The sequence below is a fragment of the Vibrio sp. Vb2960 genome (genome assembly GCF_033337665.1).
In the GTDB taxonomy this organism is placed as follows: Bacteria; Pseudomonadota; Gammaproteobacteria; order Enterobacterales; family Vibrionaceae; genus Vibrio; species Vibrio alginolyticus.
Genome location: NZ_JAWORD010000032.1, coordinates 1 through 44,815 on the forward strand (window position 1 = coordinate 1; position 44,815 = coordinate 44,815).

The window sequence follows — 44,815 nt, forward strand, 5'->3', positions numbered from 1 at the left end:
CGTTTCAACCACGCAATCAGCAACTTGGACAACATTAACGAGAACGTGAATGCGTCGAAGAGCCGTATCAAAGATACTGACTTCGCGAAAGAAACGACGGCAATGACCAAGTCACAAATTCTATCGCAAGCGTCAAGCTCAATCCTTGCGCAAGCGAAACAAGCGCCAAACTCAGCGCTAAGTCTGCTAGGTTAATTTCAAACCTAAGACGAGAACCTCATTGGCTCGTGGTGAGAGATGAGCGAGTAAACCCAGCTTCGGCTGGGTTTTTTTCTGTCTTTTGGGGCCCCAGGATTTCTGCGAATCACGACATTAGAGCTTCATCACATTTCAGTAAGCCAAAGAAAATAATCGCAAAAAATTGAAAATTTCTTCTAAAGGATATTCATCGGTCGCCGTTAAAGGGACTGAGAGAAATGAGATGTACCTAAGTGAGGTGAGAGACACGACGGTACATTCACTAAAGCCTTAAGGAGATCAATTATGGCGATTAACGTTAATACTAACGTTTCTGCGATGACTGCACAGCGTTACCTAAACCAGGCAGCTGACGGTCAACAAAAATCAATGGAGCGTTTGTCTTCGGGTTATAAAATCAATAGCGCGAAAGACGATGCTGCAGGTCTACAGATTTCAAACCGTTTGAATGCACAAAGCCGTGGCCTAGACATGGCAGTGAAAAACGCAAACGACGGTATTTCTATTGCACAGGTTGCTGAAGGTGCAATGAATGAATCTACCAACATCCTACAACGTATGCGTGATCTTTCGCTTCAATCGGCGAACGGCTCTAACTCAAAAGCAGAACGTGTAGCGATCCAAGAAGAAGTAACAGCGCTAAACGACGAGCTAAACCGTATTGCTGAAACTACCTCTTTCGGTGGTAACAAGCTTCTAAACGGTACTTACGGTACTCAATCTTTCCAAATCGGTGCGGACTCAGGTGAAGCAGTGATGCTTTCTATGGGTAACCTACGCTCAGACACTTCAGCAATGGGTGGTAAGAGCTACGCAGCAGAAGAGGGTAAAGACGCATCTTGGACTGTTGGTGAGAAAACAGAGTTCAAAATGAGCTACACCAACAAGCAGGGTGAAGAGAAAGAGCTATCAATCAGCGCTAAGCAAGGCGATGATATTGAGCAGCTAGCGACATACATCAACGGTCAAAACGATGATGTAAAAGCCTCTGTTGGCGAAGATGGCAAACTACAAGTATTTGCTTCTTCTCAAAAAGTTGAAGGTGATGTTGAGTTTTCTGGCAACCTAGCAGACGAGATCGGCTTTGGTGGCCCGAAAGACGTAACAGTGAAAGACATCGATGTAACCACAGTAGCTGGCTCTCAAGAAGCAGTAGCGGTTATCGACGGTGCTCTTAAGTCCGTAGACAGCCAACGAGCTTCACTCGGTGCTTTCCAAAACCGCTTCAACCACGCAATCAGCAACCTAGACAACATTAACGAGAACGTTAACGCGTCTAAAAGCCGTATTAAAGATACTGATTACGCGAAGGAAACCACTGCGATGACTAAGTCGCAAATTCTTCAGCAAGCAAGTACTTCAATCCTGGCTCAAGCGAAGCAGTCTCCATCTGCAGCGCTAAGCTTGTTGGGCTAAGTGGTAAACCCAGCCTGAGGTCAACACCTTAGTGCTGGGGCACCAAAGCGATAGATTCTATCGTTAGCCCATAAGGTGGAAGGGAGATTGTAATGGATATATCCTCCTACGCATCGAACATCCAGCCTTACGGCACGCCAAATGGCACAAAGTTTGCAAGTAAAAATGGCAATGATATAGGCACGTCTAGCCCAGCAAATTCAAATGGTGAGATTTCGCCGCAAAAAGCGAAAAACACCGAATACGACTTCTCTGTTCAAGCTGCGATCGAGATGGCTGAAAGCCGTCAAGAACTGAACAAAGAAGAACGTGAAAAATTGGTCGCACAAATGAATGAATTTGTAACGTCCATAAACAAAGGAGTCGCATTTCGAGTGGATGAAGAATCCGGACGAGATGTGGTGACGATTTATGAAGCCAATACCGGTGACGTGATTCGTCAAATTCCTGATGAAGAAATGCTAGTGGTATTGCGTCGCCTAGCTGAGCACACAGCCAACAGCGGGTTGTTGACTGAAAAAGTGTAAGTCGTTTTTAGAGGTGATTTGATGAGTTTAGGCCCTTTGGGGATGTCTGGCGGCATGGATATTAATTCCATGGTCAGCAAAATTGTGGATGCCGAACGCGTACCAAAGCAGCAACGCATCGACAACGAACGCACGACAATTAATGCCAGTATCAGTGCTTACGGACGACTCAGAGAATCATTGGATACGATGAAAAATCTCATGGCGAACTTTCGTCAGGAGAAAGCATTTGCCGTTCGCACTGTCGAAACGACCGATGACAATATCGTATCTGCCACGGCAACCACAGATGCTATCGCTGGCAAATATGCTATCGATGTGTTGCAGCTTGCTCAGAGCCATAAAGTCGCTTCTGACGTATTGCCAGAAGACGCAAAATTTGGCCCTGGTAAGCTGCAGATTTCGCTTGGTGATGAGCGTTTTAATATCGATGTTCGTTCCCGATCTAAGCTCATCGATGTCGTACGTGGCATCAATGGCGCTAAAGATAACCCTGGCGTTCGTGCATCTCTTATTAACGACGTCGAAGGTCCACGCCTTATCCTTGCTTCTAACCTCTCTGGTAAGGATCATCAAATCAGAGTCAGTGTGGAGGCAGAAAAAGGCAACCCTCTTAAATATTTCGAATACCAAACACTTGAAGACCGCGTCAACGCGCTTGAAGAAGCTCGTTCAGCGGCGGAAGATGTCTTAGGTCCTCTTAAATTTCCGGAACAACCAGCAGAAGAGCTGGATGCAAACGGCAATCCTCTACCTCCAGAAGAGCAAAAAGCGGCAGACGATGTACAAGATGATGCATCGCAAGCGCCAATCTCTGCGGCGGGTGCAGAAGCAGCCAAAGCTGGTCAAGAAGCCATTGATGAAGCCAACCGACGCGCGAGTTTACGCCCTGAAGACAGAATTCCAGGGTGGACAGAAACTGCGTCAGGTACTTTGTTGGACTCTTATGAAGAACCAGAGCTCGAACTCGACGAAAAGGCAATAGAGAAGGCACCAGATGTACCAGGCTGGAATAATGCCGCATCGGGCACCCTAACCGATTCTTACGTTACGACGAAAGAGGCTAAGCAGCTTCTCGAGCAAGAAAAAGCGGAAATCGAGCAAAAAATTGCGAGTGAAAAGCAAGCGTTAGACGAAAAAGTGGCACGTGGTGAACTGTCCGAAGCGCAAGCTAAGCAAATTCATCGCGCTAAACTTGATCCTCAAGAACGTGAGCGTCTGGAAAAAATTGATGAAGCAGAAGCGAAAATCGCAAAGGCACAATCTGCTTTTGAAGAATACCTTGGGATGACAGAAGTACAAGCAGGGCAAGATTCAGAAGTTCTGCTTGATGGCGTGGCAAAGCTATCTAGCCACAACAATGTGATTGAAGATGCGATCGAAGGTGTTGATTTAACACTAAAAGGCAAATCAGAACCGAATAAACCGCCTGCTGAAATTGGTGTCGAGTACGACCGTCAAAGTGTACGCAACGATATCGAAAACTTTGTGGCAGCGTATAACTCGTTTTATCAAACCTCCCAAGCGTTGGCGAGTGTGGATCCGGTAACTGGTCAAAAAGGGCCGTTGTCAGGTGACAGCACCGTACGCAGTGCAGATTCACGATTAAAATCGGTTTTTTCTACTCGAATCGATAAAGCACCTGAAAACCTAAAGTCCTTAACAGAATTTGGCATTACGACCACACGTCAAGGCACACTAGAAATCAACTATGACATGCTAGACCGCCAGTTGAACAATAACTTCAACGAGTTAGAAAAGTTCTTCGGTGGCAACACAGGTTTTGCTAAACGAGTAGAAGATGCGATTCACGGTATCACAGGTATTACAGGCAGTATTCGTACTCGAGAAAAAAGTCTCACAGAACAAAATTACCGTTTGAGTGACGATCAAGCGGCATTAGATCGCCGCATGGAAAGCCTAGAGAAGCGTACTCATGCGAAGTTTACCGCGATGCAAGATGCGACCGGTAAAATGCAGGGCCAGTTGGGCGCTTTGATGAGTGCGTTGGGTTAATAAATGCAAAAAGAACTCATGGAAATTAGTGATATAGATCAACTAATTACGCAAGAATTAGAAAAAATTGATTTTAATGCTGAAGAAATTCTTCGCTTGGTCGATATCAGGGAACGGTTATTGCAAAACCTGTTACCAATTATTCATCAAAATCCTTTGGTTAAGCAGGATGCAGAGTGGCAAGCATTGCTAACTCGTACCAAAAGAATTGTCGAGCTGATGCTATCGGAAACGTCAAAGGTCGGAAAAGAGCTCCATAAGTTTCGTTATGGCCAGCGTTCACTTCAGCAGTACAAAAAATTTATTTAAAAGAGGATTACTATGCGCGGTTCTTTGCAAGCATACAAAAAGGTATCAGTCGACAGCCAGCTTAGCGCGGCTTCTCCGCACAAAGTCATTCAAATGCTTATGGCTGGTGCGATTGAGCGCCTTATTCAAGGTAAAGCAGCCATGCAAGCAGGCAATATTCCAGCAAAAGGTGAGCGCTTAGGTAAAGCGTTAGACATCATTATCGCGCTACGCAGCTGTCTATCTATGGATGACGGTGGTGATATTGCTTCAAACTTAGATTCACTGTATGAGTTTATGATCACGCAAATTTCTGCTGCTAACCATCAAAATGAGCCTCAGCTGATCGACGACGTTATCGATATTATCCGTGAGATCAAGTCCGCTTGGGACCAAATCCCAACAGAGTTTCATAATCTTACCGCTGCTGAAGTTGGTATTTAATAGTCAAAACAATGCGTTAAGATACTAGACGAATATATTTGTCAATTGCGCAACGAGTTGTGTAGCAAAGTTTCTATCAAGCTCACACCTCTCCATTGCTTGGTTGCCTTATTTTTATATTCAAATAAAATAGAAGCCATTAGTAGCCCTAATGGCTTTTTTGTTGCTGATTTTCCTATTTTGTCTATCGTAAATTGAGTGTGGTGGTTCTGCCTTCTTTAGCACCCAATTGCGCAAATCAAGGTTTGGCCGCAACGCACCTAAAATAAAGGCAATCATTCTTACTTATGCATGGTTTGGCAAAGCTGCTTGTAATTGATGATGACGCATCAAGTCGTTTAAATTTAAGCAATATATTGGAATTTGTTGGAGAAAATTGCGAAGCGGTCAGTTCTGATCAGCTCAGCGATGTTGATTGGTCTAGCGTATGGTCGTGCTGTATTGTTGGTAATATTCCAGCAGGTCAAGCGGCGAGTACGGTTATCTCTCATTTAAACAGCGCTTACCACATCCCTCTTCTAGTCATGGGCCGTTTTCCTTTGCCTGTTGATGATCTTCCAAATTTTGTTGGTGAACTAGAGCTGCCGCTTAATTACCCACAGCTTAGTGAAGCGTTACGCCACTGCAAAGATTTTCTGGGGCGAAAAGGAGTGAATGTTGTTGCTAGTGCACGCAAAAACACGCTTTTTCGCAGCTTAGTTGGTCAAAGTAGAGGTATTCAAGAAGTTCGACACCTGATTGAGCAAGTATCAAACACGGAAGCAAACGTGTTGATCTTAGGTGAGTCCGGTACGGGTAAAGAAGTTGTTGCGCGTAACATCCACTATCACTCTTCATACCGCGATGGCGCATTTGTACCTATTAACTGTGGTGCAATACCGCCTGAGCTCCTAGAAAGCGAATTATTTGGTCACGAAAAAGGCGCGTTTACTGGTGCGTTAACTGCCCGTAAAGGTCGATTTGAGCTCGCAGATGGTGGCACTATCTTTCTTGATGAGATTGGCGATATGCCAATGTCGATGCAAGTAAAGTTGCTTCGTGTATTGCAAGAACGCTGCTTTGAACGTGTAGGTGGCAATAGTACCATCAAGGTAAATGTTCGAGTTGTGGCGGCGACACACCGTAATCTAGAAAATATGATTGAAGAAGGCACGTTCCGAGAAGACTTGTTCTATCGTCTGAACGTGTTTCCAATTGAGATGCCAGCGCTGAAAGAGCGCAAACAAGATATACCATTGCTGCTGCAAGAACTGATGACACGTTTAGAGGCGGAAGGCGGACAACCTATCTGCTTTACACCTCGTGCAATCAACTCACTGATGGAGCATAACTGGCCGGGCAACGTACGCGAGTTGGCTAATCTTGTTGAGCGAATGATTATTCTGTATCCAAATAGCTTGGTGGATGTAAACCATCTACCAACCAAATATCGCTACAGTGACATCCCAGAGTTCCAACCAGAGAGCAATCCATTTGTTTCGGTGGAAGAGCAAGAGCGTGATGTATTCCAAGATATCTTCTCTGAAGATTTTAGCTTTGAAGATCAAGACGACCTTGATCACAGCATGAACGCCCCGCAAGCGCTGCCACCGGAAGGGGTTAATTTGAAAGAGCTGCTGGCTGATTTAGAAGTTAATATGATCAGCCAAGCATTAGAAGCGCAGGGTGGCGTTGTTGCAAGAGCGGCCGACATGCTGGGTATGCGACGTACTACGCTGGTGGAAAAAATGCGTAAGTACAACTTACAGCGCTAGGTAAAGTGAAGTTTTAAGACGATATCTGAATAATCACTTGGGCTGGTTAACATCGCTTTTCTGGCATCCAAAACCGTTATCTCTGAGTGTCAACTTATTGTCGATGGCTTAACGTCCTGATAAATATAAAAAAATAGCTTGGTACGCTAATTGCTTACCAAGCTATTTTAGTTTTAGCGGCGATATTTCGACAGGCAGTAATGGATAACAACACCAATCAATCCCATTTAGATTCCGTAGAGAATCAGGTTGAGCGCTACAAACAGGTGCTCGATGTGATGCCTGCTGGAGTGATTTTGCTCGATACGTACGGAGTAGTGCGTGAAGCAAATCCAGAAGCGCACCGAATTCTTGAGATTCCACTGGTTAACGAAAAATGGTTCAACGTTATCCAGGCGGTGTTTGACCCACGTGAAGATGATGGCCATGAAGTTTCCCTGCGGAATGGCCGTAAAGTTCGACTCGCCATCTCGGCGTCCACAACAGGTCAATTGATCCTGATTACCGATTTAACCGAAACCCGTTTACTTCAAGCTCGTGTCAGTGATTTACAGCGCTTATCGTCGTTAGGACGTATGGTTGCGTCGCTTGCTCACCAAGTAAGAACGCCGCTGTCGAGCGCTATGTTATATGCATCCAATTTGGGAGCGCCAAATCTTCCTCCAGCGACAAAAGATCGCTTCCAAACCAAATTAATGGATCGACTGCACGATTTGGAAAAGCAGGTTAATGATATGCTGCTTTTTGCTAAAGGTGGTGATAATAAAGTCATTAAGCCATTCACGATTGCCCAGTTGGTAGCGGAATATCAGCCGATGGTCGAAACCGCGCTAAAAAACAACAGTATTGATTACTGCCTAGAAGTGGAAGAAGAACAAACTGAGCTACTAGGCAATGCGAACGCCATTGCATCCGCATTAAGTAATCTGGTCATGAATGCGATTCAAATGTCTGGTAAAGAATCGCAAGTCGATATTTTTTTCCGCCCGGTAAATGGTGAGTTACGCATTTCTGTGCAAGACAGCGGACCGGGAGTGCCCGAAGAACTGCAAGCCAAAATCATGGAGCCATTTTTTACCACACGTTCTCAAGGAACTGGATTAGGGTTGGCAGTTGTTCAAATGGTTTGCCGTGCCCATGACGGTCGATTGGAACTTATTTCAGAGCAGGGTGATGGAGCCTGCTTCACCATGTGCATTCCGCTAGAGCGAGTGCAAACAGAAGCGCAATAAGCGGCTTTTGGTAATAACAATTTCTGGAGAATCATAATGGCGCAAAGCAAAGTGCTGATCGTAGAAGACGATGAAGGTCTTCGTGAAGCCCTAGTCGATACTCTGGCTCTGGCAGGGTATGAGTGGTTGGAAGCGGACTGTGCTGAAGATGCACTGTTAAAGCTGAAATCGAATACGGTTGATATCGTCGTTTCTGATGTGCAAATGGCGGGTATGGGTGGCTTAGCTCTGCTCAAAAGCATCAAGCAGAATTGGCCTAACTTACCAGTATTGCTAATGACGGCGTACGCCAATATTGAAGATGCCGTGTCGGCAATGAAAGACGGCGCGATTGACTACATGGCGAAACCATTTGCACCAGAAGTGTTGCTAAATATGGTCAGTCGTTATGCACCGATAAAAAGTGATGACAACGGTGACGCTATCGTTGCTGATGAGAAAAGTCTGAGCTTACTCGCGTTGGCCGATAAAGTGGCGCGTACAGATGCGAATGTTATGGTGCTAGGTCCGAGTGGCTCAGGTAAAGAAGTGATGTCGCGTTATATTCACAACGCGTCAAATCGTAAAAATGGTCCTTTTGTCGCAATTAACTGTGCCGCGATTCCTGACAATATGCTCGAAGCAACACTGTTTGGCTATGAAAAGGGCGCATTTACTGGTGCTGTTCAGGCATGCCCAGGAAAGTTTGAACAAGCGCAAGGTGGCACAATCTTGCTTGATGAAATCAGCGAAATGGATTTGAACCTGCAAGCGAAGTTGTTGCGTGTTTTGCAAGAGCGAGAAGTAGAGCGCCTTGGCAGTCGCAAAAGCATCAAGTTAGATGTTCGTGTGTTAGCGACGAGTAACCGTGATCTTAAGCAATACGTGTCAGAAGGAAACTTCAGAGAGGACTTATATTACCGCCTGAATGTATTCCCAATTGCGTGGCCTGCACTTAAAGAACGTAAAGGCGATATTGCACCGCTTGCCAAGCATCTTGCTGAGCGTCATTGCAGCAAAATGGGCATGCCAGTGCCTCAATTCTCGACCGTTGCGTTAGAAAAACTATTGCAATACCCTTGGCCGGGTAATGTTCGTGAATTGGATAACGTGGTTCAACGAGCGCTGATATTAAGTGAAAATGGCGACATCGATGCAGAGCACATTTTGCTTGAGGGCGTAGATTGGCAAGATGCCAATAGCTTGCAACACGTGGTGCAAAATGCAGATATGGTCGTGCCCAATGTTAAGCCAGTTGCTCAAGCTGAGAGTGTCAGCCGCCCAGTAACTGGTGGAGAAGGCTTAGGCAGCGAGCTGCGCGATCAAGAATACGCCATTATTTTGGAGACTTTGGTTGAGTGTAATGGTCGACGCAAAGAAATGGCGGAGAAACTGGGTATAAGCCCTCGAACCTTGCGCTATAAGCTTGCCAAAATGCGTGATGCTGGTATAGATATCCCGAATTAACACAGACAACGGCCATAAGACAAAAAGTGTAAGTAAATTGATTACTAATGTCTTATGGCACGTTAATTGCTGTGTCAATAATCAGTTTTGTTAATAGTCAATCTTTTGGCTTAGAGGTGCTAATGAAAATTGATGGTATTCAGGCAGAAATGCGCGCCATGATGGTAGAAGCAACCAATACGGCTCCTACTGCAAGTGGGGCGAAAGTTGGAGCAGATTTTAACGATCTCCTAACTAAAGCCATCAATAACGTGAACACACTTCAAAAAGCATCTGGTGATTTACAAACCCGTTTTGATCGTGGTGATGCCGATGTATCCCTTTCTGACGTTATGATCGCTCGTAACAAGTCTAGTGTCGCTTTTGATGCGACGGTTCAAATTCGCAATAAACTCGTTGAGGCATATAAAGACCTCATGAACATGCCAGTGTAATTTAGGTAATAAGTGTGGCAGACAAGTCTACAGATTTAACCGTCACTGAAGGCGGCTCAGATGGTGCACTGGTAGCAAGTTCCGATGTGGATGTGGAGAGTCAAAATCCAGATCTAGAGGAGCGCAGTGCGTCAAAATTCGATATGGCAGTGGGCGACCTCGATTTACTTCGTCAGGTTGTGCTTGTGCTGTCGATATCCATCTGTGTTGCATTGATCGTGATGCTGTTCTTTTGGGTCAAAGAACCGGAGATGCGCCCACTTGGTGCGTACGAGACCGAAGAATTGATCCCCGTTCTGGATTATCTGGACCAGCAGAAAATCAATTATAAGCTTGATGGCAATACTGTTTCTGTTGAATCGAGTGAGTACAACTCGATCAAACTTGGCATGGTTCGTTCCGGCGTTAACCAAGCTACAGAAGCAGGCGATGATATTTTGCTGCAAGACATGGGTTTTGGTGTTTCACAACGTCTCGAGCAAGAGCGTCTCAAACTCAGTCGAGAGCGCCAATTGGCTCAAGCGATTGAAGAAATGAAGCAAGTTCGCAAAGCACGAGTGTTATTGGCACTGCCAAAGCACAGCGTGTTTGTGCGTCATAACCAAGAAGCGTCTGCGTCGGTATTTTTGACATTGTCGACAGGCACGAACCTTAAGCAACAAGAAGTCGATTCTATTGTCGACATGGTAGCGAGTGCCGTGCCGGGAATGAAAACTTCTCGAATTACCGTCACAGATCAGCATGGCCGCTTACTCAGCTCAGGCTCCCAAGATCCTGCTTCTGCGGCGCGACGCAAAGAACAAGAATTAGAACGCAGCCAAGAGCAAGCGCTGCGCGAAAAAATTGATTCCGTACTATTACCCATTTTAGGTTATGGCAACTATACGGCGCAGGTTGATATCCAAATGGACTTCAGTGCGGTTGAACAAACCCGCAAACGCTTTGATCCAAATACCCCTGCGACCCGCAGTGAGTACGCACTCGAAGATTACAATAACGGTAACATGGTAGCGGGTATTCCGGGTGCGTTGAGTAATCAGCCTCCAGCGGATGCCTCTATTCCGCAAGATGTGGCTCAAATGAAAGATGGTTCTGTCATGGGGCAGGGGTCAGTTCGTAAAGAGTCCACGCGTAACTTTGAGCTAGATACCACCATCAGCCACGAGCGAAAGCAGACCGGGACGGTGGCTCGTCAGACCGTTTCTGTTGCGATTAAAGACCGTCGTCAAGTTAATCCTGATACGGGTGAAGTGACTTATACCCCAATGTCTGAATCTGAAATCAATGCCATTCGCCAAGTATTAATTGGTACCGTTGGCTTTGATCAAGGCCGTGGCGATTTGCTGAATGTATTGAGTGTAAAGTTTGCTGAGCCAGAGGCTGAGCAGCTAGAAGAACCACCAATTTGGGAGCACCCTAACTTCAGTGATTGGGTTCGTTGGTTCGCAAGTGCATTAGTGATTATTGTGGTTGTGTTGGTTCTGGTTCGCCCAGCAATGAAGAAATTGCTTAACCCTACCAGCGATGATGAAGACGAAATGTACGGACCAGACGGCTTGCCGATTGGTGCGGATGGTGAAACTAGCTTGATTGGCAGTGACATCGAAAGCAGCGAACTGTTCGAGTTTGGCTCAAGTATTGATTTGCCAAACCTTCATAAAGATGAAGATGTATTGAAAGCGGTTCGCGCTCTGGTTGCGAATGAACCTGAACTGGCTGCTCAAGTAGTGAAAAACTGGATGAATGACAATGGCTAACGATATCGTACCTCAAGATGATAACGCTGCGGGAATGCCAGTAGAGCTGGATGTTTCAACCATTACTGGCGAAGAAAAAGCGGCAATTTTGCTACTGAGCCTTAATGAACAAGATGCAGCTGGCATTATCCGTCACCTAGAACCAAAACAGGTTCAGCGTGTTGGTAGTGCGATGGCTCGCGCGAAGGATCTCAGCCAAGACAAGGTATCTGCTGTTCATCGTGCGTTTTTGGAGGATATCCAGAAATACACCAACATTGGTATGGGCAGCGAAGACTTTATGCGTAATGCACTGGTTGCCGCTCTTGGTGAAGACAAAGCCAACAACTTAGTTGACCAGATCCTACTTGGTACGGGCTCAAAAGGCTTGGATTCTTTGAAATGGATGGACCCACGCCAAGTGGCGAGCATTATTGTCAATGAACACCCACAGATTCAAACTATCGTATTGTCTTATTTAGAAGCAGACCAATCTGCAGAGATTTTGTCTCAGTTCCCTGAGCGCGTGCGTTTGGATCTGATGATGCGTATTGCCAACCTTGAAGAAGTTCAGCCATCAGCATTGGCAGAGCTGAACGAAATCATGGAGAAACAGTTCGCGGGTCAAGCGGGTGCACAAGCAGCCAAAATTGGCGGCCTGAAAGCAGCAGCGGAGATCATGAACTACCTAGACAACAACGTCGAAGGTTTGTTGATGGAACAAATTCGCGATCAGGACGAAGACATGGCGACGCAAATCCAAGACCTAATGTTTGTCTTCGAAAACTTAGTCGAGGTGGACGACCAAGGTATTCAGAAGTTGCTGCGTGACGTACCACAAGACGTGTTGCAAAAAGCACTCAAAGGTGCAGATGACTCGTTACGTGAGAAAGTCTTTAAGAACATGTCTAAACGTGCTGCTGATATGATGCGTGATGACATAGAAGCGATGCCGCCAGTACGAGTGGCAGATGTAGAAGCCGCTCAGAAAGAAATCTTAGCAATTGCTCGTCGAATGGCGGATGCTGGTGAGCTCATGTTGTCTGGCGGTGCTGACGAATTCTTATAATTTCTATTGCTTCGCAATTATCCTATTGCGGAGCACCCTCACTTCTTAATCGAACACACAATAGGTAACCCATGGCTGGCGATAGAAAACGTGGATTTATCCGTCCTGATGAAGATGATTCGATGATCGAACCTCAACGTTGGGGGCTGCCTGATTATGGCGAGCCTAAAGCCAAACAAGCAAAACAAACCGCGTTCAACTATGACCCGGGATGGGTGCCGAATTTTGATGAGCCTGAAGAAGAGCAGCCACTTGCGCTAACCGAAGAACAAATTGAACTGATTAAGCAAGGTGCTTATCAAGAAGGCTTACATCAAGGTCAGGAAGCTGGCTTTAAGCAAGGTTACGACAAAGGTAAAGAAGAAGGGTTGCAAGCCGGCCATGCTGAAGGTCTCGAGCTCGGAAAAGCTGAAGGGGTAACTGCAGGGCAAGAATACATTCAGCAGCAAGTTGAAACTTTTATGAACTTGGCCAATCAGTTTGCTCAACCTTTGGAGTTGATGAATGCTCAGGTTGAAAAGCAGCTGGTGGATATGGTGCTCTGTTTAGTTAAAGAAGTGGTGCACGTTGAAGTACAAACCAACCCTCAAATTATTTTAGATACAGTGAAACAGTCGGTTGAAGCGCTACCAATATCAGGCCACCCTATTACCTTGCACCTGAATCCAGAAGATGTCGCGATTATTCGTTCAGCTTATGGTGAAGAAGACCTTAATTGTCGCAACTGGACGTTAGTTGCTGAGCCATCGCTAAATCGAGGTGACGTCCAGATTGAAGCCGGTGAATCAAGCATTAATTATCGCATGGAAGAACGCGTCAAAAGCGTATTGCACAGCTTTTGTGGCGCAAACCGTCATCAAGAGGGTGAGTAATCCATGCAAGCACTCGCTGACCGCTTAAAAAGCTACAAAGTTGAAGGCCTTACGACGCGCCCTGTCGCCTCTGGCAAACTGGTGCGTGTGGTTGGGTTAACGTTGGAAGCAACCGGCTGTCGCGCACCAATTGGCAGTTTATGCTTAGTGGAAACCATGTCAGGTCAGATGGAAGCCGAGGTTGTCGGCTTTTCAGGTGACAACCTATTTTTAATGCCAAGCGAACAAATTACGGGCATTTTACCTGGCGCGAGAGTCACCCCTTTAACCAGTGACGCTGGTTTGCCTGTCGGCATGGAGTTACTTGGGCGCGTTATAGACGGGGTTGGGAATCCACTTGATGGACTTGGCCCTTTGTATACCGATCACCGTGCCTCTTTTAATGCCGAACCAATCAACCCATTGGCTCGAAAGCCAATTTCTGAACCGCTCGATGTTGGCCTAAAAGCTATCAATGGTTTGTTGACGGTCGGTAAAGGTCAGCGTATCGGTCTGTTTGCAGGTTCTGGTGTGGGTAAATCGGTCACGCTTGGCATGATGACGCGAGGTACCACCGCACAGGTTGTGGTCGTCGGCCTGATAGGTGAGCGTGGACGTGAAGTTAAAGAATTCATCGAAGAGATCTTGGGTGAGGACGGTCGTCGCCGCTCAGTGGTGGTCGCGGCGCCTGCCGATGCTTCACCTCTAATGCGCTTAAAGGGGTGCCAAACGGCATTAACGATTGCTGAATACTTCCGGGACCAAGGGTTAGATGTTCTGCTATTGATGGACTCGTTGACTCGTTTTGCACAAGCACAGCGTGAAATCGCACTTTCTGTTGGTGAGCCGCCAGCGACGAAAGGCTACCCGCCTTCTGTATTTGCCAAGCTGCCAGCGCTGGTTGAGCGAGCGGGTAATGGAAGTGCCGAACAAGGCTCGATTACGGCGTTCTTTACCGTGTTGACCGAAGGGGATGATTTGCAAGATCCGATAGCGGACGCATCGCGAGCCATTCTTGATGGCCATATTGTACTTTCTCGTGAAATGGCGGATGCAGGCCATTATCCGGCGATTGATGTCGAGAAGTCGGTGAGCCGTGTTATGCCGCAAATCACGACCGAAGAGCACGTTCTGATGTCAAAAGCGGTGCGACAGGTCTTGTCTATTTGTCGCAAGAATCAAGATTTGGTCTCGATTGGAGCGTACAAACCGGGTACCGATCCTGCTATTGATGGCGCATTTACTTTGAAACCGAAGTTAGACGAATACTTGCAGCAGAGCATGAAAGAATCGGTGCCATACGATATGTGCGTCAATATGCTTAGAAACATTTTGGGTGGGTGATAGCGCATGAATAATGCGATGGAGTTTCTACTTGAGCAAACTAAGGATCGTGAAGACCAAGCTGTGCTTGCACTGAACAAAGCGCGTTCTGAACTCGAAGATTATTACCGTCAGGTTGAACAAATTGAAAAGTATCGGCTTGATTATTGCCAGCAGCTCGTCGACCGTGGTCAGGCGGGCCTAACGGCAAGTCAATATGGACACTTAAATCGATTCCTTACCCAGCTAGATGAAACTTTATCTAAGCAAAAGCAAGCAGAAAGTCATTTCAAAGAGCAGGTTGAAAACTGTAAAGAATATTGGTTAACCGTGCGTAAAGAACGCAAATCCTATGAGTGGATGATAGACAAACGCGAAAAAGAGAAACAACTTGCTGAAGCTAAGCGCGAACAAAAGCAAATGGACGAGTTTTCCACCTTACTTTACAGTCGAAAACCACATCGTTTCTAAAGGTTATCGGTTCGATATTGCATTACGGTGTTGCAGCTGACTACATCTCTACCGATTCAAGTAAGGTAACTTTGATTGAGTCTTGTTCAATTAACTCAAACACCTTCGGTCGAATCTCGCGAACCCACCACTCGTTGTATGTTTTTTCGTAGAGAGCCTGGCGTGCTTGTTCATTGTCGAACTCTCTAAGCCAAACAAAATAGTCATGTCCATCATCACCAGTGTGGACGTAAGTATTCAGTACACGCATGCCTTGTGAGCGTTGATAGGGCAACAGTTCTTCCTTCATCCAACTTAGCCACTGTTCTGTTTTGCCTGCTCTGATTCTATATTGGCGTAATTCTGTGATCTTCAAAGTGATTCCTTAATTGTTAAGCCAAGTGTCTGTTTACGCTTATCGTTTTTCAAAGTCAATCAAGTAGCTGTACATCATGTTAGGAACCAGGTTATCGGATAGTACTGTTGATGTTTGTTCCATAAACATGCCATCTATTAGCTTGCCGAGAATTGGCTCAATATTGTGGTGTGATTTTTGCATTTTAGCTGTCAGTATCGGGTCTTTTTGACCTTTGTTTGCCGCCAGTATTGCTGCCTGTCAGCGATACGCTCAGAGCCACGAGAACGAGAGTTTCTAAATGAGTGTGAATTTGTCCCATGTATCTGCGACTACCAAGACGCCAGTTTCTGATGTGTCCGCTAAAGCGTCCGCAGAGAGCACTGAAAGCAAGGGATTTTTAGAAACGTTAACCGATGCGTTTGCTGGTAAACAAAAGCCCGAAAAAGTAGCAACAGAATCGACAGTGGTTGAAGAAAAAGAAAGAGCGGATGTAGGCAGTACTTCTTCTGCTAACGTCTCGGACGAATGGTTGGCGCAAGAAAGCCAAGAATCCGTCAGTGACAGGACCCATGATTTTGATGAAATATCAGCAAACAAACCGAATGCAACCTTAAGTGAAGAAGTAAGTTTACAAAAGGCGAGTAACAGCACACCTTTGGAGCATGATGTTGAAGCTACTGAAAAAGTGAAATCAACATCAATTGATACGAGTAACCCATCAAATACAATGGACGTAAAAAGCACGATGGGCGAAGGACAGCAGCTTCTTGGTCGAATTGAACAAGCGAATCAAACCCTGAATGCGAGTAATGCATCCATCGATAGTGGCAAAGTTTTGCCTCAGAGAGCGAATTTAGTGCACTCGTTCCACGAGCAAGCAACCGTTTCGACACACCGTGATGAGCTGGCTTTGAATGAAACGCCATCAGTTCATTCGCTTGAACAAGCACAGATGATCCCAGGACAAGACTTAGAGCCAATTTTAGATAAGAATGGTCAACCTATCGATGTCGACAAACTCTCGTCTGAGTTTGCTGCTTGGCAAGAGCTAGCGAAACAAGCCAGCCATCCGACGACTAAGAGCGCAGTCAGTGGTGAAGTAGCTAATGAGCTGTCGCCGTTGTTAACAGACGTTGATGGTTCCAACATCGACGCGCTTCCACGAGTCTCCTTGGATGAACTTGAAGTTATAGATACCAAGTTGGCGCAAGGAAAACCACTGACTCAGCAAGAAGCTCAGATCATTGAAGGGTTGAAACAAGGAAGGATCACGGCGGATATTCCTGAGCAAGACCTTGCCCAATTTGTTGCGCTCCCTAATGACATTAAACAGATTCTCGCAGAGCAACAAGTACAACATAATTTAACTCGCCAGGCTGGAGCTATGGCAGTGTCTCAGCAAATCCAGCATGCAGCGGCTCAAGCCCTCCAGTCTCAAGCTGCTCATAGTGGAGATAAAGTCGCATTATCTCCAACGCCCGATATGTTGATAGCCGCCCAAGTGCCGACGTCGCTTCAAGGTGTGAAAGACGGAGAGATTAGCCAGAAAGTGATGAACGCAGCATTGGCGACTGGTGCGCTAAAGGCGACTGCGGATAGACAAGATAAGCCGGACCTCCAACACGGCTTCGCTGGACAGCTTCAGGCTATGGCAGGTCAGCAAGGAATTAATGTGCAGCAACAAGCGCGTATTGATGCTGCACAACAAGCTCAGCTTCCGTTGCAACTAACTAAAGAGCTAGCCAACGAGCAAGTTGCGGAAAAAGTGCAAATGATGATGTCGAAGAATCTGAAAAATCTCGATATTCGTCTTGATCCACCAGAGTTAGGTCGTATGCAAATTCGTATGACCATGAATAATGACGTTGCCAATGTACATTTTACAGTGAACAACCCGCAAGCTCGTGACATTATTGAACAGACGCTCCCTCGTTTGAGAGAAATGCTAGCACAACAAGGTATGCAGCTGGCTGATTCTTCCGTCCAGCAACAAAACAGCGGGCAACAGCAAGGTAGGTATACTGCTGAACAACATGGTCAAAGCGCGCAAAGTGGCGGTTTTTCTGGACAGTCCGAAGAGGGTTTTGAATCTGATGTCAATCTGGATTTGAATGTCGCTTCAAAGCGTGATGGAATTAGTTTTTACGCATAAAAGGCCGTTTAACGGCAATGGAATATGGTTACCAAGCAACTCACTAAAACGTCTTGGTAACTCAAAAGAACAATAAGAGACAAGAATGGCAGAAGAACAGTTACAAGGGGCCGATGCGCCGAAAGGAAAAAGCAAGTTACTTATCATCATCATCGCTGTTGTAGTATTACTACTTGGTGGCGGGGCAGCGGCATTTTTTCTAATGGGCTCTGATGAACCTGCTCAGGCTGAATCGTCTCAACAGGCTCAAGTGAAGGCATCGGATGCTGCGCCCATCGCGTATGTGAATCTTCCTCAGGCATTTGTATTTAACGTTACTGGGGATAGCCGCGATAGGTTGGTTCAAATTAAAGCGCAGTTAATGGTTCGCGGTGCAGAAAATGAAGAGTTGGCGCGGTATCATTCGCCACTGATTGAAAGCTCTATGCTATCAACGTTTGCTTCCGCGACGGTTGATCAATTGCGCTCTCCTACAGGACGAGTGGAATTGCGCGATCGTGCTTCCGAAGATATCAAAGCAGCGCTGAATGCTGCGGTCGGTAAGCCAGTGATTGAAAAAGTACTGTTTACAGATTTTGTTATTCAATAGGTAAAACGTGACCGATCTATTAAGCCAAGACGAAATTGATGCGCTATTGCATGGGGTTGACGATGTTGATGACGTCGATGAACCGATAGAAAACGACACTGAGGGTGCCGTCAATTTTGATTTCTCGTCGCAAGACAGAATCGTACGTGGTCGAATGCCGACGCTCGAACTTATCAACGAGCGCTTTGCACGGCACATGCGTATTAGTCTGTTTAATATGCTGCGTAAAACGGCAGAGGTGTCGATCAATGGCGTGCAGATGATGAAGTTTGGTGAATACCAGAACACATTGTACGTGCCAACCAGTTTGAACATGGTGCGTTTTCGTCCGTTAAAAGGCACTGCGTTGATCACCATGGAGGCTCGTTTAGTCTTTATTCTGGTAGAAAACTTCTTTGGCGGTGATGGTCGATTCCACGCCAAAATCGAAGGCCGCGAATTTACCCCAACGGAACGCCGCATCATTCAGTTGTTACTGAAAATTGTATTTGAAGATTATAAAGAAGCGTGGTCGCCAGTGATGGGGGTAGAGTTCGAATATCTCGACTCTGAAGTAAACCCAAGCATGGCAAACATTGTCAGCCCGACAGAAGTGATTGTCGTGAGTTCATTCCATATAGAAGTTGACGGCGGTGGCGGCGATTTTCATGTCGTTATGCCTTACTCCATGGTTGAGCCTATCCGTGAACTATTGGATGCAGGTGTTCAGTCCGACAAGATGGAAACGGACGTTCGCTGGAGCTCAGCACTACGTGAAGAGATCATGGATTGTCCGGTTAACTTCCGTGTGAACTTGCTCGAAAAAGACATTTCTTTGCGTGATCTCATGGAGCTGCAACCGGGCGATATCATCCCGATTGAAATGCCAGAACATGCGACGATGTTTGTAGAAGACCTACCGACCTATCGCGTAAAAATGGGTCGTTCGGAAGATAAATTAGCGGTGCAAATTTCTGAGGAAATTGAGCGCCCACATGTCGTCAAAACAGATTTAGCTTTCTTAGGTAAAGACATCATGTCCGAGCTTGAGAGTGAAGACGATATAGACCATTAAGATACCTTATTAAACAGACATGCTATGGCATGAGTAAGGCGTAACACAGGATAGAAAAATGGAACCAAGTGACGATCAAAAGCTAGCAGACGAATGGGCAGCCGCTCTTGGCGAAGACCCGTCTGCCCCTTCTGTAGACGTAGATGAAGTATTGGCTGCGCCACTGGAAGAGCTAAAAGACACTTCAAGCCCAATTAGCGAAGATGAGCGTCGTAAACTCGACACTATTATGGATATCCCGGTGACGATTTCGATGGAAGTCGGTCGTTCTCAAATTAGCATTCGGAACCTGTTGCAGCTTAACCAAGGTTCGGTTGTTGAATTGGATCGTCTAGCCGGTGAGTCGCTCGACGTATTGGTTAACGGTACTTTGATTGCTCACGGCGAAGTCGTGGTCGTCAACGATAAGTTTGGTATCCGTTTGACGGATGTGATCAGCCAAACTGAACGAATTAAGAAGCTGCGTTAAGATGAGTCGTTCAATCAAAATGCGATTGAAGCAAATCACTGGAGCACTGAGCTTAATGCTAAGTGCTCCTTATGCATTTGCTGCCGCACCAAATAATCTGGATCTTGCGACGACACTTGGCTCGCTTGTGCTTGTAATCGGCGTGATTCTTTTGCTGGCTTGGTTGCTGAAACGTATGCAAGTTCCAGCGATGGGACAACAAAAGGGCTTGCGTATAGTGAGTCAGTTGCCAGTGGGTACAAAAGAAAGAATCGCAGTAGTTCAAGTGGGTGAAGAACAGTTTTTGGTTGGGATTACTAGCCAATCGATCCAAACTTTAGCCAAGTTAGATAAGCCACTGAAAGAGGAAGAGTTGGCGACCAATGCTTTTGCGACTCAATTTAGCCAGCTGATCAAAAAACATGACAAAGGGTAATCCAATTCGTTTGCTCCTGAGTACGTTGTTACTTTTTGTCGGCGTGCTGTTTTCTTCATTTACCTTTGCTGAAGCAGAGGGGTCAGCGCTGCCAGATAACTTAGCCGATGGAAGTGGTGTTACAGTTCAGGCTATGCAAAGTGATACTGGTGCTAGCCGTGCTATGTCCGTTTCTAGTGGCGGTGGTATTCCAGCATTCACCATGACCACGAACCCTGATGGCAGTGAAGACTACTCGGTTACACTACAAATTTTAGCGTTAATGACCATGCTTGGCTTCTTGCCTGCCATGGTGATTCTGATGACCTCGTTCACTCGAATTGTGGTGGTGATGTCGATATTGCGTCAGGCAATGGGTTTGCAACAAACGCCTTCTAATCAGGTTATTATTGGTATTGCGCTGTTTTTGACCTTTTTTGTTATGTCTCCTGTCCTGAACGAAATCAACGACAAAGCTGTTCAGCCTTATTTGAACGAGCAAGTTACGGCGCGAGAAGCGTTTGATGCAGCACAAGCGCCAATGAAAGCATTTATGCTTAAGCAGACCCGAATCAAAGATTTGGAGACGTTCGTAACCATGTCAGGAGAGCAAGTCGAGAATCCAGAAGATGTGTCGATGGCGGTGTTGATTCCGGCTTTTATCACCTCAGAGCTAAAAACTGCATTCCAAATTGGCTTTATGCTCTTCTTACCGTTTTTGATTATTGACCTTGTAGTCGCTTCGGTACTGATGGCAATGGGTATGATGATGTTGTCACCAATGATTGTTTCGTTGCCGTTCAAGTTGATGTTGTTCGTATTGGTCGATGGTTGGAACTTGATACTCTCGACACTTGCGGGCAGCTTTGCCCTTTAGATAAGCGCAGATAGAGGATAAGACATGACACCAGAAATGTTTGTCGAGCTTTTCCGTGAAGCACTTTGGATGGTGCTTATCATGGTCTGCGCTATTATCATCCCAAGCTTGCTTATCGGCCTTGTAGTCGCGATCTTTCAAGCTGCGACATCCATCAACGAACAAACATTGAGCTTCTTACCGCGTTTGATTGTCACGCTTTTGGCCCTGATGCTGTTTGGGCATTGGATGACGCAAATGTTGATGGAATATTTCTATGGCTTGATTGAACGCTTACCTCAGGTGCTTTATTAGAGGCGCCTATGGAGTACCCCACTAGCGTTGTCTTAGATTGGATCGCAAACTACTTCTGGCCCTATGTTCGTATCTCATCCATGTTGATGGTGATGACAGTAACCGGGGCCCGATTTGTTTCGCCAAGAATCCGCCTTTACCTCGGTTTAGCCATCACTTTCGCTGTCATGCCAGCCATCCCCGCCGTACCTCAGGACATTGAGCTACTCTCGTTTCGTGGCTTCATGACCATTGCCGAGCAAATGATCATCGGCATAGCGATGGGTATGGTTACTCAATTTATGATTCAAACCTTTGTCCTGCTGGGTCAAATATTGGGTATGCAATCAAGTTTGGGCTTTGCTTCTATGGTTGATCCTGCAAATGGTCAGAACACGCCATTGCTTGGTCAGTTATTCATGTTCTTAACGACAATGTTTTTTCTTGCCACCGATGGACACTTAAAAATGCTGCAATTGGTGGTGTTCAGTTTTAAAACTTTGCCGATTGGCTCCGGCTCGCTCAACGCGGTTGATTTCCGTGAAATGGCAGGCTGGCTTGGTATTATGTTCCAAACGGCATTGAGTATGTCTCTATCCGGCATTATTGCACTACTGACCATTAACTTGTCGTTTGGTGTAATGACCCGTGCCGCACCACAGCTGAATATCTTCTCGCTTGGTTTTGCTTTTGCTTTGATGGTGGGTCTATTACTTTGTTGGTACATACTGGCTGGTCTATACAGTCATTATGAAATGTTCTGGACAGTGGGTGAGGCGCAGATTTGTCGGCTTATTCGCTTGGAGTGCTAAGATTTGGCAGAATCAGACGGTCAGGAACGCACCGAAGAAGCCACGCCCCGACGGTTACAACAAGCCAGAGAAAAGGGGCAGGTCGCTCGATCTAAAGAGCTCGCATCAGCATCTGTGCTGATCGTTGGCGCCATTTCATTGATGTGGTTTGGCGAGGCGTTAGCACGTTCATTGTTTTCCATCATGAGCCGTTTATTTGATCTTCAACGAGAAGAGATTTTCGATACTGCAAAACTGTTTGATATCGCTTTGGGCGCGATGAGTGATTTGTTGTTCCCACTATTTTTGGTGTTAGCGACATTGTTTACCGCCGCCATGATTGGAGCAGCAGGTGTGGGAGGAATCAGTTTTTCTGCCCAAGCGGCCATGCCCAAGCTGTCGAAAATGAATCCGCTTAGCGGTTTAAAGCGAATGGTTGGCATGCAAAGCTGGGTAGAGTTGATCAAATCAATCCTTAAAGTGGTTCTGGTCACTGGTGTCGCCATCTATTTGATCCAAGCATCGCAGGCCGATCTGATTCAATTGAGTATGGATGTGTATCCGCAAAACATCTTCCATGCTTTAGATATTTTGCTGAACTTTATTTTGCTGATCAGTTGCTCGCTATTGATTGTGGTTGCCATCGATATTCCATTTCAAATTTGGCAGCACGCCGATCAGTTAAAAATGACCAAGCAAGAAGTCAAAGACGAATACAAAGAGACTGAAGGTAAGCCGGAAGTGAAAGGCCGTATTCGTATGTTGCAAAGGGAAGCGGCTCAACGTCGAATGATGGCGGATGTTCCTCAAGCTGATGTTATTGTTACTAACCCAGAGCACTTCTCGGTAGCGCTTCGTTATAAACAGAAGACAGACCGTGCGCCAGTCGTGATCGCTAAAGGTACTGACCACATGGCGATGAAGATTCGAGAAGTCGCCCGCGAACACGACATTACGATTGTGCCCGCACCACCTTTGGCTCGTGCGTTGTACCACACGACAGAGCTCGAGCAAGAGATCCCCGATGGGTTATTTACTGCCGTCGCTCAGGTTTTGGCATTTGTATTCCAATTGAAGCAATACCGAAAACGAGGTGGACAGCGTCCCAAAATTCAAGATTATGATTTGCCAATCCCACCCGAACACCGCCATTGATACGAAAAGCGGTAAAGCCTTAAAAAAGCTCGTTTGATCAAAAGCTAAGCTCTATTTGAGTGTTTAGTCATTATTTTGGCGCTAATTATGGTACATAGATTGCTTAAAACGCTTTAATTATCAACCCTACCTAAACTTTTAGGCTAAAGCGGTCGCGTATTAATAGTAAGAGCTTACGTGACGCTTCAATCGATTGAGATCTCTCGCAGTATGAAGTTAAGCCTGCCGTTTGCAGATAAATTGCCACGAATCCCTCAACGTGAAATGCCAGCTATTGGTGCTCCGGTGATGGTTTTGGCCACCCTAGCGATGGTGGTACTGCCGATTCCAGCATTTTTGCTGGATATGTTCTTCACCTTTAACATCGCGCTGTCGATGGTGGTGTTGTTAGTGACCGTTTACACACGTCGCCCTTTGGACTTCGCTGCTTTTCCAACGGTATTGCTGATCGCCACGTTGCTCCGCTTGGCTTTGAACGTTGCCTCGACTCGTGTCGTCTTACTGCATGGTCATGAAGGCGGTAATGCGGCAGGTAACGTAATTGAGGCGTTCGGTAACGTCGTTATTGGTGGTAACTACGCGGTCGGCCTAGTGGTTTTCCTCATCTTAATGATCATCAACTTTATGGTGGTGACCAAAGGTGCGGGTCGTATCTCTGAGGTAAGTGCTCGCTTTACGCTTGATGCGTTGCCGGGTAAGCAAATGGCGATTGATGCGGACTTGAATGCCGGATTGATAGACCAAGAGCAGGCAAGAGTTCGTCGTTTTGAAGTGACCAAAGAAGCGGATTTCTATGGCTCGATGGATGGTGCCTCGAAGTTCGTAAAAGGGGACGCGATTGCCGGTATTTTGATTCTGTTTATCAACATCGTCGGCGGTCTGTCGATCGGTATGGCGCAGTATGGATTGGGTTTCGGTGAAGCGATTGAAATCTATACCTTACTGACAATCGGTGATGGTTTGGTCGCACAAATCCCATCGCTATTGCTGTCGATTGCAGCGGCAATGATGGTGACGCGCCAAAACACCGATGAAGACATGGGTGAACAGCTGGTCTTCCAGATGTTCGACAACCCAAAAGCGCTGATGATTACTGCGGCTATTCTTGGTGTGATGGGCATCGTACCGGGCATGCCACACTTTGCGTTTTTGAGCCTTGCAGTCGCGGCCGGTGCAGCGGCATATTTCATCGACAAACGGCAGAAGCAGAAAGCGAAAGAGCCCGCTTTACCAGCAACAGCAGACGAAGGTGCAGAACCTTCCTCACAGCGCGAACTGTCTTGGGATGACGTCCAGCCAGTCGATATTATTGGCTTGGAAGTCGGTTATCGCTTAATCCCTTTGGTGGACAGAGACCAAGGTGGGGAACTGTTAGAGCGCGTAAAAGGCGTGCGTAAAAAGTTATCGCAAGATTTTGGGTTCCTAATTCCAGCGGTTCATATTCGTGACAATCTTGAGCTGACCCCAAACAGTTACCGAATTACATTGATGGGAGTTGCGGTGGGCGAAGCAGAGATTCGTCCGGATCAAGAGCTAGCGATTAACCCAGGTCAGGTGTATGGCATGATTGATGGTGAGCCAACCATTGACCCTGCTTTTGGACTGGAAGCCGTATGGATCCGAGAAGATCAGCGAGAGCACGCGCAGGCTCTGGGTTATACGGTTGTTGATTCATCAACGGTATTAGCGACGCACCTAAGCCAGCTATTGACCAACAACGCATCACAGCTAATTGGCCATGAAGAAGTAGAGAATTTATTAGAAATGTTGGGACGCAGCGCGCCTAAGTTGGTCGAGAACTTTGTTCCTGACCAATTACCATTAGGTGTGGTGGTGAAAGTCCTACAAAACTTGTTAAACGAGGCCATTCCAATCCGCGATATTCGCACGATTGTTCAAACTTTGGCTGAGTACTCAAGTAAGAGTCAAGAAGCTGACATATTGACGGCAGCAGTTCGAATTAGTCTTAAACGCCTAATTGTTCAAGAAATCAATGGTATAGAGCCTGAGCTACCAGTGATTACTTTGATACCCGAACTGGAACAAATATTGCATCAAACTATGCAAGCATCAGGAGGCGAATCCGCGGGGATTGAACCGGGACTCGCTGAGCGATTGCAGTCTTCACTAAGCCAAGCGACACAGGAACAAGAACTGAAAGGCGAACCTGCCGTTCTGCTTACTTCCGGTGTATTACGCTCGACATTGGCAAAATTTGTGAAGAACACAATACCTAATCTCCGGGTACTGTCTTACCAAGAAATACCGGATGAAAAACAGATCAGAATTGTGCAAGCCGTGGGTAACTGATCTCACGCATCATTAATGGATTCATAGTTTGAAAATAAAGCGATTTTTTGCCAAAGACATGAGAACGGCGCTGCTCCAAGTGAAAGAGGAGTTAGGCGCGGAAGCGGTGATCATGTCAAACAAGAAAGTGGCTGGTGGAGTAGCGATTGTTGCGGCGATAGATAGTGAATCTAATCCGTCTCAAGCAAGCGCAGCGTCACAGCAAAATCGCGGTGCTTCTCAATCGAATCGCTATAACGAACATCGTCAAATGTCATCGTCTTCTGCTGATCGTTACCAAGATCGTCATTTAGATGAAGATAAAATTAGCCTGAACAGTAATAACAGTAACAATGAAAAAACAGGCTCAATGACGCAGCGATTCGCTAATATGCTTAAGCAATATAGCGGTGGTGCAGCAGATGCTGACGATCACGTAGCGGAAAATGAAGATTCGCTCTCTGCTTTGCTGCAACGCCAAAATAAGCATCGCGACGGCTACAACCAAGAAAAGCCAGCGCCATATCAACCAGATTCACCTTTGGCGAAGCTAATCGCACAGGACAATCGATTTGAACGTCCGACGCCCAAGCTGGACCCGACGCGCTATGACCGACGTCGCCCAAGTGATGAGCGTGACGAATCGGCCGATGAGCTAGAAAGCATGCGCGAAGAGATGACGTCAATTCGTCGTCTGTTGGAGCACCAAGTTTCTGGCCTGATGTGGCAAGAAGTAGAACGCCGTGAGCCGCTAAGAGCAATGCTGATTAAGCGCTTAGAGCGAATGGGCGTTTCTCCGGAGTTAGCAGACCAGATGGCCTGTTATATTCCGGAAGATACAAAGCCAGCGCGAGCGTGGAAAGCGTTATTGTCGCTGGTGGCGGATCAAATCAATATTCCTAAACAGGACATTTTAAAACGTGGTGGCGTAGTCGCATTGTTGGGTCCGACGGGGGTTGGGAAAACAACAACCGTAGCGAAACTCGCAGCACGCGCAGCCATGGAATACGGTGCCGACAATGTGGCCCTTGTGACAACAGATACATATCGCATAGGTGCACATGAGCAGCTCTCAATTTATGGAAGAATCATGGGTTGTCCCGTAAGAGTTGCTAAAGATTCTAACGAGTTAGCCGATGTTATATATCAGCTAAGAAACAGAAGACTGATTTTGGTCGATACGGCAGGGATGGGGCAACGAGATGTGAGGCTTTCCGAGCAGCTCGACACTCTAATGCAAGAGAGCGGAGAAGTGATTCACAGCTACCTTGTTTTGCCGGCTACCGCACAACGTCGTGTTCTACAAGAAACGCTGGATCACTTCCGACGTATACCACTTTCGGGTTGTATTATGACGAAGCTTGATGAGTCATTAAGCCTAGGCGAATTCATCAGTGTAGTGATTCAAAACGCAATGCCAGTAGCTTACATCGCTAATGGTCAGCGCGTACCAGAAGACATTGTGATAGCGCAACCAAAATATATGCTTGCGAAAGCAAATGAACTGTTAGAGAAGTCGACAGAGAACGAACCTCACTTTTGGAACAGTGACAGTGAAGGACTCTAAGGCGGCGGACTACTATGACTGAGAATATGATACACGATCAAGCAAGCGGCCTCCGTCGCTTAACACAACCATCGTTGACCAAAGTGATTGCTGTTACTGGCGGCAAAGGTGGTGTGGGGAAATCAAACGTAACACTGGGTCTGGCGATTTGTATGGCTCGCCAAGGCAAGAAGGTGATGGTTCTCGACGCTGATTTAGGTCTGGCCAATGTGGACGTGATGCTCGGAATTCGTGCAAAACGTAATCTAGGACATGTCTTAGCGGGTGAATGTGAGCTAAAAGATGCGATTGTCGAAGGGCCTTATGGTATAAAGATAATTCCTGCAACTTCTGGCACACAGAGCATGACAGAGCTTTCTCACGCTCAGCATGCCGGACTCATCCGAGCATTTGGTAGTCTTGAAGACGAAATGGATGTCCTGCTGATTGATACCGCTGCTGGTATCTCTGACATGGTAATCAGTTTTTCGCGAGCAGCTCAAGATGTGGTTGTAGTTGTGTGTGATGAACCGACGTCAATCACAGATGCCTATGCATTAATCAAGCTGTTGAGTAAAGAACACCAAGTTCAACGCTTTAAAGTTGTAGCAAATATGGTCAGAAGCTACCGTGAAGGGCGAGAATTGTTTGCAAAGTTGACACTAGTCACAGAGCGATTCTTGAATGTTAGCCTTGAACTCGTAGCATGTATTCCATTAGATGATAAAGTACGACAGGCTGTAAAAAGACAAAAAATTGTCGTTGATGCGTTCCCACGCTCGCCTGCCGCTTTAGCTATCAGCTCACTAGCAAACAAAGCGTTGACGTGGCCACTACCGAAAACACCAAGTGGACACTTGGAATTTTTTGTGGAAAGGTTGCTAAATCGTACCGAATTCGCAGAGGACCCTTTTGGTGAATAAAGCGATAACCTATGACCAACATGGCAAATTTAATAGCCAGCAGGCGTTCATTGAACGTTATTCAGTGTTGGTTAAGCGCATTGCTCACCACCTACTAGGCCGTTTACCGCCGAGTGTTCAGGTAGAGGATTTAATTCAGGCCGGCATGATCGGTCTTATCGAAGCTCAGCAGAATTATGATGGTTCTAAAGGTGCGAGCTTTGAAACTTATGCAGGTATCCGTATTCGTGGCGCAATGTTAGATGACATGCGTAAAGGCGATTGGGTACCGCGTTCTGTTCATAAAAATAATCGAGAGATTAACCAAGCGATTGCGGAGCTGGAAGGCGAATTAAATCGAGATCCTACTGATTCTGAAGTAGCCACGCATCTCGGTATGACACTGGATCAATATCATAGTGCTCTTACCGATATCAACTGCTCAAAATTAGTCGGTATTGAAGATTTAGGCGTTTCTGATGATGTGATTTCACCGGCGGATGAAACCGATGACAGCAACCCATTCAAAGGGGTAGTTGATGAATCATTTCGAAAAGCACTGGTTGAATCAATAAAACAGCTTCCAGAGCGTGAAGCTTTGGTTCTTTCGCTTTATTATGATGAAGAACTCAATTTGAAAGAAATTGGCGATGTGTTAGGCGTAAGCGAATCTCGCGTAAGTCAAATACTGAGTCAAGCGATGCAACGTTTACGTACCAAGCTCAGTGCGTGGACACAAAATGACTAAAAACACTGATTTTACGATTCAGTGGAGGCAATTTTGAATAAAAACATGAAGATCCTTATTGTTGATGATTTCTCAACAATGCGCCGTATTGTTAAAAACCTGCTTCGTGACTTGGGTTTCAATAACACTCAAGAAGCGGACGATGGTTTAACCGCATTACCAATGCTGAAAAAAGGTGACTTCGATTTTGTTGTAACTGACTGGAACATGCCAGGTATGCAAGGCATCGATTTGCTTAAACACATCCGCGCGGATGCAGAACTTAAGCATCTGCCAGTTCTAATGATCACGGCTGAAGCGAAGCGTGAGCAGATCATTGAAGCTGCTCAAGCAGGTGTAAACGGCTACATTGTTAAGCCATTTACTGCTGCAACATTAAAAGAAAAATTAGATAAAATTTTCGAGCGTTTATAACTCTCTCTTTCTCTTTGTTATTCGAGTCATTCATACCAATTATTAAATACCTATTAAATGACTCGTTTAGCGTTTTCAAAGTGATAAGAAGAACTAAACGTAAAAGGGTCTATTCAGAATGATCTCACTAGAGCAGGCGAAGTCACTCGTTCAAATGCTAGAAAACGGGGAACAAGACCAAGCCAATATGCTTGTTGCCTCGATTTACGAAGGTGCCGATAACCCAATGCTGCAAGAAATTGGAGCGTTAACTCGAGACCTTCACGAATCACTCAAGCAGTTCAGTCTCGATCAGCGCATGACCGAAATTGCGAAAGACGAAATCCCTAACGCTAGGGATCGTCTCAATTATGTGATCGAGAAGACAGAGCTTGCAGCCAACAAAACAATGGATGCGGTCGACTGCTGCCTTCCTATCGCTGATAACCTGCATGATTGCCTTCTAAAAGTTCGTCCTCAATGGAATGAACTCATGCACGGGCGCATAGAATTAAGCGAATTTAAAGCACTGTGTCACCGAATCGACGGGCTATTAGTGCAAGTCGAAGGTGACAGCACTGAATTGCGCGGCCAATTGACCGAAATTCTCATGGCGCAAGACTTCCAAGACCTAACTGGCCAAATCATTCGCCGCGTAATTACGTTGGTTAATGAAGTTGAAGGCCGCTTAGTGGAAATCCTAACCGTATTCTCTGGAAATAAACTTGAAGAACATATTCAAGTTTTGTCAGAACCGGCAGATAAAAAGAATACACAAACAAGCGAAGCCGAAGGCCCGATTCTTCATCCAGAACTGAGAGAAGATGCGGTTTCATCGCAGGACGAAGTCGATGACTTGTTGTCCAGTCTTGGATTTTAAAGGTAACGTATGAGCTACGATTTAGACGAAGATATTCTTCAGGACTTTCTCATTGAGGCTGGGGAAATTCTCGAGCTGCTTTCTGAGCAGTTGGTTGAATTGGAAAATAACCCAGAAGACAAAGACTTACTTAATGCTATTTTCCGCGGGTTTCATACCGTAAAAGGCGGTGCCGGCTTCCTTTCATTGGCAGAGCTAGTCGATACTTGTCATGGTGCGGAGAACGTGTTCGACGTTTTACGAAACGGTCAACGCACGGTAACGCAAAACTTAATGGATACGATGCTAAAAGCTTTGGATACGGTTAATACCCAGTTCCAGGCTGTTCAAGATCGTGAGCCGTTAGAAGCTGCGGACCCTGAGCTTCTTGAAGAACTTCATCGTCTATGCAAACCTGAGTCAGAAGATGAAGTAGCGGCAACCGTAGTTGAAGAACCAGTGGCTACTCCAGAACCTATTATTCCCGAGCCTATCATCGAAGAACCGGCTGCACCGTCAGCACCATCAAGTGTCGGCTCTGTTGATGAAATTACCCAAGACGAATTCGAAAAGCTACTGGATGAGCTTCATGGTAAAGGTTCAGCGCCAGGCGCCTCAATGTCTGCGACATCTACAACGCCATCTGAACCGCCTCAATCGAGTGCACCATCAGTTGAAAGTGGTGATATCACTGATGATGAGTTTGAACGTTTACTCGATGAACTGCACGGTGTAGGAAAAAGTCCTTCTACGGCAGAGGCTGCTGCATCTGCATCCGTACCAGTAGAGCCACCTAAAGCGGCAGAGCCTTCCGCTCCAGTGTCATCTTCATCAAATCAAGACAGTGACTTAATGACGGACGAAGAGTTCGAAAAGTTACTCGATGAGCTACATGGTTCAGGTAAAGGTCCAACGCTAGAAGAATTGGACATGGCAACGAAGCCAGCGTCAGCAAACGTAGAGCAAAGCCCTGCGAAACCTGAGCCTGTTGCTAAGCCAGCACCCGTTCAAGCAGCGCCAGCACCAAAGCCAGAATCTAAACCAGTCGCGGTAAAAGAAGAAGCCAAAGCACCAGCGGTTAAAAAACCTCAGGCTGAAGCAACCGTTCGTGTTGACACCTCGACGCTTGATACCATCATGAACATGGTGGGTGAGCTCGTATTGGTGCGTAACCGTCTACTAAGCCTTGGTTTGAATAGCGACAACGAAGAGATGTCCAAAGCGGTCGCTAACCTTGATGTGGTAACTGCGGATCTACAAGGCGCGGTAATGAAAACGCGTATGCAGCCAATTAAGAAAGTGTTTGGCCGTTTCCCGCGCGTTGTCCGTGACTTGGCTCGTAACCTAAATAAAGACATCGTGCTAGAAATGCGCGGTGAAGAAACCGATCTCGATAAAAACCTTGTAGAAGCATTGGCCGATCCGTTGATTCACTTGGTGCGTAACTCGGTTGATCACGGTATTGAAATGCCAGACGCACGCGCGAAGGCCGGCAAATCACGTACAGGTAAAGTGATTTTGTCAGCATCGCAAGAAGGGGACCATATTGAACTATCCATCGTAGATGATGGTGGCGGTATGGACCCGAACAAACTGCGTGGCATCGCGGTGAAGCGTGGCATGATGGATGAAGATGCGGCGGCACGTTTAACAGATAAAGAGTGCTTCAACCTTATCTTCGCACCTGGCTTCTCAAGTAAAGATAAAATTTCTGACATCTCTGGTCGTGGTGTGGGTATGGACGTGGTTAAGACGGCGATCAATACCTTAAACGGTTCAATCGATATCGATTCTGAGCTAGGCAAGGGCACTAAGATTACGATCAAAGTACCACTAACGTTAGCGATTTTACCGACTCTGATGGTTGGTGTTGGCGGTCATCCTTTTGCTCTACCACTGGCTTCGGTGAGTGAAATTTTCCACTTGGATCTTAGTCGTACAAACGTGGTAGATGGTCAGCTGACGATTATTGTGCGTGAGAAATCTATCCCACTATTTTACTTACAAAACTGGTTGGCATCCAAATCGCAAAACGTCCAAGAGCGTACTGGTCACGGTCACGTGGTGATTGTACAGATTGGTAACCAGCGCGTTGGTTTTGTTGTGGATACGCTTATTGGTCAAGAAGAAGTGGTTATTAAGCCACTCGATAATCTATTACAGGGCACTCCAGGTATGGCTGGTGCGACAATTACTAGCGATGGCCATATTGCATTAATTCTAGATGTGCCTGATTTACTTAAGCGATATGCTGCGGCTTCACGCCTTTAAGCAAAGCTGACGTTATTAAAAGGAATAAGATGGCGATTAAAGTACTAGTCGTTGATGATTCGAGTTTTTTCCGACGTCGCGTGAGCGAAATCATCAACTCAGAATCGCGCCTAGAAGTGATTGACGTTGCGGTAAATGGTAGAGAGGCGGTTGAGAAAGCCAAATCTCTCAAACCTGACGTCATCACGATGGATATTGAAATGCCAGTGATGGATGGCATTACAGCTGTACGTGAAATTATGGCCGCTGCTCCAACGCCAATTCTAATGTTTTCGTCCCTGACCCACGACGGGGCGAAAGCTACGCTTGATGCGCTAGATGCGGGCGCATTGGACTTCTTACCGAAAAAGTTTGAGGACATTGCGCGTAACCGTGAAGAAGCGGTGTCATTACTTCAACAGCGTGTGATTCAGATTGCCTCGAAGCGCGCTTTCATGCGTCGACCTATCGCTCGCCCAACAGCGAGTACCAGCACGACTACTCGATCATTAGGTTCAAGAACGGCTTCACCTGTGACTCCAACACCAACTCGACCTGCTGCGACAAAGTACCGTGCTTCTGGTAAGAAGTATCAACTGACGGCAATTGGCACATCAACAGGTGGCCCCGTTGCTCTACAAAAAATTCTGACGCGTTTGCCGATGAACTATCCGCATCCGATTGTATTGATTCAACACATGCCAGCAACGTTTACTGCTGCGTTTGCCAGCCGTTTGAACACCTTGTGTAAGATTCAAGTGAAAGAAGCACAAGATGGCGATGTGTTACAGCCCGGTGTGGCATACCTTGCACCAGGTGGGAAACAAATGATGGTGGATGGACGAGCGGGCGCTGCTCGTCTTCGCATTATTGATGGCGGCGACCGCATGAACTACAAACCATGTGTGGATGTGACTTTTGGTTCTGCCGCAAAAGTATATGGCGACAAAGTGCTCTCTTTAGTGTTGACAGGCATGGGTGCAGACGGTCGTGAGGGCGCTCGCATGTTGAAGTCTGCAGGCTCAACAATTTGGGCACAAGATGAAGAAAGTTGTGTTGTTTATGGCATGCCCCAAGCGGTTGCTAAAGCAGGCATTTCTTCAGAAGATTTACCGCTTGACCGCATTGCTGAACGCATGTTGGTGGAAGTTGGCCTAGCTTAGGATTCATCATGATTGTTTGGAGTGTAGCTAACCAGAAAGGAGGCGTGGGTAAAACCACCTCAACAGTGACATTGGCGGGCTTATTGAGCCAGAAAGGCCATCGAGTATTGATGGTTGATACTGATCCTCACGCCTCACTGACTACTTATCTCGGTTATGATCCTGATGCAGTAACTTCGAGCCTATTTGATTTATTCCAGTTGAAGACGTTTTCTCGTGAGACGGTTAAACCGTTGATTTTAGAAACAGAGCTGGAAGGAATGGATATCATTCCCGCGCATATGTCCCTTGCCACGCTTGATCGCGTAATGGGTAATCGCAGTGGTATGGGATTAATCTTAAAACGGGCGCTGCAAACTGTCTCACAAGACTATGACTATGTGTTGATTGATTGTCCGCCAATCCTTGGCGTGATGATGGTGAACGCGTTGGCAGCCAGTGACCGAATTTTGATTCCTGTTCAAACAGAGTTTTTGGCGATGAAAGGTCTAGAGCGCATGATGCGTACGCTAACCATTATGCAAAAATCTCGCCCGGGCGGTTTCAAAGTGACTATCGTCCCAACCATGTACGATAAGCGCACGAAAGCGTCATTGCAGACATTGATGCAACTGAAAAAAGATTACCCAAATCAAGTGTGGACCTCAGCGGTGCCTATTGATACCAAGTTCCGCGATGCCAGTTTAAAGCACTTGCCAGCGTCGCATTTTGCATCTGGTAGTCGTGGTGTGTTTGCCTATAAACAGCTACTGATTTATCTGGAGAGGTTGGCGTTCGATGAGCAGTAATGATGTGCTGTCCAGTGAACAAGCACTTGATGACTACTTTAATGCATTACTGGATGATGAAACTGAAATAACGACTCTTGAGGAAGACCTTGACCTGTTGGCTCAAGAGGTATCATCTGCAGAGCCAGAGCCAGAGCCAGAGCCAGAGCCAGAGCCAGAGCCAGAGCCAGAGCCAGAGCCAGAGCTAGAATTACAGCTACAATACTCGGAGCCAGAAACGTACCAGTTTCAAGAAACATATCCGCCAGAGTTGGAAGCTCCAAACCTGGAAGATGTTCAAAGGCTATTAAGTCAGCTTGAAGCAAGCAACCCAGTGGCTGAGTTGGATATTGATAGTATTCTTGAACAAAATACGATTGATATTGCAGCAGAGATAAAAGCGGCTGAGCCTGAGGTACAAACCTTTAGTGAGGTGCCTGAGCTTCAGGGTGTTGAGGAAATACAGGACTGGGTGATTGATGAGCCAGTTTTTGAGGAAGCGCAACCAGAGGTGGATGAACCTCACGCAGTGATCGAACAAAGTATCAATATAGAATCGAACGTCGATACTGAACTCGAAACACAAGCAGATTCCGATATACCAACGGTCTGGGAAAGCACGAAGCGAAGTGAGGACTTCCAAGTTCTTTACTTTGATGTGAATGGTGTCACGTTTGCTGTACCTCTTGATGAGTTAGGTGGTATTCATCGCATTAGCGAGCTTAACCATTTGATAGGAAAACCCGCCTGGTATTTGGGGCTACAAACAAATCGCGAGCAGCAGTTTGATGTCGTCGATACCGCGAAATGGGTGATGGCAGATAAGCTTCGTGATGATAGCTATAAAGATAACTACCAATATGTCGTCATGCTTGGTGAGAGCATGTGGGGGTTGGCCAGTAACCAATTAATGGGGACTGAAACGCTTAATATCGACAAGGTTCGCTGGCGTGAGCAGGCGGGTAAACGCCCTTGGCTAGCGGGCATGGTAAAAGAAAAAATGTGTGCCTTAATTCATGTCCAGGCGCTCATTGACATGCTAAACGCCGGTTTAGATGTCAAATCACTGAATTAGATTTAAGTCGGGAACGACATTAACGAGGATTAACTATGTCTCAAGCTTTTGAAGTAGAAGTGAAGAAAGATGCATCGAATGACGAAGTTCTTCAGTGGGTGACGTTCCAGCTAGAAGAAGAAACGTACGGCATCAACGTAATGCAAGTTCGTGAAGTACTTCGTTATACTGAAATTGCCCCTGTTCCAGGTGCACCAGATTATGTACTTGGTATCATCAACCTACGCGGTAATGTAGTTACTGTTATCGATACACGTTCACGTTTTGGCCTGATGGAAGGCGAAGTCACTGACAACACTCGTATTATTGTGATCGAGTCTGAGCGTCAAGTGATTGGTATCTTAGTAGATAGCGTGGCAGAAGTTGTTTATCTGCGTTCTTCTGAAATTGATACGACGCCTTCAGTTGGTACCGACGAGAGTGCGAAGTTCATCCAGGGTGTGAGCAACCGTGACGGCAAGCTTCTTATCCTTGTGGATTTGAACAAGCTGCTAACAGATGACGAGTGGGACGAGATGGCTCACCTTTAATGGCTGAATGATGATGGCTGAAGAGACTCTTTTATCTGCTCCATTCCTTGCGGGTGGCGTCGCTTTTATCGTGTTGGTATTGGTTGTTTTGCAACTGCGGATTCGCTCGGGGTTACAAAAGCAGTTAGATCAACAACGAGCTCAATCTCGACACGCAGATAAAGAAGTGCAAAAGTTGAGTAAGCAGTTACTCGAAGTGCGCTCGGTTGTCGTTGGTCTTGGACAAAAAGTGACGGAGCAACAAGACATTATTCAGCACTTAAACGAGAGAATTCGCGAACTCGAACACGCTGATACTGATGGTCGCTTGTACAGTCGCGCTTCTAAAATGGTACAGCTTGGCGCTGATATCAACGAGCTGATTGAAGAGTGCGAACTACCAAAAGCCGAAGCTGAGTTGATGCTTTCACTGCAGAAGAAACTGGCAGGGAAAGAGAAGATTCCACCATTAAGTGGTCAGCCATCAGATGACGCAGAATATCCAGCGCGTGGACGTCGTCGACGCTAAAGGTTATCAAGCGATAAAAAAGAGGCGTTATTACGCCTCTTTTTTTGTTTTTAGCCGCTAATGCTCTTCTTAAATACAACCCTAGATAACCTTCAGTCGATCTTGCTCTTAGTTCTGGCCTCTCAAATTCAAAATGAGCGCTTATAACTACTTATAGTTAATTTTATTAAAGTGTGATGATTAATTAACAAAAATACATGAACTTACATGTAACCTAGCCCTCTTATCCTGTTTTGTCATAACTAAGCTGTGCTAATATAGCGGCTCGTTCATTTTTTAGTTGAAGCTCTATGTTAGAAGTGTCTAACCTGACAGCAATCCGTGATGAAAGGGTTCTGTTTGAAAACCTGCAGTTTGAAATTAAGCCTGGTGAATTGGTCCAGATCGAAGGGCGTAATGGTACTGGTAAAACTACATTGCTACGGATTGTGACAGGGTTAGGTGATAGAGAAGAAGGTGTCATTAAATGGAAAGGCGAAGAGGTTGAAAAATCTCGTGATGTTTTCCATCAAGATCTGCTTTTCTTAGGACATCAAACAGGAGTGAAACGAGAGCTTACCGCATTAGAAAACTTACGTTTTTATCAATCTATTCAAAATAATCGCTCTTCAGACGAAGAAATCTTTATCGCTTTGACTCAAGTAGGATTAGCTGGTCGAGAAGATGTGCCTGTAGCACAACTTTCCGCAGGTCAGCAACGACGAGTCGCATTGGCAAGGTTATGGCTCAGTAAGCAAATTTTATGGATTTTAGATGAGCCGTTGACTGCCATTGATAAGCAAGGCGTCAAGGTGCTTGAATCTTTGTTCGCAAGTCATGCTGATAATGGCGGTATTGTTGTGTTGACGACGCATCAAGATATGTTTGCGGACAGCCCGAAACTTAGAAAAATAAAGCTGGGTGACTGATATGATTTCCTCGATGACCACCATCATTCGTCGTGAGCTCCTAATCGCATTTCGCCGTCAGGCAGACATTCTGAACCCGTTGTGGTTCTTTATTATTGTCATTACTCTCTTTCCTCTGAGTATTGGACCAGAACCTAATTTGTTAGCACGTATTGCAGCAGGCATCGTTTGGGTTGCCGCATTGCTGTCCGCCTTATTATCATTAGAGCGTCTATTTCGTGATGATTTTCAAGACGGTGCACTAGAACAAATGATGCTAATGCCGATTCCATTGCAACTTGTAGTGGTTTCAAAGGTCATAGCACATTGGTTGTTAACAGGGTTACCTCTGATTTTAATTAGCCCATTATTGGCGGTTTTACTTTCGCTCGACTTCAATACTTGGCTATCGGTTGTATTAACCTTGATGATCGGTACACCAACACTAAGTTTTATTGGCGCCATTGGTGTGGCGTTGACTGTTGGGTTGCAAAAGGGTGGCGTTCTTTTGAGTTTGCTTATTCTTCCGCTCTACATCCCAATTTTGATTTTCGCAACATCGGCAATTGATGCTGCCGCACTCGGTATGGCGTATAACGGTCAACTAGCGATTTTAGGTGCGATGCTAATGGGGGCGATGACATTAACGCCTTTTGCCATCAGTGCCGCATTACGAGTTAGTGTCAACTAACTCAATAAAGTGCCAATGAAGCGGCGCTTGATCAAAGAATTATTATTAAAGCACTGCTACGGTCTCAACCCTTTAGACAGTGTCCCTGAAGTAAGAGTGAGAACAAAACATGTGGAAATGGCTACATCCTTATGCCAAGCCAGAAGCAGCTTATCGTTTGAGTGGTAAGTTTCTGCCTTGGTTTTCTGTATTGGCCCTCGTATGCTTATCGGTTGGTACGGTTTGGGGGCTTGCATTTGCGCCTTCAGATTACCAACAAGGTGACAGTTTCCGAATCATCTACATTCATGTCCCATCAGCTATTTGGTCTATGGGCGTTTATATGTCGATGGCGATCGCTGCATTTATTGGCCTAGTATGGCAAGTTCGCCTATCTGATATGGCGGCACTTGCGATGGCTCCGATTGGTGCAGTATTTACTTTTATTGCTCTACTTACAGGTGCTGTTTGGGGCAAGCCTATGTGGGGCACTTGGTGGGTATGGGATGCCCGTCTTACATCTGAATTGATTCTTCTATTTCTCTACCTTGGTGTGATTGCGCTTTACCATGCGTTTGACGATCAAAAAACCGCCGCAAAAGCTGCTGGTATTTTAGCGATCGTAGGCGTAGTAAACCTACCTATCATTCACTTTTCCGTGGAATGGTGGAACACGCTTCATCAAGGTGCGACGATCACGAAATTTGAACAACCTTCTATTTCATCCGACATGCTTTGGCCGTTATTGCTGAACATCTTTGGCTTTGCGTTTTTCTTTGGTGCCGTGACGATGGTCCGTTTTCGTAACGAAATCATCAGTAAAGAAAGTCACCGCCCTTGGGTGCGCAAACTCGCAACAGAACAAACTCAGTGAGGTAACTGATTATGCATTTTGAATCTCTGAGCGACTTTTTTGCCATGGGTGGCTACGCATCATACGTATGGAGTGCGTTTGGTATTACTTTCTTATCCATGCTGATTCTTCTGATCACTAGCCTTCGCCGCGGTGATGCATTATTGAAAGAAGTGAAAGCAAAAATTGACCGTCAAGCTCGTATCGACGCAGCGAAGAACATGGAGAACACCTTATGAACCCGAGACGTAAAAAGAGGCTAGGTATTGTACTAGCGATCTTTATCGGTATTAGTGCCACCGTTGGTTTGATACTTTATGCGCTTAACCAAAATATGGACCTTTTCTACACTCCAACGGAATTGGTTAATGGTAAGCCAGATGGCACCAAGCCAGAAGTAGGCCAGCGTCTGCGTATCGGTGGAATGGTGGTTGTGGGCTCAGTTCGTCGAGATCCTAATTCTTTGAAAGTGAGTTTTGACCTGCACGATGTCGGTCCGAAAGTGACGATTACCTATGACGGTATTCTTCCTGACTTGTTCCGTGAAGGGCAGGGTATTGTTGCTCAAGGTGTACTGAAAGATGCCACGACAGTTGAGGCATTTGAGGTCCTAGCGAAGCACGATGAAGAATACATGCCACCAGAAATTGCAGAAGCGATGAAGAAAACGCATGAACCGCTTCAATACAGCACCGAACAGAAACAAGGAAGCGGCCAATGATTGCTGAAATCGGTCACTTTGCTCTCATTCTTTCGCTTGCAATGGCTGTGCTGTTGAGCGTATTGCCATTGTGGGGAGCATCGAATAATAACACCATGCTCATGAACACAGCGCGACCGCTATCTTGGTCTATGTTCCTGATGCTGTTGTTCTCTTTCGCCATTTTATGTTGGGGATTTTATACCAACGACTTCACGTTACAGTATGTAGCGAGCAACTCGAATAGTCAGCTTCCTTGGTACTACCGTTTAACCGCAGTATGGGGTGCGCACGAAGGTTCACTGTTGCTATGGGTTTTAATCCAAGCTGCTTGGACTGTCGCTGTAGCGACGTTTAGTCGTGGTATGCCGCAAGAGTCGGTTGCACGTGTACTTGCTGTTATGGGCATGATCTCAGTAGGTTTCCTACTGTTTATCATCCTGACGTCAAACCCATTCCTACGTACGTTACCGTTCTTCCCGGTTGACGGACGTGACTTGAACCCTCTGCTTCAAGATCCTGGTTTGATTGTTCACCCGCCAATGCTTTACATGGGCTATGTTGGTTTCTCGGTTGCGTTCTCTTTTGCGATCGCATCCCTAATGACCGGACGCCTTGATACGGCTTGGGCTCGTTGGTCTCGTCCTTGGACAACTGCAGCATGGGTATTTTTAACACTTGGTATCGCACTAGGTTCTTGGTGGGCTTACTACGAACTTGGCTGGGGTGGCTGGTGGTTCTGGGACCCAGTAGAAAACGCATCATTCATGCCTTGGTTAGCGGGTACCGCATTAATGCACTCTCTTGCCGTGACAGAAAAACGCGGCACATTTAAAGCGTGGACGGTACTATTGGCAATCTCTGCATTTTCGTTGAGTTTGTTGGGCACCTTCTTAGTCCGTTCTGGTATTTTAGTATCGGTGCATGCGTTCGCGTCTGACCCGTCGCGCGGTATGTTTATTCTAGGCTTCCTCGTTTTCGTTATCGGCGGTTCTTTATTGCTGTTTGCCGTAAAAGGGGCAGCAGTGCGTGTACGAGGTAACTTCGACTTAGTCTCACGTGAAAATGCGCTCTTAGCCAACAACGTATTACTTATCGCCGCTCTTGTTGTGGTGTTAGTGGGGACACTGTTGCCGCTCGTACACAAGCAGCTTGGTTTGGGGTCGGTCTCTATCGGTGCGCCATTCTTTGACATGCTGTTTGCGTGGTTAATGATGCCATTCGCTTTCCTGCTTGGTATTGGTCCTCTTATTCGTTGGAAGCGAGACAATTTATCTAAACTTGTGAAACCAATGCTCGTTTCAGGTGTGCTTGCTTTCGCCTTGGCCGCGCTATGCGTGTACCTGTTTGCCGATTTCTTCTCAACCATGGCTTACATTGGTTGGGTGATGGCGATTTGGATTATTGCGATGCATGGCTTTGAACTGTACGAGCGCGCAACGCACCGTCATAGCTTTAGTGAAGGTGTTCGCAAGCTGCAACGTAGCCACTGGGCAATGATGTTGGGTCATGTTGGTCTGGCGGTATCTGTTATCGGTATTGCGATGGTACAGAACTACAGCATCGAGCGTGATGTACGTTTAGCACCTGGCGAACACTTCCAAATTCAAGGCTATGATTTCTACTTCTCAGGCTTGCGTGATAAAGATGGTCCAAACTACGATGGCTACATCGCAGACTTTGAGATCACACACGATGGCAAATACGTGAATACGCTTCACGCAGAGAAGCGCTTCTACCGTACGGCTAAGTCTATGATGACTGAAGCAGCCATTGACCGTGGTATTAGCCGCGACTTATACATTGCAATGGGTGAACGTTTAGACGACAACCGATCTTGGGCTGTTCGTATTTACTATAAACCGTTCGTTCGTTGGATTTGGGCTGGCTCTTTGATTATGGCATTAGGCGGCGCACTAGCGATTTCTGATAAACGCTACCGCTTCCGTAAATCGCCGAAGAAAAATGCGAAGTCAAAAGAGCCGGAGGTATAACATGAATAAGAAAATCTTATTTATTCCGCTTGTCGCTTTCATGATTCTAGCGGGCATTTTCGCAACCCAATTAATGCGTAACCAAGAGGGCGATGATCCAACTAAATTGGAGTCGGTTTTGGTTGGCAAGCCAGTTCCTGAATTTCATTTAGAAGACCTGGCTGAGCCTGGAAAACAGTACGACCAATCAATTTTTAAAGGTGAACCGTTGCTCTTGAACGTTTGGGCAACGTGGTGCCCAACGTGTTATGCAGAGCATAAATACTTAAACGAATTGGCGGGTAAGGGCGTTAAGATCATCGGTATGAATTACAAAGATGATCGTAATAAAGCAATAGGTTGGCTGAATGATCTCGGCAACCCGTACTTGATCAGCCTATTTGATGGTAGTGGTATGCTTGGCCTTGACCTTGGCGTTTATGGTGCTCCAGAAACATTCATTATTGATGCAAATGGTGTGATTCGCTATCGCCATGTAGGGGATGTAAACCCACGTAATTGGTCAGAAACACTGGAGCCGCTTTACAACAAATTGGTTGAGGAGGCGAAGCAATGAGAAAGCTAATTCTTGCCGTTTTTGCTGCGATGACATTATCTCTTGCTGCTCATGCGGCCATTGAAGTGTACGAGTTTGATAATTTGGAACAAGAACAGCAGTTCAAAGAGTTAAGCCATACGCTCCGTTGCCCTAAATGTCAGAACAATACGATCTCGGATTCTAACGCTGAACTTGCTCAGGACTTACGCCATAAGGTGTACGAAATGACCAAAGAAGGTAAGTCCAAAGATGAGATTGTTGATTACATGATCGCCCGTTACGGTAACTTCGTGAGTTACAACCCACCATTTACGGTCGCGACTGCGATTTTGTGGCTAGGGCCACTCGCTGTAGTACTGGGTGGTTTTGGTTTGATTGTACTGCGTAGCCGTAAATCTAAAGTTAAGGCAAAAGCGAGCAGTGACGAGCAATGGGATGAGCAAAAAGAAGCTCGTTTAAAAGCATTGCTTGAAGAAGAGAACAACGGAGATAAGAAGTAATGACACTATTTTGGATTTCCACCGTTGCTCTCACGCTTATTGCTTGTGCGCTGGTGGCTTTGCCGCTGATTAAACAAAAAGCGAACAATGATGATGTGTTACGCGATGAGCTCAACAAGGCATTTTATAAAGACCGACTATCTGAGCTTGCAGAAGAAACTGACGAAGGTCTGGTTGAAAGTGAAGACGAACTGATTTCTGATCTAAAGCAATCACTGCTTGACGATATCCCTGGTGATAAAGCGCAAAAAGAAACCAAGGTTTCTCCAATCGCGGTTTTAGTTCCATCGGTAATTCTGACGGTGGTGCTGAGCTATGGTTTGTATTATAAATTTGGCGCGTCAGACGATATTGTTCAATGGCAAGAAGTGTCTGCAAATCTACCTGAGTTATCGAAAAAGCTGATGTCGGCTTCTTCTGAGCCGCTGAGTGACGATGAAATGGCGGATTTGACCCTTGCGCTTCGAACTCGCTTACATTACCAGCCGGAAGACTCGACAGGTTGGTTACTGCTAGGTCGTATTGCGTTAGCAAATCGTGATGTCACCACGGCTATCGATGCGATGGAAAAATCATACCGCCTAGAGCCCAAAGATCCTGATGTGATGTTGGGTTATGCACAAGCTCTGATGCTGTCTCAAGAGGAAATGGATCAAGCGACGGCTCGCTCATTACTCGGCAAGCTGATGCAGCAAGACTATGTCGACCTGCGTGTGTTTTCTTTGTTAGCGTTCGATGCGTTTGAGCGTCAAGACTTCCCGGCAGCCATCAAGTACTGGGGAATCATGCAGCAAATGATTGGTCCAGAAGATAGCCGCTACGAGATGTTGTCACGCAGTATTGAGAGTGCTCGTAAGCAAATGGGCGAAGCGGTTTCACCGGATAAGAGTGTAGCTGTGACAATTAATGTGGCACCAAATGCTCAGTTGGATCCAAACGCAGTTCTGATTGTGTCAGTACATCGTTCAGATGGCTCCCCAATGCCTGTGGCTGCTGCTCGTTATCCGCTAGGTACTTTCCCTCGCACAGTCGTATTAGATGATGGCAATGCCATGATGCAAGGGCAAAAGTTATCTACACTCGATAAGCTAATCGTCCGTGTGCGTGTAGATTCTGACGGTAACGTAGCAACGCGTGATCAAGATTGGCACGGAGAAAGTGACGTCGTTGAATTTGGCGCACCAGTAGAAGTGACCATTGATCAGCAGTATTAATTGTTAACATCTGTCTCTGAAACATGACAACGAGGTAGAGTCAGTTGCCTTTAGTGGTATGACTCTAAACGATCGAGTAGAATACCGAAGGCCAGCGATTGCTGGCCTTTATTTATTCCCATATCTGAGTCATCTTTACTATGTATCCTGCTCAACATACGTACAATGGTTAATCGGGGTGACTTAGGTACATTAATAGTCGTTATGGAAAATAAAATGTATAACAAGGGTAAATCTACCTTCTTGTTGCTGTTAGCCGTTGGACTGGTTGGCTGTTCAAGTGCGCCTGATGAAGCAGTAACAGGACAAGAAACAAATCAAACGACTTCTGATGTGTATGACCCGTTGGAAGGCTTTAACCGAACCATGTGGGAACTCAACTACGAATATTTAGATCCGTATTTGGTTCGTCCTGTATCACTTGCGTATGTAGAATACACGCCAGTTCCTATTCGTTCTGGTATCGCTAACTTCTTATCGAACTTAGATGAGCCAGCAAGCATGGTTAATAACTTAATCATGGGTAATGGTACGAAAGCCGTGGACCACTTTAACCGTTTTTGGATTAACTCGACGTTCGGTATTTTCGGTTTATTCGATATTGCAAGTGCCGCGGGTATTACGAAGTACGACGAGAAAGCGTTCAGTGATGCAGTAGGCCACTATGGTGTTGGAAATGGTCCTTACTTCATGGTTCCAGGTTATGGTCCGTATACCTTACGTGAAGTGACAGATACCGTAGATAGTACGTATTTACCCCTCTCTTATCTCAACTTCTGGGCGAGTTTGGGTAAGTGGGCGTTTGAAGGAATGGAGAAGCGTGCTTTGTTAGTACCGCAAGAAGCGCAGCTAGACTCGTCGCCGGATCCATATATTCTTACTCGCGATGTTTATATCCAGCGTCAAAACTTTAAAGCAGAAGTTGAAACGGTAGAAGAAGTTAACATCGAAGAAGAAGAGTATTTAGATGAATATCTAGAAGACTTTTAAGCGTTGTTCTTCATAATCGAGAAATGAAAAAAGGCTTAGCTGATGCTAAGCCTTTTTTGTATCTACTGTGCCGTCCTAAATAAGGTTGACACTTTCCACCCCCCAAAATTGGAGAGTGTTATGAAATCAACAACTAAAAGAAC

At 46.1% G+C, this 44,815-nt stretch carries 48 protein-coding genes; 46 read left to right on the forward strand and 2 right to left on the reverse strand.

Annotated elements, in window-relative coordinates:
- The 15 genes from R7O03_RS20885 to fliJ all read left to right on the forward strand — a co-directional run.
- Positions 1-195, forward strand: a 195-nt coding sequence (locus R7O03_RS20885; protein ID WP_031855108.1) for a flagellin, incomplete at its 5' end; no start/stop codon positions are given.
- A gap of 288 nt (positions 196-483) precedes the next feature.
- Entirely contained in the window at positions 484-1,614 is a 1,131-nt protein-coding gene (locus tag R7O03_RS20890) for a flagellin (protein WP_005380449.1), read from the forward strand.
- 92 nt (positions 1,615-1,706) lie between these two features.
- Positions 1,707-2,141: a flagellar protein FlaG gene (gene flaG, locus R7O03_RS20895; RefSeq protein WP_213880839.1), complete on the forward strand. Its 435-nt coding sequence runs from the start codon at positions 1,707-1,709 to the stop codon at positions 2,139-2,141.
- A gap of 21 nt (positions 2,142-2,162) precedes the next feature.
- Positions 2,163-4,157: a flagellar filament capping protein FliD gene (gene fliD / locus R7O03_RS20900; RefSeq protein ID WP_154205107.1), complete on the forward strand. Its 1,995-nt coding sequence runs from the start codon at positions 2,163-2,165 to the stop codon at positions 4,155-4,157.
- Positions 4,158-4,160: 3 nt separating this feature from the next.
- A complete protein-coding gene (locus R7O03_RS20905) occupies positions 4,161-4,466 on the forward strand; it encodes a flagellar protein FliT (protein ID WP_258481782.1) in 306 nt (101 codons plus the stop codon).
- A 12-nt stretch (positions 4,467-4,478) separates the two neighbouring features.
- Positions 4,479-4,889, forward strand: coding sequence for a flagellar export chaperone FliS (fliS, locus tag R7O03_RS20910; RefSeq protein WP_005380457.1), 411 nt, complete (start codon positions 4,479-4,481; stop codon positions 4,887-4,889).
- 287 nt (positions 4,890-5,176) lie between these two features.
- Positions 5,177-6,643: a sigma-54 dependent transcriptional regulator gene (locus tag R7O03_RS20915; RefSeq protein ID WP_005384490.1), complete on the forward strand. Its 1,467-nt coding sequence runs from the start codon at positions 5,177-5,179 to the stop codon at positions 6,641-6,643.
- A 200-nt stretch (positions 6,644-6,843) separates the two neighbouring features.
- Positions 6,844-7,875, forward strand: coding sequence for a sensor histidine kinase (locus R7O03_RS20920; protein ID WP_005380459.1), 1,032 nt, complete (start codon positions 6,844-6,846; stop codon positions 7,873-7,875).
- Positions 7,876-7,911: 36 nt separating this feature from the next.
- Complete coding sequence (locus tag R7O03_RS20925) at positions 7,912-9,321, forward strand: sigma-54-dependent transcriptional regulator (RefSeq protein ID WP_005380460.1); 1,410 nt, start codon at positions 7,912-7,914, stop codon at positions 9,319-9,321.
- A gap of 122 nt (positions 9,322-9,443) precedes the next feature.
- Complete coding sequence (gene fliE / locus R7O03_RS20930; protein WP_005384482.1) at positions 9,444-9,755, forward strand: flagellar hook-basal body complex protein FliE; 312 nt, start codon at positions 9,444-9,446, stop codon at positions 9,753-9,755.
- Positions 9,756-9,769: 14 nt separating this feature from the next.
- Positions 9,770-11,512, forward strand: coding sequence for a flagellar basal-body MS-ring/collar protein FliF (fliF, locus tag R7O03_RS20935; protein WP_005380462.1), 1,743 nt, complete (start codon positions 9,770-9,772; stop codon positions 11,510-11,512).
- Entirely contained in the window at positions 11,505-12,560 is a 1,056-nt protein-coding gene (fliG, locus tag R7O03_RS20940; RefSeq protein WP_005380470.1) for a flagellar motor switch protein FliG, read from the forward strand. The genes fliF and fliG overlap by 8 nt, the downstream gene beginning before the upstream one ends.
- Positions 12,561-12,631: 71 nt before the next feature.
- Complete coding sequence (gene fliH / locus R7O03_RS20945) at positions 12,632-13,432, forward strand: flagellar assembly protein FliH (protein ID WP_005394317.1); 801 nt, start codon at positions 12,632-12,634, stop codon at positions 13,430-13,432.
- 3 nt (positions 13,433-13,435) lie between these two features.
- Positions 13,436-14,755 carry a flagellar protein export ATPase FliI gene (fliI, locus tag R7O03_RS20950; protein ID WP_005384474.1) on the forward strand — a complete coding sequence of 440 codons (1,320 nt, stop codon included), beginning with the start codon at positions 13,436-13,438 and terminating at the stop codon, positions 14,753-14,755.
- Between the two features lie 6 nt (positions 14,756-14,761).
- Positions 14,762-15,205, forward strand: coding sequence for a flagellar export protein FliJ (gene fliJ / locus R7O03_RS20955; protein WP_005380474.1), 444 nt, complete (start codon positions 14,762-14,764; stop codon positions 15,203-15,205).
- Positions 15,206-15,245: 40 nt separating this feature from the next.
- On the opposite strand, the gene R7O03_RS20960 is transcribed toward fliJ, so the two are convergent.
- Together R7O03_RS20960 and R7O03_RS20965 are read right to left on the reverse strand one after the other, a co-directional pair.
- A complete protein-coding gene (locus R7O03_RS20960) occupies positions 15,246-15,560 on the reverse strand; it encodes an NIPSNAP family protein (protein WP_005380475.1) in 315 nt (104 codons plus the stop codon).
- A 39-nt stretch (positions 15,561-15,599) separates the two neighbouring features.
- Positions 15,600-15,743 (reverse strand): hypothetical protein, encoded by a 144-nt coding sequence (locus R7O03_RS20965; protein ID WP_170897464.1) that lies wholly within the window; start codon positions 15,741-15,743, stop codon positions 15,600-15,602.
- Positions 15,744-15,840: 97 nt separating this feature from the next.
- On the opposite strand from R7O03_RS20965, the gene R7O03_RS20970 reads away from it, so the two are divergent.
- The 31 genes from R7O03_RS20970 (at position 15,841) to R7O03_RS21120 (ending at position 44,672) form a co-directional block, all read left to right on the forward strand.
- On the forward strand, positions 15,841-17,694 hold the full coding sequence (locus R7O03_RS20970; protein WP_318123429.1) for a flagellar hook-length control protein FliK: 1,854 nt from the start codon (positions 15,841-15,843) through the stop codon (positions 17,692-17,694).
- Between the two features lie 85 nt (positions 17,695-17,779).
- Positions 17,780-18,283 carry a flagellar basal body-associated protein FliL gene (gene fliL / locus R7O03_RS20975; protein WP_005380477.1) on the forward strand — a complete coding sequence of 168 codons (504 nt, stop codon included), beginning with the start codon at positions 17,780-17,782 and terminating at the stop codon, positions 18,281-18,283.
- 7 nt (positions 18,284-18,290) lie between these two features.
- Positions 18,291-19,337, forward strand: coding sequence for a flagellar motor switch protein FliM (fliM, locus tag R7O03_RS20980; RefSeq protein WP_005380478.1), 1,047 nt, complete (start codon positions 18,291-18,293; stop codon positions 19,335-19,337).
- A 58-nt stretch (positions 19,338-19,395) separates the two neighbouring features.
- The gene (gene fliN, locus R7O03_RS20985) at positions 19,396-19,806 is read left to right on the forward strand and encodes a flagellar motor switch protein FliN (RefSeq protein WP_005380479.1); all 411 of its coding nucleotides are present in this window, start codon (positions 19,396-19,398) and stop codon (positions 19,804-19,806) included.
- 1 nt (position 19,807) lies between these two features.
- Positions 19,808-20,221, forward strand: coding sequence for a flagellar biosynthetic protein FliO (gene fliO, locus R7O03_RS20990; protein ID WP_005380480.1), 414 nt, complete (start codon positions 19,808-19,810; stop codon positions 20,219-20,221).
- Entirely contained in the window at positions 20,208-21,077 is an 870-nt protein-coding gene (fliP, locus tag R7O03_RS20995) for a flagellar type III secretion system pore protein FliP (protein WP_054577610.1), read from the forward strand. The genes fliO and fliP overlap by 14 nt, the downstream gene beginning before the upstream one ends.
- Positions 21,078-21,101: 24 nt before the next feature.
- Positions 21,102-21,371 (forward strand): flagellar biosynthesis protein FliQ, encoded by a 270-nt coding sequence (gene fliQ / locus R7O03_RS21000; protein ID WP_005380488.1) that lies wholly within the window; start codon positions 21,102-21,104, stop codon positions 21,369-21,371.
- A gap of 8 nt (positions 21,372-21,379) precedes the next feature.
- Positions 21,380-22,162: a flagellar biosynthetic protein FliR gene (fliR, locus tag R7O03_RS21005; protein ID WP_005384463.1), complete on the forward strand. Its 783-nt coding sequence runs from the start codon at positions 21,380-21,382 to the stop codon at positions 22,160-22,162.
- A 3-nt stretch (positions 22,163-22,165) separates the two neighbouring features.
- Positions 22,166-23,296 (forward strand): flagellar biosynthesis protein FlhB, encoded by a 1,131-nt coding sequence (gene flhB, locus R7O03_RS21010; protein ID WP_005380490.1) that lies wholly within the window; start codon positions 22,166-22,168, stop codon positions 23,294-23,296.
- Between the two features lie 210 nt (positions 23,297-23,506).
- Complete coding sequence (flhA, locus tag R7O03_RS21015) at positions 23,507-25,606, forward strand: flagellar biosynthesis protein FlhA (protein WP_054576339.1); 2,100 nt, start codon at positions 23,507-23,509, stop codon at positions 25,604-25,606.
- 28 nt (positions 25,607-25,634) lie between these two features.
- The gene (gene flhF, locus R7O03_RS21020; protein WP_033907111.1) at positions 25,635-27,152 is read left to right on the forward strand and encodes a flagellar biosynthesis protein FlhF; all 1,518 of its coding nucleotides are present in this window, start codon (positions 25,635-25,637) and stop codon (positions 27,150-27,152) included.
- A 14-nt stretch (positions 27,153-27,166) separates the two neighbouring features.
- Positions 27,167-28,054: a MinD/ParA family protein gene (locus R7O03_RS21025; RefSeq protein WP_005380498.1), complete on the forward strand. Its 888-nt coding sequence runs from the start codon at positions 27,167-27,169 to the stop codon at positions 28,052-28,054.
- Positions 28,047-28,781, forward strand: coding sequence for an RNA polymerase sigma factor FliA (locus R7O03_RS21030; protein WP_005380499.1), 735 nt, complete (start codon positions 28,047-28,049; stop codon positions 28,779-28,781). The genes R7O03_RS21025 and R7O03_RS21030 overlap by 8 nt, the downstream gene beginning before the upstream one ends.
- Before the next feature lie 45 nt (positions 28,782-28,826).
- Positions 28,827-29,195 carry a chemotaxis response regulator CheY gene (gene cheY, locus R7O03_RS21035; RefSeq protein ID WP_017635949.1) on the forward strand — a complete coding sequence of 123 codons (369 nt, stop codon included), beginning with the start codon at positions 28,827-28,829 and terminating at the stop codon, positions 29,193-29,195.
- Between the two features lie 118 nt (positions 29,196-29,313).
- Positions 29,314-30,054, forward strand: a complete 741-nt coding sequence (locus R7O03_RS21040) for a protein phosphatase CheZ (RefSeq protein WP_005380502.1) — start codon at positions 29,314-29,316, stop codon at positions 30,052-30,054.
- Between the two features lie 9 nt (positions 30,055-30,063).
- Entirely contained in the window at positions 30,064-32,304 is a 2,241-nt protein-coding gene (locus R7O03_RS21045) for a chemotaxis protein CheA (protein WP_167415376.1), read from the forward strand.
- 29 nt (positions 32,305-32,333) lie between these two features.
- Positions 32,334-33,446 carry a protein-glutamate methylesterase/protein-glutamine glutaminase gene (locus tag R7O03_RS21050; RefSeq protein WP_025767174.1) on the forward strand — a complete coding sequence of 371 codons (1,113 nt, stop codon included), beginning with the start codon at positions 32,334-32,336 and terminating at the stop codon, positions 33,444-33,446.
- Positions 33,447-33,454: 8 nt separating this feature from the next.
- Positions 33,455-34,234: a ParA family protein gene (locus R7O03_RS21055; RefSeq protein ID WP_005380505.1), complete on the forward strand. Its 780-nt coding sequence runs from the start codon at positions 33,455-33,457 to the stop codon at positions 34,232-34,234.
- Positions 34,224-35,288, forward strand: coding sequence for a chemotaxis protein CheW (locus tag R7O03_RS21060; RefSeq protein ID WP_318131999.1), 1,065 nt, complete (start codon positions 34,224-34,226; stop codon positions 35,286-35,288). Before R7O03_RS21055 ends, R7O03_RS21060 begins: the two co-directional genes overlap by 11 nt.
- A gap of 35 nt (positions 35,289-35,323) precedes the next feature.
- Entirely contained in the window at positions 35,324-35,818 is a 495-nt protein-coding gene (locus R7O03_RS21065; protein WP_005380507.1) for a chemotaxis protein CheW, read from the forward strand.
- Between the two features lie 13 nt (positions 35,819-35,831).
- The gene (locus R7O03_RS21070) at positions 35,832-36,326 is read left to right on the forward strand and encodes a DUF2802 domain-containing protein (protein WP_025998721.1); all 495 of its coding nucleotides are present in this window, start codon (positions 35,832-35,834) and stop codon (positions 36,324-36,326) included.
- 290 nt (positions 36,327-36,616) lie between these two features.
- Positions 36,617-37,234 carry a cytochrome c biogenesis heme-transporting ATPase CcmA gene (gene ccmA / locus R7O03_RS21075; RefSeq protein WP_005380511.1) on the forward strand — a complete coding sequence of 206 codons (618 nt, stop codon included), beginning with the start codon at positions 36,617-36,619 and terminating at the stop codon, positions 37,232-37,234.
- Between the two features lies 1 nt (position 37,235).
- Positions 37,236-37,904, forward strand: a complete 669-nt coding sequence (ccmB, locus tag R7O03_RS21080) for a heme exporter protein CcmB (RefSeq protein ID WP_005380512.1) — start codon at positions 37,236-37,238, stop codon at positions 37,902-37,904.
- A gap of 109 nt (positions 37,905-38,013) precedes the next feature.
- Positions 38,014-38,757, forward strand: coding sequence for a heme ABC transporter permease (locus R7O03_RS21085; protein WP_005380513.1), 744 nt, complete (start codon positions 38,014-38,016; stop codon positions 38,755-38,757).
- 11 nt (positions 38,758-38,768) lie between these two features.
- Positions 38,769-38,975, forward strand: coding sequence for a heme exporter protein CcmD (gene ccmD, locus R7O03_RS21090; protein ID WP_005380515.1), 207 nt, complete (start codon positions 38,769-38,771; stop codon positions 38,973-38,975).
- On the forward strand, positions 38,972-39,457 hold the full coding sequence (gene ccmE / locus R7O03_RS21095) for a cytochrome c maturation protein CcmE (protein ID WP_318132000.1): 486 nt from the start codon (positions 38,972-38,974) through the stop codon (positions 39,455-39,457). Before ccmD ends, ccmE begins: the two co-directional genes overlap by 4 nt.
- Positions 39,454-41,430 carry a heme lyase CcmF/NrfE family subunit gene (locus tag R7O03_RS21100; RefSeq protein WP_318132001.1) on the forward strand — a complete coding sequence of 659 codons (1,977 nt, stop codon included), beginning with the start codon at positions 39,454-39,456 and terminating at the stop codon, positions 41,428-41,430. The genes ccmE and R7O03_RS21100 overlap by 4 nt, the downstream gene beginning before the upstream one ends.
- Before the next feature lies 1 nt (position 41,431).
- On the forward strand, positions 41,432-41,986 hold the full coding sequence (locus R7O03_RS21105; RefSeq protein ID WP_005380518.1) for a DsbE family thiol:disulfide interchange protein: 555 nt from the start codon (positions 41,432-41,434) through the stop codon (positions 41,984-41,986).
- Entirely contained in the window at positions 41,983-42,468 is a 486-nt protein-coding gene (locus R7O03_RS21110) for a cytochrome c-type biogenesis protein (protein ID WP_137282295.1), read from the forward strand. The genes R7O03_RS21105 and R7O03_RS21110 overlap by 4 nt, the downstream gene beginning before the upstream one ends.
- Positions 42,468-43,682 (forward strand): c-type cytochrome biogenesis protein CcmI, encoded by a 1,215-nt coding sequence (gene ccmI, locus R7O03_RS21115; RefSeq protein WP_137282294.1) that lies wholly within the window; start codon positions 42,468-42,470, stop codon positions 43,680-43,682. Before R7O03_RS21110 ends, ccmI begins: the two co-directional genes overlap by 1 nt.
- A gap of 216 nt (positions 43,683-43,898) precedes the next feature.
- Positions 43,899-44,672: a VacJ family lipoprotein gene (locus R7O03_RS21120; RefSeq protein WP_005380523.1), complete on the forward strand. Its 774-nt coding sequence runs from the start codon at positions 43,899-43,901 to the stop codon at positions 44,670-44,672.
- Positions 44,673-44,815 lie beyond the last annotated feature (143 nt).

What these genes read in the sequence shown, in the direction of transcription:
- R7O03_RS20890 (WP_005380449.1), top strand. Translation starts at nt 484, where the DNA reads ATGGCGATTAACGTTAATACTAACGTTTCTGCGATGACTGCACAGCGT.
- flaG (WP_213880839.1), top strand. Translation starts at nt 1,707, where the DNA reads ATGGATATATCCTCCTACGCATCGAACATCCAGCCTTACGGCACGCCA.
- fliD (WP_154205107.1), top strand. Translation starts at nt 2,163, where the DNA reads ATGAGTTTAGGCCCTTTGGGGATGTCTGGCGGCATGGATATTAATTCC.
- R7O03_RS20905 (WP_258481782.1), top strand. Translation starts at nt 4,161, where the DNA reads ATGCAAAAAGAACTCATGGAAATTAGTGATATAGATCAACTAATTACG.
- fliS (WP_005380457.1), top strand. Translation starts at nt 4,479, where the DNA reads ATGCGCGGTTCTTTGCAAGCATACAAAAAGGTATCAGTCGACAGCCAG.
- R7O03_RS20915 (WP_005384490.1), top strand. Translation starts at nt 5,177, where the DNA reads ATGCATGGTTTGGCAAAGCTGCTTGTAATTGATGATGACGCATCAAGT.
- R7O03_RS20920 (WP_005380459.1), top strand. Translation starts at nt 6,844, where the DNA reads ATGGATAACAACACCAATCAATCCCATTTAGATTCCGTAGAGAATCAG.
- R7O03_RS20925 (WP_005380460.1), top strand. Translation starts at nt 7,912, where the DNA reads ATGGCGCAAAGCAAAGTGCTGATCGTAGAAGACGATGAAGGTCTTCGT.
- fliE (WP_005384482.1), top strand. Translation starts at nt 9,444, where the DNA reads ATGAAAATTGATGGTATTCAGGCAGAAATGCGCGCCATGATGGTAGAA.
- fliG (WP_005380470.1), top strand. Translation starts at nt 11,505, where the DNA reads ATGGCTAACGATATCGTACCTCAAGATGATAACGCTGCGGGAATGCCA.
- fliH (WP_005394317.1), top strand. Translation starts at nt 12,632, where the DNA reads ATGGCTGGCGATAGAAAACGTGGATTTATCCGTCCTGATGAAGATGAT.
- fliI (WP_005384474.1), top strand. Translation starts at nt 13,436, where the DNA reads ATGCAAGCACTCGCTGACCGCTTAAAAAGCTACAAAGTTGAAGGCCTT.
- fliJ (WP_005380474.1), top strand. Translation starts at nt 14,762, where the DNA reads ATGAATAATGCGATGGAGTTTCTACTTGAGCAAACTAAGGATCGTGAA.
- R7O03_RS20965 (WP_170897464.1), bottom strand. Translation starts at nt 15,743, where the DNA reads ATGCAAAAATCACACCACAATATTGAGCCAATTCTCGGCAAGCTAATA.
- R7O03_RS20970 (WP_318123429.1), top strand. Translation starts at nt 15,841, where the DNA reads ATGAGTGTGAATTTGTCCCATGTATCTGCGACTACCAAGACGCCAGTT.
- fliL (WP_005380477.1), top strand. Translation starts at nt 17,780, where the DNA reads ATGGCAGAAGAACAGTTACAAGGGGCCGATGCGCCGAAAGGAAAAAGC.
- fliN (WP_005380479.1), top strand. Translation starts at nt 19,396, where the DNA reads ATGGAACCAAGTGACGATCAAAAGCTAGCAGACGAATGGGCAGCCGCT.
- fliO (WP_005380480.1), top strand. Translation starts at nt 19,808, where the DNA reads ATGAGTCGTTCAATCAAAATGCGATTGAAGCAAATCACTGGAGCACTG.
- fliP (WP_054577610.1), top strand. Translation starts at nt 20,208, where the DNA reads ATGACAAAGGGTAATCCAATTCGTTTGCTCCTGAGTACGTTGTTACTT.
- fliQ (WP_005380488.1), top strand. Translation starts at nt 21,102, where the DNA reads ATGACACCAGAAATGTTTGTCGAGCTTTTCCGTGAAGCACTTTGGATG.
- fliR (WP_005384463.1), top strand. Translation starts at nt 21,380, where the DNA reads ATGGAGTACCCCACTAGCGTTGTCTTAGATTGGATCGCAAACTACTTC.
- flhA (WP_054576339.1), top strand. Translation starts at nt 23,507, where the DNA reads ATGAAGTTAAGCCTGCCGTTTGCAGATAAATTGCCACGAATCCCTCAA.
- R7O03_RS21025 (WP_005380498.1), top strand. Translation starts at nt 27,167, where the DNA reads ATGACTGAGAATATGATACACGATCAAGCAAGCGGCCTCCGTCGCTTA.
- cheY (WP_017635949.1), top strand. Translation starts at nt 28,827, where the DNA reads ATGAAGATCCTTATTGTTGATGATTTCTCAACAATGCGCCGTATTGTT.
- R7O03_RS21040 (WP_005380502.1), top strand. Translation starts at nt 29,314, where the DNA reads ATGATCTCACTAGAGCAGGCGAAGTCACTCGTTCAAATGCTAGAAAAC.
- R7O03_RS21045 (WP_167415376.1), top strand. Translation starts at nt 30,064, where the DNA reads ATGAGCTACGATTTAGACGAAGATATTCTTCAGGACTTTCTCATTGAG.
- R7O03_RS21050 (WP_025767174.1), top strand. Translation starts at nt 32,334, where the DNA reads ATGGCGATTAAAGTACTAGTCGTTGATGATTCGAGTTTTTTCCGACGT.
- R7O03_RS21055 (WP_005380505.1), top strand. Translation starts at nt 33,455, where the DNA reads ATGATTGTTTGGAGTGTAGCTAACCAGAAAGGAGGCGTGGGTAAAACC.
- R7O03_RS21060 (WP_318131999.1), top strand. Translation starts at nt 34,224, where the DNA reads ATGAGCAGTAATGATGTGCTGTCCAGTGAACAAGCACTTGATGACTAC.
- R7O03_RS21065 (WP_005380507.1), top strand. Translation starts at nt 35,324, where the DNA reads ATGTCTCAAGCTTTTGAAGTAGAAGTGAAGAAAGATGCATCGAATGAC.
- R7O03_RS21070 (WP_025998721.1), top strand. Translation starts at nt 35,832, where the DNA reads ATGGCTGAAGAGACTCTTTTATCTGCTCCATTCCTTGCGGGTGGCGTC.
- ccmA (WP_005380511.1), top strand. Translation starts at nt 36,617, where the DNA reads ATGTTAGAAGTGTCTAACCTGACAGCAATCCGTGATGAAAGGGTTCTG.
- ccmB (WP_005380512.1), top strand. Translation starts at nt 37,236, where the DNA reads ATGATTTCCTCGATGACCACCATCATTCGTCGTGAGCTCCTAATCGCA.
- R7O03_RS21085 (WP_005380513.1), top strand. Translation starts at nt 38,014, where the DNA reads ATGTGGAAATGGCTACATCCTTATGCCAAGCCAGAAGCAGCTTATCGT.
- ccmD (WP_005380515.1), top strand. Translation starts at nt 38,769, where the DNA reads ATGCATTTTGAATCTCTGAGCGACTTTTTTGCCATGGGTGGCTACGCA.
- ccmE (WP_318132000.1), top strand. Translation starts at nt 38,972, where the DNA reads ATGAACCCGAGACGTAAAAAGAGGCTAGGTATTGTACTAGCGATCTTT.
- R7O03_RS21100 (WP_318132001.1), top strand. Translation starts at nt 39,454, where the DNA reads ATGATTGCTGAAATCGGTCACTTTGCTCTCATTCTTTCGCTTGCAATG.
- R7O03_RS21105 (WP_005380518.1), top strand. Translation starts at nt 41,432, where the DNA reads ATGAATAAGAAAATCTTATTTATTCCGCTTGTCGCTTTCATGATTCTA.
- R7O03_RS21110 (WP_137282295.1), top strand. Translation starts at nt 41,983, where the DNA reads ATGAGAAAGCTAATTCTTGCCGTTTTTGCTGCGATGACATTATCTCTT.
- ccmI (WP_137282294.1), top strand. Translation starts at nt 42,468, where the DNA reads ATGACACTATTTTGGATTTCCACCGTTGCTCTCACGCTTATTGCTTGT.
- R7O03_RS21120 (WP_005380523.1), top strand. Translation starts at nt 43,899, where the DNA reads ATGTATAACAAGGGTAAATCTACCTTCTTGTTGCTGTTAGCCGTTGGA.